This window comes from Pseudomonas caspiana (genome assembly GCF_002158995.1).
Lineage (GTDB): Bacteria > Pseudomonadota > Gammaproteobacteria > Pseudomonadales > Pseudomonadaceae > Aquipseudomonas > Aquipseudomonas caspiana.
This window is the reverse complement of record NZ_LOHF01000011.1, coordinates 115,344-173,014: the sequence shown is the minus strand read 5'-3', so window position 1 is coordinate 173,014 and position 57,671 is coordinate 115,344. Positions and strand designations below refer to the sequence as shown.

At 56.8% G+C, this 57,671-nt stretch carries 52 protein-coding genes (2 of these 52 cut by a window edge); 25 read left to right on the top strand and 27 right to left on the bottom strand.

Features of this window, described 5'->3' with window-relative positions; translation table 11 throughout:
• Positions 1-970 carry the 3' portion of an anhydro-N-acetylmuramic acid kinase gene (locus AUC60_RS14940; RefSeq protein WP_027900657.1) on the top strand. Its footprint begins 125 nt before the window's first position, so the window shows 970 of its 1,095 coding nt (coding positions 126-1,095); its start codon lies off the left edge, out of view; its stop codon occupies positions 968-970.
• A 57-nt stretch (positions 971-1,027) separates the two neighbouring features.
• Here AUC60_RS14940 and erpA read toward each other — a convergent pair whose 3' ends face one another.
• Together erpA and argC are read right to left on the bottom strand one after the other, a co-directional pair.
• On the bottom strand, positions 1,028-1,378 hold the full coding sequence (gene erpA / locus AUC60_RS14935; protein WP_027900658.1) for an iron-sulfur cluster insertion protein ErpA: 351 nt from the start codon (positions 1,376-1,378) through the stop codon (positions 1,028-1,030).
• A gap of 168 nt (positions 1,379-1,546) precedes the next feature.
• The gene (argC, locus tag AUC60_RS14930) at positions 1,547-2,581 is read right to left on the bottom strand and encodes an N-acetyl-gamma-glutamyl-phosphate reductase (protein WP_087268762.1); all 1,035 of its coding nucleotides are present in this window, start codon (positions 2,579-2,581) and stop codon (positions 1,547-1,549) included.
• A gap of 133 nt (positions 2,582-2,714) precedes the next feature.
• Between argC and hemJ the strand changes: the two genes are divergently transcribed.
• The 5 genes from hemJ (at position 2,715) to coq7 (ending at position 6,105) form a co-directional block, all read left to right on the top strand.
• Positions 2,715-3,137: a protoporphyrinogen oxidase HemJ gene (gene hemJ / locus AUC60_RS14925; RefSeq protein WP_087268759.1), complete on the top strand. Its 423-nt coding sequence runs from the start codon at positions 2,715-2,717 to the stop codon at positions 3,135-3,137.
• Between the two features lie 69 nt (positions 3,138-3,206).
• A complete protein-coding gene (locus tag AUC60_RS14920; protein WP_087268756.1) occupies positions 3,207-4,058 on the top strand; it encodes a DUF805 domain-containing protein in 852 nt (283 codons plus the stop codon).
• Between the two features lie 60 nt (positions 4,059-4,118).
• On the top strand, positions 4,119-4,904 hold the full coding sequence (locus AUC60_RS14915; RefSeq protein ID WP_087268753.1) for an SDR family NAD(P)-dependent oxidoreductase: 786 nt from the start codon (positions 4,119-4,121) through the stop codon (positions 4,902-4,904).
• Between the two features lie 92 nt (positions 4,905-4,996).
• Complete coding sequence (locus AUC60_RS14910; RefSeq protein ID WP_087268790.1) at positions 4,997-5,335, top strand: histidine triad nucleotide-binding protein; 339 nt, start codon at positions 4,997-4,999, stop codon at positions 5,333-5,335.
• A gap of 122 nt (positions 5,336-5,457) precedes the next feature.
• Complete coding sequence (gene coq7 / locus AUC60_RS14905) at positions 5,458-6,105, top strand: 2-polyprenyl-3-methyl-6-methoxy-1,4-benzoquinone monooxygenase (RefSeq protein WP_087268750.1); 648 nt, start codon at positions 5,458-5,460, stop codon at positions 6,103-6,105.
• A 63-nt stretch (positions 6,106-6,168) separates the two neighbouring features.
• On the opposite strand, the gene speD is transcribed toward coq7, so the two are convergent.
• Both speD and AUC60_RS14895 read right to left on the bottom strand, forming a co-directional pair.
• Positions 6,169-6,969 (bottom strand): adenosylmethionine decarboxylase, encoded by an 801-nt coding sequence (gene speD, locus AUC60_RS14900; RefSeq protein WP_087268748.1) that lies wholly within the window; start codon positions 6,967-6,969, stop codon positions 6,169-6,171.
• A gap of 237 nt (positions 6,970-7,206) precedes the next feature.
• A complete protein-coding gene (locus AUC60_RS14895) occupies positions 7,207-7,629 on the bottom strand; it encodes an OsmC family protein (RefSeq protein WP_027900665.1) in 423 nt (140 codons plus the stop codon).
• Between the two features lie 205 nt (positions 7,630-7,834).
• On the opposite strand from AUC60_RS14895, the gene crp reads away from it, so the two are divergent.
• A complete protein-coding gene (gene crp, locus AUC60_RS14890) occupies positions 7,835-8,479 on the top strand; it encodes a cAMP-activated global transcriptional regulator CRP (protein WP_087268745.1) in 645 nt (214 codons plus the stop codon).
• A 160-nt stretch (positions 8,480-8,639) separates the two neighbouring features.
• Here crp and AUC60_RS14885 read toward each other — a convergent pair whose 3' ends face one another.
• The 4 genes from AUC60_RS14885 to AUC60_RS14870 are packed head-to-tail and all read right to left on the bottom strand — an operon-like array spanning position 8,640 to position 11,897.
• Positions 8,640-9,347: a lipoate--protein ligase family protein gene (locus AUC60_RS14885; RefSeq protein WP_087268742.1), complete on the bottom strand. Its 708-nt coding sequence runs from the start codon at positions 9,345-9,347 to the stop codon at positions 8,640-8,642.
• A 42-nt stretch (positions 9,348-9,389) separates the two neighbouring features.
• Positions 9,390-10,229, bottom strand: coding sequence for an indole-3-glycerol phosphate synthase TrpC (gene trpC / locus AUC60_RS14880; RefSeq protein ID WP_087268738.1), 840 nt, complete (start codon positions 10,227-10,229; stop codon positions 9,390-9,392).
• Entirely contained in the window at positions 10,226-11,275 is a 1,050-nt protein-coding gene (trpD, locus tag AUC60_RS14875; protein WP_087268787.1) for an anthranilate phosphoribosyltransferase, read from the bottom strand. The genes trpC and trpD overlap by 4 nt, the downstream gene beginning before the upstream one ends.
• Positions 11,276-11,297: 22 nt before the next feature.
• Positions 11,298-11,897 carry an aminodeoxychorismate/anthranilate synthase component II gene (locus AUC60_RS14870; RefSeq protein ID WP_087268735.1) on the bottom strand — a complete coding sequence of 200 codons (600 nt, stop codon included), beginning with the start codon at positions 11,895-11,897 and terminating at the stop codon, positions 11,298-11,300.
• Positions 11,898-12,375: 478 nt separating this feature from the next.
• Between AUC60_RS14870 and estP the strand changes: the two genes are divergently transcribed.
• Positions 12,376-14,304: an esterase EstP gene (estP, locus tag AUC60_RS14865; protein ID WP_087268732.1), complete on the top strand. Its 1,929-nt coding sequence runs from the start codon at positions 12,376-12,378 to the stop codon at positions 14,302-14,304.
• Here estP and AUC60_RS14860 read toward each other — a convergent pair.
• From AUC60_RS14860 to AUC60_RS14800, 13 genes are all read right to left on the bottom strand, one after another.
• Positions 14,301-16,739 (bottom strand): TonB-dependent siderophore receptor, encoded by a 2,439-nt coding sequence (locus AUC60_RS14860; protein ID WP_238599584.1) that lies wholly within the window; start codon positions 16,737-16,739, stop codon positions 14,301-14,303. The two genes, estP and AUC60_RS14860, sit on opposite strands and share 4 nt — an antisense overlap.
• A gap of 110 nt (positions 16,740-16,849) precedes the next feature.
• Positions 16,850-17,794, bottom strand: coding sequence for a FecR domain-containing protein (locus AUC60_RS14855; protein ID WP_087268729.1), 945 nt, complete (start codon positions 17,792-17,794; stop codon positions 16,850-16,852).
• Positions 17,795-18,295 carry a sigma-70 family RNA polymerase sigma factor gene (locus tag AUC60_RS14850; protein ID WP_087268726.1) on the bottom strand — a complete coding sequence of 167 codons (501 nt, stop codon included), beginning with the start codon at positions 18,293-18,295 and terminating at the stop codon, positions 17,795-17,797.
• A 279-nt stretch (positions 18,296-18,574) separates the two neighbouring features.
• A complete protein-coding gene (gene trpE / locus AUC60_RS14845) occupies positions 18,575-20,047 on the bottom strand; it encodes an anthranilate synthase component I (RefSeq protein WP_087268722.1) in 1,473 nt (490 codons plus the stop codon).
• A 74-nt stretch (positions 20,048-20,121) separates the two neighbouring features.
• Entirely contained in the window at positions 20,122-20,940 is an 819-nt protein-coding gene (locus AUC60_RS14840) for a phosphoglycolate phosphatase (protein WP_087268719.1), read from the bottom strand.
• The gene (gene rpe, locus AUC60_RS14835) at positions 20,937-21,611 is read right to left on the bottom strand and encodes a ribulose-phosphate 3-epimerase (RefSeq protein ID WP_027900674.1); all 675 of its coding nucleotides are present in this window, start codon (positions 21,609-21,611) and stop codon (positions 20,937-20,939) included. The genes AUC60_RS14840 and rpe overlap by 4 nt, the downstream gene beginning before the upstream one ends.
• A gap of 168 nt (positions 21,612-21,779) precedes the next feature.
• Positions 21,780-22,928, bottom strand: a complete 1,149-nt coding sequence (locus tag AUC60_RS14830) for an iron-containing alcohol dehydrogenase (protein WP_087268715.1) — start codon at positions 22,926-22,928, stop codon at positions 21,780-21,782.
• A gap of 154 nt (positions 22,929-23,082) precedes the next feature.
• On the bottom strand, positions 23,083-23,907 hold the full coding sequence (locus AUC60_RS14825) for an ABC transporter permease (RefSeq protein ID WP_087268712.1): 825 nt from the start codon (positions 23,905-23,907) through the stop codon (positions 23,083-23,085).
• Positions 23,908-23,918: 11 nt separating this feature from the next.
• On the bottom strand, positions 23,919-25,166 hold the full coding sequence (locus AUC60_RS14820) for an ABC transporter permease (protein ID WP_087268709.1): 1,248 nt from the start codon (positions 25,164-25,166) through the stop codon (positions 23,919-23,921).
• Between the two features lie 80 nt (positions 25,167-25,246).
• Positions 25,247-26,278 (bottom strand): polyamine ABC transporter substrate-binding protein, encoded by a 1,032-nt coding sequence (locus tag AUC60_RS14815; RefSeq protein ID WP_087268706.1) that lies wholly within the window; start codon positions 26,276-26,278, stop codon positions 25,247-25,249.
• Between the two features lie 83 nt (positions 26,279-26,361).
• Complete coding sequence (locus AUC60_RS14810; RefSeq protein WP_087268703.1) at positions 26,362-27,486, bottom strand: ABC transporter ATP-binding protein; 1,125 nt, start codon at positions 27,484-27,486, stop codon at positions 26,362-26,364.
• Positions 27,487-27,734: 248 nt separating this feature from the next.
• On the bottom strand, positions 27,735-28,364 hold the full coding sequence (locus AUC60_RS14805; protein ID WP_087268700.1) for a response regulator: 630 nt from the start codon (positions 28,362-28,364) through the stop codon (positions 27,735-27,737).
• Positions 28,361-30,370, bottom strand: a complete 2,010-nt coding sequence (locus AUC60_RS14800) for a PAS domain-containing sensor histidine kinase (RefSeq protein ID WP_087268697.1) — start codon at positions 30,368-30,370, stop codon at positions 28,361-28,363. Before AUC60_RS14800 ends, AUC60_RS14805 begins: the two co-directional genes overlap by 4 nt.
• Before the next feature lie 122 nt (positions 30,371-30,492).
• On the opposite strand from AUC60_RS14800, the gene AUC60_RS14795 reads away from it, so the two are divergent.
• Positions 30,493-31,473: an alpha/beta hydrolase family protein gene (locus AUC60_RS14795; RefSeq protein ID WP_087268694.1), complete on the top strand. Its 981-nt coding sequence runs from the start codon at positions 30,493-30,495 to the stop codon at positions 31,471-31,473.
• Positions 31,474-31,627: 154 nt separating this feature from the next.
• Here the strand turns inward: AUC60_RS14795 and AUC60_RS14790 are convergent, their stop codons facing one another.
• The 3 genes from AUC60_RS14790 to AUC60_RS14780 all read right to left on the bottom strand — a co-directional run bounded on the left by AUC60_RS14790 (position 31,628) and on the right by AUC60_RS14780 (position 34,156).
• Entirely contained in the window at positions 31,628-32,395 is a 768-nt protein-coding gene (locus AUC60_RS14790) for a TerB family tellurite resistance protein (RefSeq protein ID WP_087268691.1), read from the bottom strand.
• Positions 32,396-33,067 (bottom strand): N-acetylmuramate alpha-1-phosphate uridylyltransferase MurU, encoded by a 672-nt coding sequence (gene murU, locus AUC60_RS14785; protein WP_087268688.1) that lies wholly within the window; start codon positions 33,065-33,067, stop codon positions 32,396-32,398.
• A gap of 63 nt (positions 33,068-33,130) precedes the next feature.
• Positions 33,131-34,156 carry an aminoglycoside phosphotransferase family protein gene (locus tag AUC60_RS14780; RefSeq protein WP_087268685.1) on the bottom strand — a complete coding sequence of 342 codons (1,026 nt, stop codon included), beginning with the start codon at positions 34,154-34,156 and terminating at the stop codon, positions 33,131-33,133.
• Between the two features lie 129 nt (positions 34,157-34,285).
• On the opposite strand from AUC60_RS14780, the gene AUC60_RS14775 reads away from it, so the two are divergent.
• The 11 genes from AUC60_RS14775 to AUC60_RS14725 all read left to right on the top strand — a co-directional run bounded on the left by AUC60_RS14775 (position 34,286) and on the right by AUC60_RS14725 (position 48,473).
• Positions 34,286-37,063 carry an LPS-assembly protein LptD gene (locus AUC60_RS14775; protein ID WP_087268682.1) on the top strand — a complete coding sequence of 926 codons (2,778 nt, stop codon included), beginning with the start codon at positions 34,286-34,288 and terminating at the stop codon, positions 37,061-37,063.
• The gene (gene surA, locus AUC60_RS14770) at positions 37,044-38,366 is read left to right on the top strand and encodes a peptidylprolyl isomerase SurA (RefSeq protein WP_167384353.1); all 1,323 of its coding nucleotides are present in this window, start codon (positions 37,044-37,046) and stop codon (positions 38,364-38,366) included. The genes AUC60_RS14775 and surA overlap by 20 nt, the downstream gene beginning before the upstream one ends.
• Complete coding sequence (gene pdxA / locus AUC60_RS14765; RefSeq protein ID WP_087268676.1) at positions 38,363-39,352, top strand: 4-hydroxythreonine-4-phosphate dehydrogenase PdxA; 990 nt, start codon at positions 38,363-38,365, stop codon at positions 39,350-39,352. The genes surA and pdxA overlap by 4 nt, the downstream gene beginning before the upstream one ends.
• Positions 39,349-40,155 carry a 16S rRNA (adenine(1518)-N(6)/adenine(1519)-N(6))-dimethyltransferase RsmA gene (rsmA, locus tag AUC60_RS14760; protein ID WP_087268674.1) on the top strand — a complete coding sequence of 269 codons (807 nt, stop codon included), beginning with the start codon at positions 39,349-39,351 and terminating at the stop codon, positions 40,153-40,155. The genes pdxA and rsmA overlap by 4 nt, the downstream gene beginning before the upstream one ends.
• Before the next feature lie 114 nt (positions 40,156-40,269).
• On the top strand, positions 40,270-40,650 hold the full coding sequence (apaG, locus tag AUC60_RS14755; protein ID WP_087268671.1) for a Co2+/Mg2+ efflux protein ApaG: 381 nt from the start codon (positions 40,270-40,272) through the stop codon (positions 40,648-40,650).
• The gene (locus AUC60_RS14750; protein WP_087268668.1) at positions 40,650-41,531 is read left to right on the top strand and encodes a symmetrical bis(5'-nucleosyl)-tetraphosphatase; all 882 of its coding nucleotides are present in this window, start codon (positions 40,650-40,652) and stop codon (positions 41,529-41,531) included. The genes apaG and AUC60_RS14750 overlap by 1 nt, the downstream gene beginning before the upstream one ends.
• 125 nt (positions 41,532-41,656) lie before the next feature.
• Entirely contained in the window at positions 41,657-41,977 is a 321-nt protein-coding gene (gene glpE / locus AUC60_RS14745) for a thiosulfate sulfurtransferase GlpE (protein ID WP_087268666.1), read from the top strand.
• Between the two features lie 286 nt (positions 41,978-42,263).
• Positions 42,264-44,186 carry a PrkA family serine protein kinase gene (locus AUC60_RS14740; RefSeq protein WP_087268663.1) on the top strand — a complete coding sequence of 641 codons (1,923 nt, stop codon included), beginning with the start codon at positions 42,264-42,266 and terminating at the stop codon, positions 44,184-44,186.
• Positions 44,187-44,303: 117 nt separating this feature from the next.
• Positions 44,304-45,575 (top strand): YeaH/YhbH family protein, encoded by a 1,272-nt coding sequence (locus AUC60_RS14735; RefSeq protein WP_087268659.1) that lies wholly within the window; start codon positions 44,304-44,306, stop codon positions 45,573-45,575.
• Entirely contained in the window at positions 45,572-47,134 is a 1,563-nt protein-coding gene (locus AUC60_RS14730; protein ID WP_087268656.1) for a SpoVR family protein, read from the top strand. The genes AUC60_RS14735 and AUC60_RS14730 overlap by 4 nt, the downstream gene beginning before the upstream one ends.
• A gap of 109 nt (positions 47,135-47,243) precedes the next feature.
• Entirely contained in the window at positions 47,244-48,473 is a 1,230-nt protein-coding gene (locus AUC60_RS14725; protein WP_087268653.1) for a multifunctional CCA addition/repair protein, read from the top strand.
• A gap of 92 nt (positions 48,474-48,565) precedes the next feature.
• Here the strand turns inward: AUC60_RS14725 and folK are convergent, their stop codons facing one another.
• Together folK and folB are read right to left on the bottom strand one after the other, a co-directional pair.
• A complete protein-coding gene (gene folK, locus AUC60_RS14720; RefSeq protein ID WP_087268650.1) occupies positions 48,566-49,090 on the bottom strand; it encodes a 2-amino-4-hydroxy-6-hydroxymethyldihydropteridine diphosphokinase in 525 nt (174 codons plus the stop codon).
• Complete coding sequence (folB, locus tag AUC60_RS14715; protein WP_087268647.1) at positions 49,081-49,434, bottom strand: dihydroneopterin aldolase; 354 nt, start codon at positions 49,432-49,434, stop codon at positions 49,081-49,083. The genes folK and folB overlap by 10 nt, the downstream gene beginning before the upstream one ends.
• A 74-nt stretch (positions 49,435-49,508) precedes the next feature.
• Between folB and plsY the strand changes: the two genes are divergently transcribed.
• A complete protein-coding gene (plsY, locus tag AUC60_RS14710; RefSeq protein ID WP_087268643.1) occupies positions 49,509-50,078 on the top strand; it encodes a glycerol-3-phosphate 1-O-acyltransferase PlsY in 570 nt (189 codons plus the stop codon).
• 20 nt (positions 50,079-50,098) lie between these two features.
• Here plsY and tsaD read toward each other — a convergent pair whose 3' ends face one another.
• The gene (gene tsaD / locus AUC60_RS14705; protein ID WP_087268639.1) at positions 50,099-51,136 is read right to left on the bottom strand and encodes a tRNA (adenosine(37)-N6)-threonylcarbamoyltransferase complex transferase subunit TsaD; all 1,038 of its coding nucleotides are present in this window, start codon (positions 51,134-51,136) and stop codon (positions 50,099-50,101) included.
• 198 nt (positions 51,137-51,334) lie between these two features.
• Here tsaD and rpsU point away from each other — a divergent pair, with 198 nt between their 5' ends.
• From rpsU to AUC60_RS14685, 4 genes are all read left to right on the top strand, one after another.
• Complete coding sequence (rpsU, locus tag AUC60_RS14700; RefSeq protein WP_002551877.1) at positions 51,335-51,550, top strand: 30S ribosomal protein S21; 216 nt, start codon at positions 51,335-51,337, stop codon at positions 51,548-51,550.
• Positions 51,551-52,045: 495 nt separating this feature from the next.
• Positions 52,046-54,007 carry a DNA primase gene (gene dnaG / locus AUC60_RS14695; protein WP_087268635.1) on the top strand — a complete coding sequence of 654 codons (1,962 nt, stop codon included), beginning with the start codon at positions 52,046-52,048 and terminating at the stop codon, positions 54,005-54,007.
• A 67-nt stretch (positions 54,008-54,074) separates the two neighbouring features.
• Positions 54,075-55,925 carry an RNA polymerase sigma factor RpoD gene (rpoD, locus tag AUC60_RS14690; RefSeq protein WP_087268632.1) on the top strand — a complete coding sequence of 617 codons (1,851 nt, stop codon included), beginning with the start codon at positions 54,075-54,077 and terminating at the stop codon, positions 55,923-55,925.
• 136 nt (positions 55,926-56,061) lie between these two features.
• Positions 56,062-57,671, top strand: the 5' portion of a protein-coding gene (locus AUC60_RS14685) for a sensor domain-containing protein (RefSeq protein ID WP_087268630.1). 1,597 nt of this gene lie beyond the right edge of the window; only the first 1,610 of its 3,207 coding nucleotides appear in the window; the start codon lies at positions 56,062-56,064; the stop codon falls past the right edge of the window.

Here is a 57,671-nt window from a genome sequence, read left to right as displayed (position 1 = left end):
GCGCGCAGAGTTGCTGGGGCTTTGCTCCAGCGGGCCGGACGAGTTGGCTCGCGCGGCGATTGCCGAGCAGAAGTGGGTTCGTCTGGCAGCGGAAGGTGTGCTTACGCTCCTGACTCAGCAAGGCATGGTTGCCGGGCAGATTCGCGCCATTGGTAGCCATGGTCAGACTATTCGCCATGAGCCCGCTCGCGGTTTCAGCATCCAGATCGGCAACCCGGCCCTGCTTGCGGAGCTGACAGAAATCACCGTGGTCAGCGACTTCCGCCGTCGCGATATTGCTGCGGGCGGTCAGGGCGCACCTCTGGTCCCTGCGTTCCATGAGGCGCTGTTCGACGACAATAAAGACCGTCGCGCCGTCCTCAATATTGGCGGTTTCAGCAACCTGAGCCTGATCGAGCTGGACCGACCGGTAACCGGCTTCGACTGCGGCCCAGGCAACGTGTTGCTTGATGCGTGGATTCAGTCACAGCGTGGTGAAGGTTTTGACCGTGATGGTGCATGGGGCGCGAGCGGTACGGTTGATCCTGCACTGCTGAAAGCGCTGCTCAGCGATCCGTTCTTCCTGACTAAAGGTCCGAAGAGCACAGGCAGAGAGGTGTTCAACCTTGGCTGGCTGCACCACCATCTCTTCCAGTTGCCGACGCTCTCGGCCGAAAACGTACAGGCGACGTTGATGGAGCTGACGGCTCTGGCGATTACCGAGTCCTTGCAATCGGCCCAATCGGAAACCAAAGAACTGCTGATCTGTGGCGGTGGAGCGCACAACGTTGCGCTGACCAATCGTCTGGCCGAGTTGTTGCCCAATACCAAAGTCAGCAGCACCGCTGCTTTCGGCGTTGATCCTGACTGGGTTGAAGCCATGGCGTTTGCGTGGCTCGCTCATTGCTGCCTCGAAGGCGTACCTGCTAATCGCCCGACCGTCACGGGTGCACAAGGTCTGCGAGTGCTGGGCGCTATCTACCCGGCCTGACTCCAGACGAACAAAAACGCCGCGCATTAGCGCGGCGTTTTTATTTGTGCAGAACGATCAGATCGAGAATGAAGACCCGCAGCCGCACGTAGTGGAAGCGTTCGGGTTCTTGATAACGAAACGCGAACCTTCCAGACCTTCCTGATAATCCACTTCAGCACCCGCCAGGTACTGGAAGCTCATCGGGTCGACCACAAGGCTCACGCCTTCGCGCTCAACAATGGTGTCATCGTCGGCAACGTCTTCATCGAAAGTGAAACCATACTGAAAACCTGAACAACCGCCGCCTGTTACAAACACACGCAGCTTCAGGCGATCGTTACCCTCTTCATCGACCAGAGTCTTCACTTTGTGCGCAGCACCATGGGTGAATTGCAAAGCCGTTGGAGTGAAGGATTCGACGCTCATGTTAAATATCTCCCGGCGCTAAGCCGTCATAATGCGTAATGACGCGCATTATCCGCTTCTCCCAGAAAATTGGTCAACTATTCCAGAGCAGCGGCAAGTTTCAAGCCTCAAGCTGCAAGTGGTCGCACCAACCCCTCGAGGCTTGAAGCTTGAAGCTAAAGACCGCTTCTAAGGCATCATCCCGGCATGGGACAGACCCAGCTTCTCGTCCAGCCCGAACATGATGTTCATGTTCTGTACGGCCTGGCCCGACGCGCCCTTGACCAGGTTGTCGATGACCGAAAGCACAACGACCAGATCTCCCCCCTGCGGACGGTGGACCGCAATACGGCAAACGTTGGCCCCACGCACGCTGCGGGTTTCCGGGTGGCTGCCAGCAGGCATCACATCCACAAACGGCTCGTCGGCATAACGCTTCTCGAACAAGGCCTGCAGATCAACCGACTTGTCGACCACTGTGGCGTACAGCGTGGAGTGAATACCGCGAATCATTGGCGTCAGGTGCGGGACGAAGGTTAAACCGACATCGCCGCCAGCCGCGCGACGCAGCCCTTGGGTGATTTCCGGCAAGTGACGATGGCCTTTGACGGCATAAGCCTTGAAGCTTTCATTGGCCTCGGAATACAGCGAGCCGATGCTCAAGCCGCGACCCGCTCCACTGACACCGGATTTACAGTCGGCAATCAAACGCATGTTATCGGCAAGCCCGGCTTCCAGCAATGGCAGGAACCCCAGTTGCGTTGCGGTTGGATAGCAGCCCGGCACAGCGATAAGGCGAGCCTGCTTGATTTGCTCACGGTTAACTTCAGGCAAACCATAAACCGCATCCTTGAGCAGCTCTGGCGCGCCGTGGGGTTGACCGTACCACTTGGCCCACTCCACCGAGTCTTGCAGGCGGAAGTCGGCAGATAGATCGATGACCCGCGTGCCAGCGTTCAATAGTTCGCCCGCCAGGGAATGCGCGACACCATGAGGCGTGGCGAAGAACACTACATCGCATGCCCCCAGGGTAGCGATGTCAGGCACGCTGAACGCCAGACCATCGTAATGACCGCGCAGATTAGGGTACATATCAGCAACAGGAAGACCTGCCTCGGATCGAGAAGTGATAACGACCACTTCAGCTTGCGGATGCTGCGCCAACAGACGCAGCAACTCGACACCGGTGTAACCCGTGCCGCCGACGATACCGACCTTGACCATAACCTGCCCTCTACGTACCAACTGGAAAGCCGTCGATAATATGGGCCTAACGCGTCTGCGACAACCGACAACGTGACGTATGGGCGCTCAAGCCACTACTATTTGCATACCGTGAACCTGGGAATAACTAAAAATGCTTTTATGGATCAAAGCTTTTCATATCATTTCAGTAGTCTGTTGGTTCGCAGGGCTGTTTTACCTGCCAAGACTCTTTGTTTACCACTCGATGAGCGAGGACGCCGTTAGCCGCGAACGTTTCTGCACCATGGAACGCAAGCTGTACCGGGGCATCATGGGCCCGGCGATGATTGCGACGCTGATTTTTGGTATCTGGCTTATTGCCCTGGTACCGGGATACATGAGTCAGGCCTGGATGCATGCCAAGCTCACACTGGTTGTTCTGCTGATCGGCTATCACCATGTGTGTGGCGCACAGGTCAAACGTTTCGCCCGGGGCGAGAATGGCCGTAGCCATGTGTTTTATCGCTGGTTCAACGAAATCCCTGTATTGATCCTGCTGGCAATCGTCATTCTGGTGGTGGTCAAGCCCTTCTAACTAATGACTGGACCGACCGCACCTTACATCGGTCCACGTCGCCTTTTTGTTGTGACAAGGAAGCCAAGCATGACCACCCCGCTGTTCAAGATTGTGTTCGAAGGTCAGTTGCGCAACGGTGTTGAGTTGCAGACGGCCAAGCTCAATCTTGCTCGACTGTTCAAAAGTGAAGTCACCGCCGTAGACAAGCTGTTCAATGGCAAGCCCGTTGCACTCAAGCGCGGACTGACTCAGGCCGACGCTCAGGTCTATCTCAATGCGCTCAATGATGCTGGGGTTGAAGCGCGCATCGAAACCGACCCCCTCATAAGCTTGAACATCGAAGAAGTTGAAGAAAGCTCACCGGCGCCTTATGCCGCTCAATCACAACCGAACTCCCCTTACGCGCCCCCCCGCGCAAGTGTGATTGATGCCGAGACAGAGCACTCAGACCTGAAGATCTTCAGCTTTCAGGGTCGGATTGGTCGCGTGCGTTATCTGGCGTGGATCTCAGTGCTAGTGGTGACAGGGTTTATTGCTGCCGGCATATGTTCAGTCATCATGAGCGCCTCACTGGTCGGAGGCGGCCTACTGCTGGCGGTCGTCGGAGCTGCGTTCTTTTTGGTCGGTCTCCAGATAGGTGCTCAAAGGCTGCACGACGCAGGATGGTCCGCCTGGTTGCTGTGTTTGTACGTGGTGCCCTACATAGGTTTCGTCCTGCCTCTGCTGCTTGTTCTCGCACCGGGCAATAAAACCACTAACCGCTATGGCCCGCCGCCGCCCCCTAATAACCGCGGCGTCATCCTGCTGGCCTGCATGTGGATCTTCTTCATTGGCATCTCTGTGATTTCCAGCCTGACTGGGGGAGTCCATTTACTCAAAGAAGAGCTATCTGACGTCACAACTCAATACGAGCAGTCGCTGCCTGATGACGATCAATAGCCTGATGTCTACGCCCCGGACTAAACTCCGCGGCTCGCAATACGTCCAACGGAGAACCGCATGACCCGTTACGCCTTGATCACCGGGGCAACCAGCGGAATTGGCCTGGCCATGGCCGAAGCCTTGGCACGCAGAGGGCGCAGCCTGTTACTGGTTGCCCGCCAGCGCGACCTGCTGGAGACGATCGCTATCGAACTGACCCAGCGCTTCGGCGTAGAGGTGCTCATTCGCGCCTGTGACCTGGGCGAGCCATTGCGCCTGTCGGGTTTTCTGCTGGAACTGGAAGAAGGTGCACACCAGATCGATCTGCTGGTCAATTGCGCCGGTATCGGAACGTCCGGTCCATTTCTGGCTCAGGACTGGGGACAGGAGCAGGACTTGATCGACTTGAACATTCTGGCCCTCACGCGCCTGTGCCACACGGTCGGAAACCTGATGGCGCTGCAGGGTGGCGGGCAGATTCTCAACGTCGCATCCGTGGCGGCGTTCAGCCCCGGGCCATGGATGAGCACCTACTACGCCAGCAAAGCCTACGTGCTGCATTTCTCGGAAGGGTTGCGCGAAGAGGTCAAGAAAAACGGGATCAAGGTTTCGGTCCTGTGCCCTGGCCCTACACGCACCGGCTTTTTCCGTACAGCCCAGCTTCAAGTAGGTAAAAGCGGCGATCAGAAAATGATGAGCCCCGAAGAAGTCGCGCTGTATACCGTTCGCGCTCTGGCTAAAAACCGAGCAGTGATCATTCCAGGATGGCGTAACAGACTGATCGCGTTCAGCCCACGGATGGTTTCGCGCTGGATGAGTCGCTGCATTGCCGGGCTGATCAACAAGTCCGTGTGTTCGCGCTAACCGACAAATGCTGGGCGCGGGCCAATCCCCTCAGTACACTCGGGGCGGTCCATTCATCTGCACGTTCCATCCACCACAAGGAGCAAATGGCTGTGGATACTTTGTTCACCAAGATCATTAACCGCGAGATACCGGCCAAGATCATCTACGAAGATGATCAAGTGCTGGCCTTTCACGATATTGCCCCCCAGGCACCGGTTCATTTTCTGGTCATCCCGAAAAAACCGATTCGCACCCTCAATGACCTGACAGAAGAAGACAAGGGCCTCGCCGGTCACATCCTCTTCACTGCACAACGTCTGGCCAAAGAGCTGGGCTGCGACGACGGATTTCGCGTCGTCATGAACTGCAACGAGCTGGGCGGGCAGACCGTCTATCACATTCACATGCATGTTCTGGGTCAGCGTCAGATGAACTGGCCGCCGGGTTAATCACGATATTCAAATACTTGCAGCACGGCTGGAGTCCGAAGGGCTCTAGCCAGCTGATCCAGCTCAAGCCTCACACGGCTGATTGGGGTAGACTGGCCCCAATGGTTTTTCCGGAGGTGCCCATGGCTACCGAACGTCACTACTCCCCTATCGACCGTATCCTTTTGCAAGCCGACGCAGCGATGCGCACACTGTTGCCGTCCAAGGGATACTCCCAACGCCCCTCGCCTGCCCTCGTTCAACCTGAAGTCAAAATGAACGATGAAGAAACCCGGCACGTTGCGGGTCTGATGCGCATTAATCATACCGGCGAAGTCTGCGCCCAAGCGCTGTATCAGGGGCAGGCGCTCACTGCCAAACTGCCTGATGTACGCGCATCCATGGAGCATGCCGCCGAGGAAGAAATCGACCATCTGGTCTGGTGCGAGCAACGTATTCATCAGTTGGGCAGCCACACCAGCGTGCTCAATCCGTTGTTTTACGGGCTGTCCTTCGGCATTGGTGCCGCAGCGGGGTTGATCAGCGACAAGGTCAGCCTGGGCTTCGTTGCAGCCACTGAAGATCAGGTGTGCAAACACCTGGATGAACACCTTGAGCAAATTCCCGCCGAAGACGAAAAATCTCGCGCGATCCTCGAGCAGATGCGCGCTGACGAAGAGCACCATGCGCAAAGCGCGCTGGATGCAGGCGGCTTCCGCTTCCCTGCACCGGTCAGATTTGGCATGAGCGTGCTGGCCAAGGTCATGACCAAAAGCACTTACCGGATCTGAATCCAGTAAATTGCGAGCACAAAAAAGGCGCCCTCATCGGGCGCCTTTCTTTTGCGTGGAAAGTTAAACGGCGACGTTAACGTTGCGACCGTAAAAGATTTCCAGCATTTCGTGTTTGACCTTGGAGGTCACCTGATCACGCTGCACAGGGGACAGATTGCTGGTCGCATCACCGAACAGGTAATTATCCAGTTCGAAGTTCTTGAGCAGCATCTTGGTGTGGAACAGGTTTTCCTGATACACGTTTACGTCAGTCATCTGGTAACTGTCGCGCGTGTCTTCAGAAAGGTAGTTCTGAATCGAGTTGATCTCGTGGTCGATGAAGTGCTTCTTGCCTTCAACGTCACGAGTAAAGCCGCGCACACGATAGTCGACCGTCACGATGTCCGATTCGAACTTGTGAATCAGATAGTTCAGCGCTTTAAGCGGTGAAATCACCCCACAGGTTGACACGTCGATGTCCACACGGAACGTCGCGATACCGTCCACCGGGTGAATTTCCGGATAGGTATGGACAGTGATGTGGCTCTTGTCGAGGTGCGCCAGAATGGTTTCCGGCAATGGGCCTGGCGACTCTTCGATCTGGCTTTCGGTAGGTGTTACCGGCTGCTCGGAAATCAGAATCGTCACACTGGCGCCTTGAGGATCGTAATCCTGGCGGGCAATGTTGAGGATGTTGGCGCCAATGATATCGACGACATCAGTCAAAATCCGCGTCAGGCGTTCTGCGTCGTACACACTATTGATGTACTCGACGTAGGCCTGCTGGTCCTGCGGGGTTTCCGCATAGCAGATGTCGTAGATGTTGAAGCTCAAGGTCTTTGTCAGGTTATTGAACCCGTGGAGCTTGAGTTTGCTTTTCACCGTTAAAAACTCTCTATATATGTGCGGCCCAGGCCACGTGATCAAGCATGCCCGTCAGTTGAGCGAAGCTCAGCTGCGTAGGACGGTTAACACCTCTTCGCGGTGGCGATTTTGGTTGTCTGTTCGGGAGCGGCCGCAAACAACCTGCGCATCCTGCTCCCTGAAAAAGGGGCGCATTATGCAGACGTCAGGAGCTGTCTGCCAGAGTGTGCGCCGCTTTTATGATAATTGGGTGTCTTAGCCCAACTCGATGATTTCGTAGTCGTGAGTAATCTCGACGCCGGCGTTGCCCAGCATGATCGAAGCCGAGCAGTATTTCTCGGCGGACAACTCGATGGCGCGCTTGACCTGAGCTTCTTTCAAGCCGCGACCCTTGACGACAAAATGTAGATGAATCTTGGTGAACACCTTCGGATCTTCAGTGGCGCGCTCGGCTTCCAGAAAAGCCTCGCAGCTTTCGACCGGCTGGCGCGACTTCTTCAGAATGCTGACCACATCGAAGTTGCTGCAACCGCCAAGGCCGATCAACACCATCTCCATAGGGCGCACGCCCAGGTTACGACCACCGCTCTCGGGCGGACCATCCATCACAACCACGTGACCACTGCCGGATTCGCCGAGGAACATGGCTTCACCAGCCCATTGAATGCGTGCTTTCATCGCCTGGGGCTCCACTGCTAAAAAGGCGGCCAGCTTAGCACAGCGACAGCCGCGCTCTGAGCACGCCTATAGATTCCATTTCACGACTAACGTGTAGGAAATTTCGGAAATGGACTCAAATGAGGTCCAAAAAGCTGGCTAAATGCAATCTGCTGCCGATAACGCTAAGAATGCCTCCGGCGATGTACTTTTTCAGGACTAAAGAATGCTAGCTATTCCCCTGTCATCCAAGACCAAGCATTTGGAAAAGTTTCTGGCTCACGCACAGCGCCGGCGCGTTTCGGCGAAGTCCAACATCATTTGTGCGGGGGATCGTTCCGAGTCCCTGTTCTACATCATCAAAGGCTCTGTCACTGTCTTGATCGAAGACGATGAAGGTCGGGAAATGATCGTTGCCTACCTTAACTCAGGCGATTTTTGCGGCGAGCTCGGGCTGTTTGAGCCTGCCGGAAAAGAAAGAGAACGTAGTGCGTGGGTACGCGCCAAGACCGAATGCGAAATCGCCGAAATCAGCTACAGCAAATTTCGTGAGATATCCCTGCTGGAACCTGAAATCCTCTACGCACTTGGCGGCCAGATGGCTGAGCGGCTTCGCAACACCACCCGCAAAGTCGGCGATCTGGCATTTCTCGATGTCACAGGCCGGGTAGCCCGCACATTGCTGGATTTGTGCAAGCAGCCGGATGCAATGACTCATCCTGATGGCATGCAGATCAAGATCACGCGTCAGGAGATCGGACGCATCGTAGGATGTTCACGTGAAATGGTGGGCCGGGTGTTAAAGGCCCTGGAAGAACAGAAGCTGGTCCACGTCAAAGGCAAGACGATGGTGGTGTTCGGAACGCGTTGAGGCGCCTCGTGCAGCAGTTATGCGCCGGACAAATGTGGGAGCGGTGCTTGCCCGCGATCTGGCTGGACACGATTCGCCTTAGATCACGTTAGTTGACCTTGTCGCGGGCAAGCACCGCTCCCACAGGAACGCGTTTCAACTCAATTATTTGTATATTTTGCTAGAGGCCACGCCCCAAATCCGACAGGTCTGTCTGATAAGTGCTCGACAACCTCTCCAACACACCCTCAACCGCAAACGCCTCGCACAACGCGATATGGCTGTCCGCTCTCACTCGCTGGTCAAGCTCGCAGATTTCATTGAAACGGTTAACGGCGGCAACCATTTCATGCCGTTCGTTATCGACCAGCAATGCACCGTGGGCCAGCACGACCGGCCTCAGCCCACCCTGGCTCTGGCGCCAGCGCTGGGCAGTGCCGACCATCTTGCGGCCATCGAGGTTAACGTTGAAGCGGCCATCACAGAACGCACCGTCCACCTCCCCCAACGACGCCGCGCCACCCAGTTCATTCAAGACATCCAGAATCGGCTGACACAACCGGCGGTAGGCAATTTCAATACGGTCACGATCAGGATCACTTTTAGGCTGAGCGTAAACCAGGGCGATATTCACGGTGGCGGATGATTGCGGCACCGGCTCGCCACCGGTCTCCCGCAACAGAATCGGCCAGCCACTGTCTGCAAGCGTTTCGCTGGCCTCGACAAAGCCAGGCAGGCGACTCATACGGCGAGGCATCACCAGCGCCCGATCATTCGGGCGCCAGAGCAGCAGAGCGAAATCGGTCTCCCCGGCGCAGACCGAGGCGAGCAGATCCTGTTCGGCTTTCAGGCCAGCTTCGACGCAGATATCAATGACTGAATCAGACATGTTGATCCTCTGTAACACCTGTCGAAGCAACGCCCAAAATGATCAGTCCAGCGTAGAGCTGCGCACCGGCGGTGTACCGCGCTCAGGGAAGAACAAGCGCTGCAATTCATCACCTGGATGTTCGGCACGCATGAAGGCTTCGCCCACCAGGAAAGAATACACATCGCTGATTTCCATCAACTCGACATCGGCACGGTTAAGAATGCCGCTTTCAGTGATGACCAGACGATCACGAGGAATACGCGGGAGCAGATCAAGCGTGGTTTCCAGGCTCACTTCGAAGGTATGCAGGTTACGGTTGTTGACGCCGACCAATGGAGTGTCGAGGGTTTTCAAGGCGCGTTCCAGCTCGTCGCCGTCGTGCACTTCGACCAGTACATCCAGCCCGACGCTTTTCGCCACCGAGGCCAGCTCTGCCATCTTGACGTCGTCCAGAGCAGAAACGATCAACAGCACACAGTCAGCACCCAAGGCACGGGCTTCGATGATTTGATAAGGATCAATCATGAAATCCTTACGAATCACCGGCAGCTTGGACGCGGCACGCGCCTGCTGCAGATAAGCATCGGCACCCTGAAAATAATCGATATCGGTCAACACCGAGAGGCAGGTCGCGCCGCCCTTTTCGTAGCTCTTGGCGATGTCGGCAGGTACGAAGTTCTCGCGGATCACGCCCTTGCTCGGCGACGCTTTTTTGATTTCGGCAATGACCGCCGGCTGCTTGCTCTTGGCCTGTTTAATCAGTGCGTCGGCAAAGCCGCGGACTGGATCAGCCGCCGCAGCCAGTTTTTCGACTTCAGCGAGACTGACTGCCGCACTGCGAGCCGTGACTTCCACGGCCTTGCGGGCGAGGATGTTCTCCAGAACTGTAGGCACGCTCATCCTTCATTCTCCTGCTTGAATACCGCGGTAAAGGCACCCAACTCTTCAAGCTTCTCCCGGGCCAGCCCGGTATGAAGCGCATCGTGAGCCAACTCGACACCTTCTTTGAGCGTGTAGGCATGATCAGCAGCATAGAGGGCTGCGCCTGCATTGAGCACAATCATTTCAGCCGCTTTCTGGCCCTGTTCGGTTTTGCGGCGACCCAGCGCGTCGCGGATCAATACCAGCGAAGCCTCAGGGCCATCAACGCTCAAACCAAACAGACTCTGGCTTTTCATCCCCAAGTCTTCAGGCTGCACCCAGTATTCGGTCACTTCACCATTTTTAAGTTCAGCCACAAACGTTGGCGCCGCCAGACTGAATTCATCCAGCCCGTCCTGAGAATGGACCACCAACACATGCTTGCTACCCAGACGAAGCAGGACTTCGGCCAACGGGCGGCACAAAGCCTGACTGAATACGCCAACTACTTGGTGGCGGACACCGGCCGGATTCGTAAGCGGGCCGAGCATATTGAATAGAGTACGCAGGCCGAGATCACGACGCGGACCTGCAGCATGCTTCATCGCACCATGGTGAGCCTGGGCGAACATGAAACCGATGCCCACGCTGTCAATGCAGCGCGCCACTTGTACGGGGGTCAGGTTCAGGTAGACGCCCGCGGCTTCGAGCAGGTCGGCACTACCGCTTTTGCCAGAGACCGCACGATTACCGTGCTTGGCAACCGTGCATCCGGCTGCGGCAACTACAAAAGAAGAGGCCGTCGAAACATTGAAGATGTTTGCGCCGTCGCCGCCAGTACCGACAACGTCAACTACACCATCAAGAGTCTTCAACTCAACCTTGTCAGCCAGCTCACGCATGACCGAAACCGCACCGACGATTTCATCGATGCTCTCGCTCTTCATGCGCATGCCCATCATGAAAGCGCCGATCTGCGCCTCTGTGCACTGGCCGGTCATGATGGCGCGCATGACGTCGCTCATCTCGGCAGTGCTCAAATCCAGGTTATCGACAACACGCCCCAAAGCGGTCTTGATGTCCATTGGCTTAGTCATAAAAGAATCCTTAACCCTGACGGGTGCCGCCGGTTTGCTTGAGGAAGTTGGCGAACAGCTCATGGCCCTGTTCGGTCAGAATCGATTCGGGATGGAACTGGATCCCCTCGATATTCAGCGTCTTGTGGCGCAGGCCCATGATTTCGTCCTTGGAGCCATCTTCCAGCGCAGTCCAGGCCGTCACTTCAAGGCACTCAGGCAACGTATCGAGCTTGACCACCAGCGAGTGATAACGGGTAACGGTGAGGGGGTGATTCAACCCTTCGAACACGCCGTGATCCTCATGAACCACCGGGCTGGTCTTGCCATGCATGACCTGACGGGCACGCACCACATCACCGCCGAAAGCCTGACCGATCGACTGATGGCCCAGGCATACACCCAGAATCGGCAGTTTACCCGCGAAGTGCTTGATCACTTCCAGCGAGACGCCCGCTTCATTAGGGGTACAAGGACCGGGCGATACGACGATGCGCTCAGGCTTGAGGGCTTCGATCTCGGCGACAGTCAATTCGTCGTTGCGGATCACCTTGACGTCGGCACCCAGCTCACCGAAGTACTGCACGACGTTGTAGGTAAAGGAATCATAGTTATCGATCATCAGCAGCATTTGGCTTAAACCCATTGAATTACTGACTATTTTTTCAACCTTCAAAATCGCTGCCGATTGAGTGCCCGCTAGTTTAACGACCGGGGAGAGACCCGGAAAAGCGGCAGGGCAGAGTTTTAAAGGCGTATCAGGAGGTCCGGACAGGCCGGAAGAGAATAAGTCAGGCGCGCCAACGCCAACGGGCGTGAGCCTTGATAACACGCATCAAGAGTTTGCTGACGATCAACACAGGGGAGGTCTCATTTCTACGTCCCGGCACATTAGCGTACCGGGGAGTGGCGTGCAATATCACATAGCCTAAGCATGAAGAGCAAAATCCATACTTTGAGTCATTAAATCGCCAGCACTGTAAAGCCGCGGATACAAATCGATCGCAAAAATCACCGTCGGGCGGTTAATGACTTTTTGGCCTATCGTTCGTGGTCCAGCTAGCTACTTTTTTCGTAAAGCCATAAAAACAACAAATAGGAATCCGACAATGTTCAGCCCCCGACGGTTTACGGCGCTCGCCGCCTGCCTGCTTGTTTACACTTGCCCTTCCAGCTGGGCAGCGCCCTCGCCCTATTCAACCATGGTGGTGTTCGGTGACAGCCTGGCCGATGCCGGGCAATTTCCCGATGCTGACGGCCCAAACGGAGCGACGTTACGCTTCACCAACCGCACCGGCCCCACCTATCAGGACGGAAGCGGTGAGTTTTTCGGTTTGAACTCATCGACCTTACTGGGCCTGAAACTCAATATTGCGCCAGGCGACCTCGCGGCATCCACGTCCCCGGTCAACGCTGCGCTGGGTGTGGCGGACGGAAACAACTGGGCGGTCGGCGGCGACCGCACAGATCAGATCTACGAGGCGATCACGTCGCAGTCCAACATCGTCGATCCGGATGACGGGACTGTTTATCGGACGCGACCGGGCTATCTGGTGGCCAATAACTTTCGTGCAGACCCTAACGCGCTGTATTACCTGACCGGTGGAGGTAACGACTTTCTACAAGGTCGGGTGTTGAGTCTGTCGCAATCCCGGGACGCTGCCAACAGGCTGGCGGACAGCGCACAGGTCCTGCAACAGGCTGGGGCGAAGTACATCATGGTCTGGCTGCTGCCGGACATCGGCCAGACGCCAGCAGTGTCGGGCACCATCCTTGAGCCCATCACCTCAATCCTCAGCGGGACGTTCAACGCGCAGCTGGTAAGCCGACTTGCGCAAATCGACGCCGAGATTATCCCGCTGAACATTCCACGCTTCTTATCCGAAACCCTGGATAACCCGGCGCGCTTCGGCCTGGCAGCCGATCAGGATCTGGTAGGGACTTGTTTCAACGGTAACAGCTGTCAAGAGAACAGCGCTTATGGCCTGAACAGCGGCACGCCAGATCCTAGCAAGTTGTTGTTCAATGACGGTGTACACCCAACAGTAACAGGGCAGCGCCTTATTGCCGACTATGCCTACTCGCTGTTAGCAGCGCCTTGGGAAATAAGCCTGCTGCCGGAAATGGCCACCGGCACGTTGCGTTCACAACAGGATGAATTGCGCAGCCAATGGCTCGCGGATTGGGGAAACTGGCAAGGCGTCGGCCAGTGGCGTGCCATTGTCGCGGCGGGTGGTCAGAAAATGGACTTTGATGCGCAGGACAACTCAGCAGAAGCGGATGGCAAAGGCTACAACATGACCCTCGGCGGAAGTTATCGCCTCGCTGATCATTGGCGAGTCGGCATGGTGGGTGGAGCTTATCGACAACAACTGGATGCCGGGGATCGGGATTCGGACTACAAACTCAATAGCTATCTGGCGACTGCCTTTGTCCAGTATCAGGCTAACCATTGGTGGGGTGATTTTGCAGCTTCAGGTGGATATCTGGATTACGAGAACGCTGAGCGCAAGTTCGCACTCGGTGTCAGTCAAGGTAATGAGAAAGGCGATACCGATGGCGAAATCTGGGGAGCCAGTGCGCGGCTAGGGTTTGATATTGCTGGCGCAAGCAGTAGCTGGCATTTATCGCCCTTTATCAGTGCCGACTACGCACATGTGAGCGTGAATGGTTATTCAGAAAAGGGCACTCGCTCAACGGCGCTGACCTTTGATGACCAGACTCGTAAGTCTCGACGTCTGGGCGCGGGTTTACAAGGCAAGTTTCAGGTCACCCCCACAACGCAGTTGTTCGCCGAAGTAGCCCATGAGCGGGAGTTTGAAACGGATCAACAGCAGGTGACCATCGCCTTGAACAGCCTGCCGTTCAATGACTTCACCCTTGAAGGCCACACGCCGCAGCGAGACCTGAACCGCGCCACTCTTGGCATCAGCCAGAAACTGACCCAAGACTTGAGCCTGCGGGCCGATTACAACTGGCGCAAGAATGATGACGTGACGCAGCAAGGGGTGAATCTGGCGGTGAGTCTGGACTTTTAAAACTCGTACTTGGCCGACAAAGTAAAGTTACGCGGCGCGCCATACACGCTGCGGCCACCAAATGGAGCGCTAGCCAGGCCTTCGTAGTAAACCTTGTCGAACACATTGTTGAGACTCAGTTGGGTCGAAAGATTCGGGTTGACCTGATAGCGAGTCATCAGGTCAACCAGCGTGAACGCGTCCTGCTCGACTGTAGTCGGCTGGTTCAGATAAGTACCGACGTTGTAGGTGCGTGTCTGACTATAGACCGCACCGCCAACATGCCATTTGTTCAGATCGCCCGGCAGCCGGTAGTTGGTTGAAAGCTTGAACAAGTGGCGAGGCAGGTCGGTGTCAAACAGGCGCCCCACATTGGCCGGATCGGAATCGCTCTTGTACTTGGCTTCGGTAAATGTGTAACCGGCACCCACCTGCCAATTCGGCGTGAGTGCACCATTGACCTCCAGATCAATGCCCTGGCTGCGTACTTTTCCGGAAGCCTCGTAACACGAAATGCCCGGATACGTCGGACAGGTCAGCGCAGGGTTGTCTACTTCACGCGCGCGGTTCATTTGATCGATCTGGAATACCGCAGCGCTGGCGTTCAACGTGCCGTCGAAGTATTCGCCCTTGATGCCGACCTCATAGTTCTTGCCCGTGATGGGCTCCAATATCTTGCCACTGGTATCTTGAGAGGTTTGCGGCTGGAAGATATCCGTGTAGCTGACATACACCGAGTGGTTGGCATTGAGGTCGTAGATCAACCCGGCATAACGGGTCACATTTCGAGTGACCTTAAAGTTGGTGCTTGGGTTATTGAGGATGTCCTGGTTGTAGTCATACCAGTCAAGGCGCCCCCCAAGGATTAGCTTGAGCGGGTCGGCCAGGCTCCAGCGGGTGGTGACATAGACGCTTTTCTGTTCAATATCGGTGAGCGTGCCATAGGTGTGAGTCACACTAGGCCGAGGATTGGCGCTGGGATCCCACTGACCAAGGACGATGCCGTTCACGTTTGGCGCGTACCCTCCATTGGTTTCCTTGAGTGACTTACGCCAGCTGCTGCCCAGCACCAGCTCATGTTCGCGCCCCAGCATCTGGAAGGGACCGCTGGCAAACGCGTCATAGCTGGTCTGTTCGTACTCGGAGTTTTGCTCGACGATACGCTGCTGCCAGGTGTTGCCCACAGGTCGCAGGAACGAGGCGAGAATGTCAGAGTCAGTCCAGTTCTTGATCGCCGCCAGACGCAAGTTCCAGCCGTTATCGAAACGATGGTCCAGTTCGGTAAATACGCTTCTGGTGTCCTTGTCCCAATATTCCCAGTCGTTGCCGAAATAGGAAGAACGTGACAGATGAAGGTCGCCGCCATCAGCGTCCACCGGAATACCGCCCCAAGTGGTGTTGTTATTGTCGTTCTGATACGAGCTACCGAAGGTCAGCGTCGTATTGTCGTTAAGGTCGGCCTCGCCAATAGCGTAGAAAAGGCCCAGCTCGTTTGACTCAACATCCCGAAAACTGTTCTTGTCGTTGTAGCTGCCGACTACCCGCCCGCGCACTGTACCTTCTTCGTTAAGCGCCCCCGAGGCATCCAGTTCGGTACGGTAGTTATCCCAACTGCCGACGCTGCCACTGACGCTGACTTTGGTTTCTCGGGTCGGACGCTTTCTGACCAGATTTATCGCCGCCGACGGCGTACCGGCACCTTGCATCAAGCCCGTTGCACCACGCACGATCTCTACCCGGTCGTACATCGCCAGATCAGGTGATGGCACGAAGTCGCCGTCATAGGCCGTGGCAAGCCCGTCGTATATCAGGTTTTCTACCTGAAACCCCCGGGAATAAATCAACGGGCGCACCGCGCTGAATTTCTGCACCGTAACGCCGGGGGTGTTCTTCAGTGCATCTTCCAGGTTGACCATCGCCTGATCATCCATGCGCTGGCGGGTGATGACCGTGACCGATTGCGGCGTCTCGCGCATGGTCAAAGGTAATTTGGTTGCTGTCTGCATTGCACCGGTGCTGTAGGAACCCGAGTCCTCGGTAGTGCTGCCCAAGCCCAGACCGCGAATGCTTGTAGCCCCCAACTCCAATGCCGAACCCGTTGCAGCCGGCACCAGCACGTAACCACCATTGGCCTGACGCTGAGCTTGCAGGCCGCTGCCTGCCAAAAGCCGCGCCAACCCGTCCTCTACAGAATAAGTACCCACCAACCCCTGGGACTTCAGACCCTGAGTGTGTGCCGCGTCAAATGACAGAGTGACGTTGGCCTCAGTGGCGAACAGACTGAGCGCCGTACCCAAAGGACCGGCTGCGATCTGATAGCTGATGTTCTGGCTTTGCGCCGTGGCCTGTGCAGGCAAAAGCAGCGCCACAGCAAACGGCATCAAGGTCAGGCCATACAACGCCAAAGGTGCCATACGGGTAAATGCACTGGCTGTCTTGGGGGGCAATCGGGTCATGGATTTACATTCCGTCGGCTGGCAAATATGCGGCTCTGTTCGCCGCTTCAGTGATTGGCCGTATGAGAATGAAAATCGGCAACCCGATCAGACGATTTATTTACAGCGGTTCACACCGCCTCAATGCTGACCCAATAACGCGTCAGGTACTTCACCTTCACGGGCAAAGATACCCTGAGGTTTTCCAATATCGTGTCGGTGTCGTCTACGCGAAATGCACCTGACAGTCGCAAATCCGCAATGCTGTCGGCACAACGTACGAAGCCGTGGCGATACCGCGATAGTTCGGTAATGAAGTCCCCCAGACGCCACTCGATCACAGTGAGCATGCCTTGGGTCCATGCGTCCGCCCCGGGTGGCACGGGCATGGGCGTAGTGATTTTGTCACGGGTAAATCCCACGCGCTGACCCGCCTCAAGGCGAAATGGTACCGACGGATTGCTACTGGCACGCACCTCTACAGCATGCTCCATCACGCTGACCTCAGAGGTCGATCCATCGCTGCGCACGCTGAAGCGAGTTCCCAAAGCGCGCACCTGCCCTTCGGAGGTATGCACCACAAAGGGTCTATTGGCAGGATCGCTCGCTGTCTGGATGAGGATTTCCCCGCGACGCAGGCGAATCAGCCGCAAACCCGGGTCATAGCTGATATCCACAGCGCTGTCGGTATTCATATTCAGGGTACTGCCATCGCTCAGGCGCAGTTCCCGGCGTTGACCCTTGCTGGTGTGGTATTGCGCCAAGGCGCCTTGTACAGCGGTTGAATCCTTGAGGGTCCAGCCCGCTGTTCCGGTGGCCAGTAGTAGCGCGAGGGTTTTGAGCACCGCCCGGCGACGGGCACGCACACCCAACAGAGTCGGTAATGCAACTTCCTGAGGCAGGCTAGAGAACTGACTTTGTAGTCTTTCGACGCGCGCCCAGGCTTGGGCATGCGCCGGGCTCGCCGCGACCCAATCGCTCCACGCCTGACGTTGTGCAGCGTTTGGTTTCGAAGAGTTGAGCTGCACATACCAAGTGGCGGCTGCTTCCAGCGTCTTGTGGTCAAGGACAACCATTCAGTCGTCCATCAGCGCGAGGCAATGGGTCATGGCTCGAATCATATGATTCTTCACCGTGGTGACCGAAACACCATGTCGCTCGGCGACAGCAACGTAGGACAAACCTTCAAGCTGCACCGCGAGAAACAATTGCCGGGTACGCTCACCTAGCCCATCCAGCATCAGATCAACCGCTGTCAGGGTTTCCAGAATCAGCAAACGTGTTTCAGGGGAAATATCCAAAGGTTCCGGGCGCATCGCCAAGGCCTCGATATAGGCCTGCTCCACTGCACGGCGGCGAAACTTGTCAATCATCAGCGCCCGGGCCACCGAGCTCAAATAAGTGCGTGGCTCACGGATCGCTTCGACATTACGTGCCGTCAGTACCCGCAGGAATGTGTCCTGGGCCAGGTCAGCGGCCTCGTTGGCACAACCCAGACGAACCCTCAACCAGCCCTTGAGCCAGCCGTTGTATTCGTTATAAAGGGAACCGAGCGCGCAATGATCCGATGCAGACATGGAAGATACGACCAGAGCAGTTAATGATAATGACTCGCATTATTCGTTAATATCTGATCGTAACGCAAGGGATGAATCCTGGGGGTGGGCCTGGATTTCTGAAGACCCACGGGAGGCGCTCTCGAATATTGGCGCGATGTCCTGGGAACGGCTTTAGCCGGGAAGACAGGGTTCATGACGACAAAAATGCTTCGTCTGGAGCCGCCTCTTCCCGGCTAAAGCCGGTCCCACGTCGCACACCATCTCCTACACAATCTTCGCCCCTTTCAATCAGAGCGATTACTGCTGCTCAGCCAACGCCACTGCGCGAAACATCGCGCGGCGTTTGTTCAGGGTTTCTTCCCATTCCAGCGCTGGCACCGAGTCAGCCACGATACCGCCACCGGCCTGCACATGCAGCTCGCCGTTTTTGATGACAGCGGTACGAATCGCAATCGCGGTGTCCATGTTGCCGTTCCAGGCCAGATAACCCACCGCGCCACCGTAGACGCCACGCTTCACGGGTTCAAGCTCGTCGATAATTTCCATGGCGCGGATTTTCGGTGCGCCGGACAACGTGCCCGCTGGCAGAATCGCTCGCAGAGCGTCCATCGCGGTGAGGCCGCTTTTCAGTTGGCCGGTGACGTTGGAAACAATGTGCATCACGTTGGAGTAACGCTCAATGACCATTTTTTCCGTGAGCCGGACCGAACCGATTTCCGAAACACGGCCAGTGTCGTTACGGCCAAGGTCGATCAGCATCAAGTGCTCGGCGATTTCCTTGTCATCGGACAGCAGGTCTTCTTCCAGCGCCAGATCAGCTTCTTCGTTCGCACCGCGAGGACGGGTGCCGGCAATCGGGCGAACGGTGATCAGATTGTCTTCAACCCGCACCAGAACTTCCGGTGAGCTGCCAACCACATGGAAGTCGCCGAAATTGAAGAAATACATGTAGGGCGTAGGGTTGAAGCAACGCAGCGCACGATATAGATCAATCGGCGCAGCCTTGAAGTCGATGGACATGCGCTGCGACGGAACCACCTGCATGACGTCGCCCGCCAGGATGTACTCCTTGATGGTGTCGACTGCCCGCTCGTAATCGTCCTGCGTGAAACTGGAGCGGAATACCGGATCAGCCGCTTGCGGACGGGTCAGGTCCAGACCGCGACGTGGCGTGATCGGCTGACGCAACTTCTCCATCAGCTCATCGAGACGTGCCAGGCCGCTTTCATACGCATCCGGTTGCGCCGGATCGACCAGAACGATGGCGTGCATCTTGCCCGCCAGGTTATCGAAGACGACGACGGCATCAGACACCATCAACAGGATGTCCGGCACGCCCAGCGGATCAGGATTCGGACATTTGCCGAGGCGTTTCTCGACATAGCGTACGCAGTCGTAACCAAAGTAACCCACCAGCCCGCCGTTGAAACGTGGCAGGCCTGGAATGGTCGGCACGTTGTAGCGTGCCTTGAAGGTTTCGACGAACGCCAGTGGATCTTCGGCCTCCAGATGCTCGATCTCGACGCCATCGTGAGTGACACGAACATCGTGATCATGCACTCGCAACACGGTGCGGCACGGCAAACCAATGATCGAGTAACGGCCCCATTTCTCGCCGCCCTGCACCGACTCCAGCAAATAGGAGTTTGGTTGGTCGGCAAGCTTGAGGTAGATCGACAGCGGCGTGTCGAAGTCGGCCAGGGTTTCGTAGGCCAAAGGGATACGGTTGTAGCCAGCAGCAGCCAAGCGCAAGAATTCTTCGCGATTCATCATCAGCCTCATCGGTGAGGGTTAGCAGTCAGGTAAGCAAACGGTGCCGGATTCAATCTCCGGCCGGATTCAAGTCAGGCGCGCCAACGCCAGCGGGCCAAGGCCTTGATGACTTTCATCCAGAGTTTGCGAGTGACCACCACGATGGAATCTCTAAAGGAGGGATCTTTGATTTCCGGCAACAGTATCCCAGCGTCCAGATCCAGGCAACCGGGAATCAGACGCCGCAGATCATCAATGACCAACGCCGGGGATTCCTCCTCAATCGGCCGACCATGGTTATAACCATAGCTCATGGCAACGCAGGGCACGCCAGCGGCTTTCGCCGCTTGCACATCACTGCGCGAGTCACCGACGAACAGCGACTGCGAGGCTGGAATATTGGTCATCTTCATGACAAAAAACAGCGCGGCCGGGTCAGGCTTTTTCGTCGGCATGGTGTCGCCACCAATGATCAGACGGAAAAAACGTCCTAGCTTCATCTCATCCAGCAACGGCGCGACAAAGCGTTCCGGCTTGTTGGTGATCAGCGCCATCTCCACGCCCATCTTCTGCAGCCACTTCAGGGTTTCGCGTACGCCAGGATAGACCGCCGTGAATTCATGCTTTTCGGCATAGAAATTCATGAAGATTTCCAGTGCCTGCTCGGCCTGGGCATCATCGACGCCGCTGTGGTCCAGGTCATTGGCCAAGGCACGGCGAACCAGAACAGGCGCACCGTTGCCGATCCAGTTCCGTACCTGCGCCAATCCAGCCGCAGGACGGCCCAGTTCGAGCAGCATTTTGTCCACTGCAACAGCCAGATCGGGTACCGAATCCACCAGGGTACCGTCCAGATCAAACATGATCAGCTTTGGCAGGCGCCCCGGAAACAGTTGCTCGAAGCCGCTCATGCGCGAGACAACGCCAGTTCTGCGCGCATTTTGTCGATGACTTGCTTGTAGTCCGGCGTGTTGAAAATGGCTGAACCGGCAACAAAGGTGTCAGCACCGGCTGCCGCGATCTCACGAATGTTGTTCACGTTCACGCCCCCGTCGATTTCCAGACGGATGTCCAGCCCCGAGGCATCGATCAAGGCACGCGCTTCACGCAGCTTGTTCAAGGTGCCGGGAATGAACTTCTGACCGCCAAAGCCCGGGTTAACGCTCATGAGCAGGATCATGTCGACCTTGTCCATCACGTACTCCAACAGGTTCAGTGGGGTCGCCGGGTTGAATACCAGACCCGCCTTGCAGCCGCCTTCTTTGATCAACTGCAATGAGCGATCAATGTGCTGCGTTGCTTCCGGGTGGAAGGTGATGTAGCTGGCACCCGCTTCGATGAAGTCGCCGATGATGCGGTCCACCGGGCTGACCATCAGGTGCACATCAATGGGTGCCGTCACGCCATATTTACGCAAAGCCGAGCACACCATCGGACCGATGGTCAGGTTCGGCACGTAGTGGTTATCCATCACATCGAAGTGAACAATGTCGGCGCCAGCGGCCAGCACAGAGTCAACTTCCTGGCCTAGACGGGCGAAGTCGGCGGAGAGAATCGATGGAGCAATGAGGAAGGGCTGCATGACGCACCTTTTTGAGCAGAATCACGGTGGCGCGCATTGTACTCCAAGCGTTTCCGGAAAACTCCAACCCCTGTAGGCGCTGCCGAAAGCTGCGAAGGCAGTTTGTCTGCCCCACCTCTATTCGCAGCCTTCGGCGGCGCCTACAGGATTGCATCAGTGCAGAAAGTCTCAATACGCAGCGCGATAGATCTTCTCGATATCCGCCGCCGTCAGCTTGCGTGGGTTATTGCGCATCAGGCGGTCGATCTTGCTAGCCTCTTCGGCCATCGCGGGGATCGCGTCTTCCGGCACATTAAAGCTGCGCATGCCCTTGGGGATATCCACGGCTTCGCACAAATCCGCCATGGCTTGCACGGCCTGGTTGGCCGCGTCTTCATCGCTCATATGCTCGACCCGCAACCCCATGGCTTCGGCAATGTCGCGAAAGCGCTCCACACACGCCATTTTGTTCCAGGCCATCACATACGGCAGTAACAACGCATTGCTCACACCATGTGCAATATTGAACCGTCCGCCCAACGGATAGGCCAACGCGTGCACCGCGCCCACTCCGGCATTACCAAACGCCATCCCCGCCATCAGACTGGCGGTAGCCATATGTTCACGAGCGATGAGATCAGCCGGATTGGCATACGCCTTGGGCAGCGACTTGACGATCAGCTTGATCGCCCCCAGCGCCAGCGAGTCAGTGATTAACGAGCGGTTGACTGACAGATACGACTCGATGGCATGCACCAACGCATCCACACCACTGGCAGCCGTGACACTGCGCGGACAAGTCAGCGTCATGACCGGGCTGACCAGCGCTACGTCCGGCAGTAAGTAGTCGCTGACGATGCCCTTCTTCAGCTGCGCCAGCTTGTCAGAGAAAATCGCCACGTTGGTTACTTCCGATCCCGTGCCAGCCGTGGTCGGGATAGCGATAAGCGGCGGCCCTTTGCGCTTCACCTGATCTACACCGAACAGCTCGGCAAGCGGCCCGTCATGGCCGACGAATGCGCCAACGCCTTTGGCGATATCAATGGCACTGCCGCCGCCCAGCCCGATCAGACCGTCATGGCCACCCTGCCGGTAAGCATGGGTGCAGTCCTCAACAATGGAGATTTCAGGCTCAGGTTTGACCTGATCGAAGATGCCATATGCACGCCCGCCCAATTGCGCCAACGCAAGGTCGACCGTGCCGCTCTTGACCAGAATCGCATCGGTGACGATCAGGGGGTTCTTTATATTCAGGCGGGTCAGCTCAGCGGCTAGCTGCTCAATGGCAGCAGCGCCGGTGATCAGTTTATTGGCGATTTTGAATGCAGCAATACTCATCAGCTCGGCCCTTTGGAATTGTTTTGGCGAGGGAGGATGAGAAGAATAGATGAAATGACCAGAACGGCCCTGTAGGAGCTGCCGAAGGCTGCGAAATCAGTATGTCTGATACACCGCTATTCGCAGCCTTCGGCAGCTCCTACAGGGGGCATTGTTATTCCACAGCGGTACGCAGCTTCTCGCTACGCCCACGCAACCACTCCAGCACCAGCAGCAAGACCACTGAGAAACCAATCAGCAACGTCGCGGCGGCGGCGATGGTCGGGCTGAGGTTTTCCCGGATGCCGCTGAACATCTGCCTTGGCAGCGTCGCTTGCTCGGGACCAGCGAGAAACAGCGTTACAACCACTTCATCAAAAGACGTTGCGAAGGCAAACAGCGCACCGGAGATCACACCCGGCGCAATCAACGGCAAGGTCACCCGACGAAACGCCGTCAGCGGTGACGCTCCCAGGCTGGCAGCCGCCCGCACCAGGTTGTAGTTGAAGCCTTGCAACGTCGCCGACACAGTAATGATCACGAACGGCACTCCCAGCACCGCATGAACCAGAATCAACGACAGAAAGCTGTTACCCATGCCCAGCGGCGCGAAGAACAGGTAGCTCGCCACACCAATAATCACCACCGGCACCACCATCGGCGAAATCACCAAGGCCATGACCAGTGCTTTACCGGGGAAGTTGCCGCGGGTCAGGCCAATCGCCGCCAATGTGCCGAAGACCATGGCCAGCACGGTGGCAGCTGGAGCGATGAGCAGGCTGTTTTTCAGCGCACGCATCCACTCATTGGAGTTGAAGAAGTCCTGATACCAATGCAGCGAAAAGCCTTGCAGCGGGTAGACCAGAAAACTGCCGGAGTTGAACGACAAGGGAATGATCACCAGCACCGGCAACACCAGGAACAACAGAATCAGGCCGCACAGAATGCGTAGTGCGTAATACCAGACACGTTCCAGCGGCGAAGAGTATGAACTCAACATGGTAATTCTCCTCAGCTCAAACGCAGGCGGCTGGCGCCGACCAGCCAGCTATAGATCAGATAAAGCACGATGGTCGCCAACAGCAGCAGACCGCCCAGCGCCGTGGCCATGCCCCAATTGATGCTGGTATTGGTATAGAAGGCGACAAAGTAGCTGACCATCTGGTCATTCGGGCTGCCCAGCAAAGCCGGGGTGATGTAGTAACCAATCGCCAGAATGAACACCAACAGGCAACCCGCGCCGATCCCGGCATAGGTTTGCGGGAAGTACACGCGCCAGAAACTGGCAAACGGGTTGCAACCCAGAGAGATAGCAGCACGCATATAGGTGGGCGAGATGCCTTTCATGACGCTGTAGATCGGCAGGATCATGAACGGCAGCATGATGTGCACCATCGAGATGTAAACGCCGACCCGGTTGAACACCAGCTCCAACGGTTTATCGATGATGCCCATGGCCATGAGCGCGCCATTGATCAGGCCGCTGGATTGCAACAAGACGATCCACGCAGCGACCCGGACCAGAATCGACGTCCAGAACGGCAGCAAGACCAGAATCATCAACAAGTTGCTCTGCCGCGCAGGCAGATTGGCGAGCAGGTACGCCAGCGGGTAAGCCAGCACCAGACAGATCAGGGTAATGACAAAGCCCATCCAGAAGGTGCGGGCGAAGATGTCCAGATAGATCGCTTGATCAGGGGTCGCAGGCGCCACTTCACCGAGGTCATCAACGCGGTGATCTACTGCGGCCAGCAAATAATAAGGGGTGACGCTGCTGGTATTACGGCGGATCACCTGCCAATAGGCCGGATCACCCCAACGCTCATCCAGTGCCTCGAGTGCATCTTTATAAGAGGCGGGTTCTTCTTTGAATGGCAGCGCACGCGCGGTGCTCGTCAGGAGGCTGCGATAGCCAGCCAGTTCCATGTTCAGACGCTTGGACAAATCGCCCAACGTCGAATTTTTGCGGGTTTGTGCCAAGTCCATGCTCAGCGCCTTGTAGACCGGCTCCGAGGGCAAACCCTTGCCGTCCCACTTGGCAACTTCGATCACGGTAGTTGGTAAAGCATTGACCACTTCCGGGTTGCCGACGCTCTTGTAGAGCAGCGCCACGATTGGCACCAGAAACACCAGCAGCAAGAAGATCACTAACGGCGCGATCAAGGCTTGAGCCTTCCAGCGGTTGACCCGCTCGGCACGAGCCAGGCGTTGCTTCAAGTTGGGGCTGGCGCCTTCAGTCAGGGGCACGGCGGTGGCCATAGCGAACTCCGAAATCTTTAAACGAGGGGCGCATTCCCTACTCTAGGGAACGCGCCCGGATCACACTCAACTTGATGCGCTTACTTGGCAGCCCAAGAGTTGAAGCGCTGTTCCAGTTGCTCACCGTTGTCGTTCCAGAACTCTACGTCGATCTGCACCTGATCCTTGATGTTCTCAGGGGTAGTCGGCATGTTCTGCAGAGTTTCAGCGCTCAACAGTTTGACGGCATCGGTATTGGCGGGACCGTAAGCGATGTTTTCCGAGAAGGTCTTCTGCTGCTCAGGCTCCAGGGTGTAAGCGATGAATTTCTTCGCCGCTTCGGCGTTTTTCGAGCCCTTCGGAATGGCCCATGCGTCGAAGTCGTAAACGCCGCCGGTCCATACCACTTTGAGTTTGCTTTCTTTGGCGACCGCTGCGATCCGACCGTTGTAGGCCGAGCTCATGACCACGTCACCCGATTGCAGGAACTGCGGCGGCTGTGCGCCCGCTTCCCACCACTGAATGCTTGGCTTGAGCTTGTCGAGCATCTTGAACGCGCGGTCCTGACCGTCTTTGCTGGCCAGCACTTTGTAGACATCTTTTGGCGCAACGCCGTCAGCCATCAGGGCGAATTCCAAGGTGTACTTGGCGCCTTTACGCAGGCCGCGCTTGCCCGGGAATTTTTCAGTGTTCCAGAAATCAGCCCAGCCGGTCGGAGCTGTAGCCAGTTTGTCGGCGTTGTAAGCCAGCACGGTGGACCAGACGAAGAAGCCCGCACCGCAATGAGAGATCGCGCCCGGTACGTATTTCGACTTGCCACCGAACTCAGCCGGGTCCAGTTCTTCGAACATGTCCTCGTCGCAGCCGCGCGCCAGCTCTGGCGATTCAACTTCTACCAGGTCCCAATTAACACTTTTGGTGTCGACCATGGCTTTGACTTTGGCCATTTCGCCGTTGTACTCGCCAGCGATGATCTTGCCGTTGCCGGCCTTTTCCCACGGGGCGTAGAAAGCTTTTTCCTGTGCTGCCTTGTTGGCGCCACCAAACGAGATGACGGTCAGGTCAGCGGCCATGGCTTGCGCGGCGCACATCATGCCCAGCGTAATTGCGGTGAGTTTCAAAGATTTGAGCATTTGATTGTTTTCTCCACGAGCAGTGTTGGTATATGCGTATGGGCGATGGGTTCGCCTCTGGCTGATGCCTTTTTATTTGTAGATCAATGCACGTGCTGCAAGGGATCGAGCGCGCGAACATGCTCGACTTGCCATCCAATTGGCACAACGTCGCCAACGCTCAGGGCCGGGTCCAGCTCGGCGATGGGCTGCTTGACGAAGAAGTCGGTTTTGCCTGCCACTTCCAGGCGCACACGAACGTGGTCGCCCAAATACACAAACTCTGCAACGCGACCGGAGAAACGGTTTACGCAGCTCTCGCTGTTGCCATTCAAACTGATGCGTTCAGGGCGGATTGACAGGGTTACCGCTTCGCCGACCTGACCGACATTGACCGCCAGCGCCTCAACCTTCTCGCCCCGCTCCAGTTCAACGACGCAACGCTCGCCGGTTTGGCTGAGCAGCTTGCCGTTGAGGCGATTGTTTTCGCCGATGAAGTTGGCCACGAACGTATTTTTCGGCTCTTCATACAGATTGCGCGGTGGCGCGATCTGCTGGATTTCGCCTTGGTGAAACACTGCCACGCGGTCGGACATGGTCAGCGCTTCGCCCTGATCGTGAGTCACATACACCACGGTGACACCGAGGCGCTGGTGCAGATGCTTTATTTCCATCTGCATGTGTTCACGCAATTGCTTGTCCAGTGCGCCCAACGGTTCATCCATCAAAACCAGTTGCGGTTCGAACACTAAGGCGCGAGCCAGAGCCACGCGCTGCTGCTGACCGCCGGACAATTGCGCAGGATAGCGATGGGCGAAAGTGCCGAGCTGAACCATGTCCAATGCACGTTTGACCTTCTCACTGACGTCGGTTTTGCTCATACCGCGGACGGTCAGCGGAAAAGCCAGGTTTTCGGCGACAGTCATGTGCGGGAACAAGGCGTAGTTCTGAAACACCATGCCGATATCGCGCTTGTGCGGCGGCACGTTGTTGATGGCGCGCCCTGCCAGGAGGATTTCGCCTGCGGTCGGTGTTTCGAAACCGGCCAGCATCATCAGACTGGTGGTCTTGCCAGAGCCTGACGGGCCGAGCAAGGTCAGGAATTCGCCTTTGCGGATGTCCAGATTAAGGTCTTTGACGATAAGGGCTTCGCCGTCGTAGCTCTTCTGCACACCACGGAAGCTGACCAGAACATCATTAGCCCCAGCGCTTGAATCGACGTTGCTCATTACCCACACCTTTGTTTTGTCTGCGTGCGGTCAGCCTAGTTTAGGCCGGGAGCCGCGCAAATCGGGGGGTAGGAGAGATTGGGGTAAGGATTGCCCTACACGGATGGCGGGGATAGGTATGTCAGTATTTAGGCATTTGAGGGCCCAATCGCGAGCAAGCTCACTCCTACAAGGGATTGCGATCATCTGTAGGAGTGAGCTTGCTCGCGATTGCGGTTTCAGAGCTGAGCACGGATGTCGTTTTCAGATCACAACAACTTATGCTCCATCGCATATTTCACCAGGTCAGCCAGGGAATGCAGGTTCATCTTCTGCATCAGCCGCGCTTTATGAGTACTGATGGTCTTGCTGCTCAGGTTCAACTGCTGCGCGATGTCATTGACGTTGACGCCTTGGGCGAGTCGCTCGAACACCGAGAACTCGCGCTCAGATAACAATGAGTGCAGCGGCCGGTTATCTGTAAGACCAACTTCGAAGACCATGCGGTCGGCAAGGTCCGGATCAATGTAACGACCGCCCGCTGCTACCCGCCTGATCGCAGTCAAGAGCAGCGCCGGGTCACTGTCTTTGGTCGCATAACCGGCGGCCCCGACTTTCAAGGCCCGCGCCGCCATCTGCGCTTCATCATGCATCGACAGCACGAGTATTGCGGGCGGGTTGGTCAGCGCGCGAATCCGCGGGATCGCTTCAAGGCCATTCACACCGGGCATGGAGATATCCAGCAGCACCACTTCGCACTCGGTCTGGCGAAGAGTTTCCAGCAACTGCTCACCGTTACTGGCTTCGCCCACCACCAGCAAATCCTTGGCGAGGCCGATCAACTGCTTGATGCCTTCACGAACAATAGTGTGGTCTTCAGCTACCAGTACACGAATCACGTTTGCTGCTCCTGCCCGGTTTGACGCAACGGAATATAGACGCGCAAGGTTGTGCCTTCACCTGACTCGCTGTCCAGTTCCAATCTGCCGCCGAGCATCAACACTCGCTCGCGCATGCCTACCAGACCGAACGAAACGACCTTACCCTGTGGCTGGACAAAGCCGATGCCGTCGTCGGCAATGGTCAGGCACATTACGCCCTCATCCAGCGTCAGACTCACGTCTACGGTGTGCGCCTGAGCGTGACGCATAACGTTAGTCAGCGCCTCCTGCAGAATCCGGAACATGCCAATGGCCAAGGCATCGCTGAGCGTCGGCAAATTATCAGGCACGTCCACCAGACACGGAATTTGAGTGCGCGCTTCGAACCGTTGCGCCTGCCATTCGATGGCCGAAGCGATACCCGCATCGAGGATCGGCGGGCGAAGCGCGGTCGCCACATCACGTACCAGCTGGAACAGCTGGGATATCAAACGCTTCATGCTGTTGAGTCGATCCCGAAGACCTGGATCAAGGTCGGCGTAGGCCAGTTCGCACATGGACGTTTCCAGCTTGAGCACGGTCAGCATCTGACCCAACTCGTCGTGAACTTCCCGCGCGATGCGGGCCTTTTCTTCTTCGCGCACGCTCTCCAGGTGCGCCGACAGTTCACGCAATTGTTCGTGATAACGGCGGCGCTCGGTCACGTCGGTGAGGAAAACCACCAGATACTCGGACTCCTCGAAGCGCAGGAAACTCAAGGAGACGTCAGCCGGCAGAACGCTGCCATCGGCGCGCACACAATTGGTTTCGAACGTCTGAGCAATGCCTTCGCTGGAGCGCGCGCTTTTCCATAGGCCCAGCCAGCGATCCATGTGCAAGGTAGGTTCGAAATCAATCAACGGGCGATTAACCACGCCGCCGCTGACGTATCCCAACATGGTCTCTGCTGCCTGATTGGCGTAGCGCACACGGCTGTCCCAATTGACCCAGAGTATCCCTACCGTGCTTTGATCGATGGAAAACTGCGCCAGGCGCAGCGCCTCTTCCCCCGCAGCCCGCAACGCCAGCTCCTCACGAGCCGCAAGCACTTCGCGCTCCAGTACCTGTTGCTGACGCCGTTGCCAGATAACGATGGCGAAACTGGCCAGCAGCAATACCAGCAGCAACAGACAAATGTTTTGCCAGAAGCCTGGCGACTCGCTGGCTTTTACCGCATTAAGTGGCAGCCAGCGTGCATGCAGTTGATCAAGCTCCTTGGCCGGAATAGCGTGCAGAGCGGCACTGACAATCTCGGCCAACTCAGGCGCATCACGACGGGTAGCGACGCGAAGCAATTGGGGAAACCCGATATCACCAACAATATTCAGCCCTGCAAACTCCGGTTCCCGAGACAAACGGCTGAGCTGTGCCTCATCAAGCACGGCATAGCGCGCCTGCTGGCTCAGCAACAATTGCAGCGCTTGCCGATCCAGTGGCACGCCTTGCAAATTGATATGGGGATAGGTGTTGCGCAAATAGTCGGCGGTCACGCTGGGCATACGAATCACCACCCGCGTGCGGCTGTCGAGCTTCTCCAGATCCACGACTCCAGAACCGTCGCGCTCGCCCACCACCAGTTGCGAAACCCTCATGTAGGGATCCGAAAACAGCCAGACACGAAGGCCGGCCGGGGTTTGCGTCAGGCCGGGGGCGATGTCTACCATGCCTTGCGCCAAAGCTTCTTCCAAAGCGGCCTGATCAGGAAAGTTACGCCACAGCAGTTCAGTTTGCAGGCTTCTGCCGAGCAGGTTCATGAGATCAACGTTGGCACCGGAAAGCTGCTGCTGGCGACGATCAAGCTGAGCATAAGGTGCCTGCATCACCAGCCCGACTCGCAACGGGCCACGCTTTGCAAGCCACGCGCGTTGCTCTGTCGACAGCGGCGTCGACACGGCAGGCTCCGAATCAGCCCAAGCGATGGTGTTGAAAATCATCAAGAGCAGGGCCAGACAGCCGATAACTCCAGTGCGCAGCAGAACCATCATCAAGGTGTCGTTCCCATGAGTTCCATGTAGTCGTTTGAAGCGAGGCGCAGCTCAAGCATGGGCCTGACAAATCCTTACCAACCCATTAGGCTGCCGGGATAGTTTCTGGCCTGGAATATCCAATGTCCTACACATTTCGCGCAACGCTTCCTTCGCTCTGCCTGGCGCTGATACTACCTTGCGCGTTGCCTGTCATGGCGGCTGAACCCGCTCCTGCAAAAGATGCTGCAACCGAACCTGCGGTAGAACGTGCGCCACTGTTACCGCGCACCCAAGAAGACGCGCTGGCCCTTGAAGGGCGTTTGCCCGTTGCAGATCAGCAGCAGTTACAGGCCGGCGAAGACAGTTTCCTCGCCTTGTGGAAACCCGCCAACACTGAAGACCCCAAAGGCGCGGTGATTATTATTCCCGGTGCGGACGAGTCGGCAGACTCACCGGATACAGTAGGCCCGCTACGTCGCAAGTTTCCGGATATCGGTTGGGCCAGCCTGAGCCTGACCATGCCCGATCAACTGGCTGACTACAACCAGGCACGTGAAGCGGAGTCTGCGCCCACCGATGCCAGCGCGGCCGAAAAACCTAAAGAAGCTCCCAAGGACGCAGCGGCCAGCGAAGCTGACAAGGCAGCAGCGGCAGAAAAAGAAGCCGCTGCCGCAACCGCAAGAGCCGCCGCGGCTGAAGAACAGGCAAACGCCCAGGCCGAACGCATTTTCGCCCGTATTGAAAGCGGCATCAGCTTCGCTCAACAGAACAAGGCCCGCAGCATCGTGCTGCTCGGTCATGGCAGCGGCGCCTACTGGGCAGCACGCTATCTGAGCGAACGCCCGGCGCCACTGGTACAGAAATTCGCCATGGTCACGGCGCGAGAGCCTGCGGACGCCAAGCCGCTGCTGACCGAACTGATACCGAGCCTTAAAGTGAAAACCTCTGACTTCATTTATAAGGACGCCACCCACAAAGCAGCTGTTGAACGCTTGCAGATTAGCAAGCGGACAAAAGGGCCGGGGTATAGCCAGATTCCGCTTACTGCAATTCCAGGCAACTTCGCGGCCGAACAGGAACAAATGTTCCGCAGAGTTCGCGGATGGGTTGAGGCGCAGTAAAGATGATTGACGGAGCGCAAATGCTGCACCTGTGGGAGCGGTGCTTGGTCTGGGCGGCATTCCGACGATAAACGATAACGCGGTGTGTCGTCTTACTGCGTCTCATGTATCGCTAGCAAGCACCGCTCCCACAGAATAAAGCACAACACCATGATCAAAACCCGCGCCGCGCCCTGATCACTTTATAAGCGTTATGCAAATCCTGAGTCCGGTCAGTCGCATCACGCACCAGTACCTGACTCGCGCCTGAACCAGCCACTTTATCCGGGTGATGCCGACTGAGCAGACGGCGATAGGCGCGCTTTACATGCGCAGGCTCGGTATCGGCCTGCACACCGAGCAGCTTCAAAGCCGCCTGGTAATCGTTACCGTTGTTACCCAGCGGTTTTCGGGGAGCGTCCTCGTGCTCGGCGGCCAAAGAGTCAACCCTGGCTGCCGACCAGCCTAGCCATTTACCCCACCAAATGATCAGGTCTCGTTCGCCCCGTGAAGGTTTACCGTTGGCCCACGCCATGCGCCAACAGGCTCGCAGCAGACCTTCAGCCGTATGAGGCTGAGGCGCCAGCCGACGCAGATAACCGCGAAGATTATCGCCCCCCTCCTTGCCACGATTGAAAGCTGCAATAGCCCTGCGCTGAGCAGGTTCGCTCATGCCCATGCGACGCATTTCAACGCGGGCTTGCTGAATGTGCTGCTCCACCACCCGGCCGTCACTTTTGGCCAGTCGCCCCAGCAACACGAACAGCAACTCATCATCGCGCAGCGCAACTCGCCCCCTCATCCGTTCACGCAGTTGCGCCCAGCTTTGCAGCGCCAGACGTCGATCCAGCGCCTGACCCAACAATGCACCCAGCAAAGCACCCGGAATACTGGCAATGGCGAACCCGGCTCCGGCACCTAAAAGAGTGGATGGCCAAAGCATTCAGCGGCCCGCCGCGAGCAACTGCTCGACCTGAGCAAGACGCTCGTGGGTGCCGACATCTACCCAGCGTCCGGTGAAGTGCTCACCGGTCACCTGCCCCCGGTCCATCGCTTCGCGCAGCAGCGGCGCGAGCTTGAAAGCCCCTTCCCGGCAGCCAGCAAACAGTTTCGGATGAAGAACGGCGATGCCGCTGTAGGTAAGCCTGGTACCGGCATCGCTGGAATTACGAACCTGCCCGTCGATCAACGAAAAGTCGCCCTCCGGGTGGTGCGCCGGATTATCGATCAATACCAAATGAGCCAGACCGGCAAGAGGGACACGCAACGCATTGAAGTCGTAGTCGGTCCATACATCCGCACTCACAACCACAAAAGGCTGGTCACCCAGCAGCGGCAACGCGCGCAAAATTCCGCCTCCCGTTTCCAGCGGCTCGCCTTCAGGCGAATAAGCAATGCGCAGCCCTAAACGCTGACCGTCACCCAGATAATCTTCAATCTGCTGCCCGAGCCACGCGTGGTTGATCACCACGTCATGAAACCCTGCATCGCGCAAGGCTTGAAGGTGGTACTCAATCAGCGGCACGCCGCCTGCCCTGACCAACGGCTTGGGTGTGTGCAGTGTCAGCGGGCGCATTCGCTCGCCTTTTCCTGCTGCGAGAATCATCGCTTTCATGCCAGTCTCTTCAACACAATCGATAACCTTATTTTAGTAACGACTCTAATTTCGCGAAGCGATTCAGACTGATCCGCCTACCGGTCGCTGAAGGCTGCTCAGCAGATCTGCCAATTCAGCCAATTCGGGACGCCGCTTCAGTACGGCCTCTATATAAGCGAAGAAGCGCGGGACATCCGTCAGATAGCGAGGTTTGCCGTCACGATGGCAAATACGGGCGAAGATACCGATGACTTTCAAATGCCGCTGCACGCCCATCAGATCGCTAGCACGCATGAATGCCTCGAAATCGTCCTGAACGGGAATGCCCAGCCCACGCGCCTTGTCCCAGTAACTCTTCAGCCACGCGTGGACACGCTCCTCAGGCCAGCTCAGAAATGCGTCTTTGAACAGGCATGTCACGTCGTAAGTGACCGGCCCGTAGACCGCATCCTGGAAATCCAGCACTCCCGGATTGGGTTCGCTGAGCATCAGATTCCGAGGCATAAAGTCGCGATGCACCAGCACTTTGGGCTGCGCCAGCGCGCTCTCGATCAACAGGTCACTGACACGCTGCCAGCTCGCGAGCTGTTGTTGGTCAAACTCGATTCCAAGATGCTTGCGGACATACCACTCAGGAAACAACTCAAGTTCGCGACGTAGCAAGGCGACGTCATAACTGGGTAGCGGCGCATCCATCGGCAACTGCTGATAAGCCAGCAGCGCATCAAAAGCATCGGCAAACAGCGAGTCCGCATTGTGCTCGTCAATAACGTCGAGATAGGTTTTTCGTCCGAGATCGTTCAGCAGTAAAAAGCCTTGAGCGAGATCTTCGGCATAAATTTCAGGAACATTAATCCCTGATCTGGCTAACAAATGAGCGATATCTACAAACGGTTTACAGTTTTCCTGAGGTGGAGGAGCGTCCATCACAATAAAAGTTCGCTCACCGCCCTCCCAACGAAAATAACGTCGGAAACTGGCATCGCTACTGGCCGCAGTCAATGTGGCCGGGGGTATCGCGCCCCATCCTTGAGCCAGGAAGAGCGCAGGAAGCTGCTCATCGAGCCAAGTTTTCAGGTGTTGCAGGCGTACATCTTGATCTGGCATTGCAAGGGTCTCCGACGGCGCTAGCCGTCAAGCGGGTCATGCTTTATTATCCGACATCTTTTTCAGCCCATCGAGAGGCGTGCGGCCCCCCCGCGGGCAGATGGCGCGCAGGAAGCCCGGACTAATAAGATGGCATTGAAATCCCCCGCGTTTCGTAAAAAATTTCCGTTGCTCGTAACCGGCAGTTTGCTGGCGATGCAACCTCTAGCCACTCAGTTCGTGGTTGCCGCGGAACAGTATGACTGCTCAGTCTCTGCTTCGGGTGCCTGGAATTGTGCGCCGAAAACCAATGCAGTCGAGCTGCCTCCGCGTCCAGTGCATAGCGCTACGTCGGTCAGCTCCAATGGCACGGTTACGTCGGACAGTAGCTCCACCAGCGAACCGGCCGTGGCCAAGACCCAGTTGGTGACCGAAGCCAAAGGGCGCGGCCTCAAGTCGCGTAGTGCTGACTACAGCCACCTGGACTGGGTTCCTCGCGAAAGCCTGACGCCTGCGCAGCTGGCAGAAACCGGGCCTTACTGCTCCGGGGCCTATGTCGAGCCGATCCGTCCTGGCATGGATGACAAGACGCCAATGAAAGAGGCTCCGATGTTCATCGGTGCCAAGGCCTCTCGTTATCAGCAAGAAGAACAGATCGCCTCGCTGGCCGGTGACGTCGTCATGCGCCAGGGCAGCATGCAGGTACAGGCCCAGGAGGCCAACCTGTATCAGGCTGAGAACCGCGGCGAGTTGAACGGTGATGTTCGCATGCGCGACAACGGCGCACTCATCGTCGGCGACCGTGCCCAGTTGCAGCTGGACACCGGCGAAGCGCAGATCGATAACGCCGAGTACGTGCTGCACAAGTCGAACGTGCGCGGTAACGCCCTGTACGCCAAGCGTGCCGAGAACGCGATTATTCGCCTCAAGGACGGTACGTACACCACGTGCGAACCGAGCAGCAATGCCTGGACGCTCAAAGGTAACAACATCACGCTGAACCCGGCCACCGGTTTCGGTACTGCGACCAACGCCACCCTTCGGGTTAAAGACATACCGGTGTTCTACACCCCGTATATCTACTTCCCGATCGATGACCGTCGTCAGTCAGGCTTCCTGCCGCCGTCCATCGGCACCAGCAGCGACACCGGCCTGATGCTGGTCACGCCTTACTACTTCAACCTGGCACCGAACTACGATGCCACGCTCTATCCTCGTTACATGTCCAAGCGTGGCATGTTGATGGAAGGCGAATTCCGCTACCTGACCAAAACCAGCGAAGGTCAGTTTGGCGGCGCGTACCTCAATGACGATGATGACGAGCGTAAACTGCAAACAGATTACGAAGACACTCGCTGGATGCTCAACTGGCAGCACAAGGGTGGCCTGGATTCCCGTTGGCTGACCGAAGTTGACTACACCGACATCAGTGATCCGTATTACTTCCAGGATCTGGAAACCGATCAGATCGGTGTTGAGTCCCGCAACTACCTCAACCAGCAGGGCGCTCTGACCTACCGTGGCGATACCTTCACGGCTCGGCTCAATGCCCAGGCCTACAAGCTGGCGACGATTTCGGATATCACACCGTACAACCGCTTGCCGCAGATCACCTTCAAAGGTTCTCTGCCGTACCACCCGGCAGGCTTGCAGTTTGACTATGAGACTGAAGCCGTACGTTTTGACCGGGACCTTGAAACCGGCAATTTCGTGAACAGAGATGGAAACATCGAACGCCGTCTCGACCAAAACGTACAAGGTCTTGCGCGCGCCAACGGTGATCGCCTGAATCTGGCACCGTCAGTCAGCCTGCCCATGAACTGGTCGTATGGCTTCCTGACGCCAAAACTGAAATACGTCTATACCCAGTACGATCTGGATCTGGACGGCAGGGGCAAGCAAAGCCTGCTGGCTGATGAGGAATACAACAGCAGCGAAAGCCGTAGCGTTCCTGTATTCAGTGTCGACAGCGGCCTGTACTTCGACCGCAACACCCAGTTGTTCGGCACAAACTATCGCCAGACCCTGGAGCCGCGCCTTTTCTATCTCTATGTTCCCGAGAAAGACCAGACCGATATCCCGGTGTTCGACAGCTCTGAGACCACGTTCAATTATGGCTCGCTGTTCCGCGACAACCGCTTTGTAGGCTCTGACCGCATCGGTGACGAGAACAAACTGTCGCTGGGCGTAACTAATCGCTGGATTGAAGACAACGGTTTCGAACGTCAGCGTTTCAGCATCGGCCAAGCGCTCTACTTCAAGGATCGTCGCGTTCAGCTTCCAGGCGTCGACTGGAGAACCCGCGACGACGCCCAGGCAAATGTGTCGCCATACGCGCTGGAATATGAATACCGTTTCAACCGCGACTGGCGCTTCAATTCCGACTTCAACTGGGATCCGGATAGCCACAGCACTCGCTCCGGCAGTGCCATGTTCCACTACCAGCCAGAAGACAACGTAAACAAGGTTGTCAACCTGGGCTACCGCTACCGTAATGACCTGGTCCGCTATGACCAGAACACCGGTCGGTGGAACGTGGGTGGTGGGGATTACGGCACTCCGGGACAACCGGGCTACGTGAAGGACTACTACAAGATCCAGCAACATGACTTCTCGGTCATCTGGCCAATCGTTCCTCAGTGGAACGCAATCAGCCGCTGGCAGTTTGATTACAACCGCAATCGCACGATCGATGCTTTTGGCGGCTTCGAATATGACAACTGCTGCTGGAAACTACGCCTGATCAGCCGTTACTGGATTGATTACGACGAATACAGCCAGAACGAGCCAGAGAACGAAAAAGGCGACCATGGCGTATTCCTACAAATTGTGTTGAAGGGACTTGGTGGCGTTACCGGCGCCAAAGTAGAAAGTTTCCTCGACAAAGGCATCGAAGGTTATCGTGAACGTGAAGACCAAGCTTTCTGATTGTCTGCGCCCGCTGTTGCTGGGCGCGTTGTTCCTGGGGACTGCAGCGAATGCTGCAGTCCAGCAACTGGACAGTGTGGCGGCCATCGTCGATAACGACGTGATCATGAAGAGCCAAGTAGACCAACGTGTCCGCGAAGTTCAACAGACCATCGCCAAACGCGGCTCGGGTGTTCCGCCCGCCGAGGCACTGCAGCCACAGGTTCTGGAACGTCTGATTCTGGAAAACCTGCAACTGCAACTGGGCGACCGCGCCGGTATTCGCATCACTGATGAAGAGCTGAACCAGGCGATCGGCACCATTGCTGAACGTAACAACATGAGCGTGGAACAATTCCGCGCCGCGTTGGCCCATGACGGTCTCTCCTATAACGACGCTCGCGAGCAGGTTCGTCGGGAAATGATCATCAGCCGGGTACGTCAACGCCGTGTAGCCGAGCGTATTCAGGTGTCGGAGCAGGAAGTAAAAAACTTCCTCGCTTCCGACTTGGGCAAGGCTCAGTTGTCCGAAGAGTTTCATTTGGCAAACATCCTGATTCCTACACCCGACAGCGCATCGTCGGATCAGATTCAGGCGGCAGCTCGCAAGGCACAGGATCTGTACAGCAAGCTCAAGCAAGGCGCTGACTTCGGTCAGGCGGCAATTGCCAACTCAGCCAGCGAAAGCGCACTTGAAGGCGGCGACATGGGCTGGCGTAAAGCAGCTCAACTGCCACCTCCATTTGGCGACATGCTGGGTTCGATGCCGGTTGGCGACATTACGCCTCCGGCCCGAACTCCTGGCGGCTTCATTATCCTCAAGCTACTGGAAAAACGTGGCGGCCAGGGTCAGGCACAGATGCGCGACGAAGTACACGTGCGTCATATCCTGATCAAGCCGAGCGAAATTCGTAGCGAAGAAGAGACCAGGCGTCTGGCGCAAAAAATCTACGACCGCATAGAGAATGGCGATAACTTCGCCGATCTTGCAAAAAGCTTTTCGGAAGATCCAGGCTCGGCACTCAACGGTGGCGACCTGAACTGGGTAGACCCGAACTCGTTGGTTCCGGAGTTTCGTCAGGTCATGAACGACACGCCACAAGGCACCTTGTCCAAGCCGTTCAAGACTGCCTATGGCTGGCACGTACTGGAAGTTCTGGGCCGTCGCGCCACGGACGCTACCAGTCAGGCACGCGACCAGCAGGCCCTGATGGTATTGCGCAACCGCAAGTATGACGAAGAGCTGCAAACCTGGTTGCGTCAGATCCGTGACGAAGCCTACGTCGAGATCAAACTCCCTGGCGCAGCCCAGGCTGCTCAGTGAAACCCAAGCGTTTTGCACTGACACCCGGCGAGCCGGCCGGCATTGGTCCCGACCTTTGCCTGCTGCTCGCCACGCAGCCTCAGCCATACCCCCTTATTGCAATCACCAACCGTGACCTGCTCTCCGAGCGGGCCACGCAGTTAGGCGTGGCTGTTGATCTGATCAACGTAACGCCAGATGCGTTCCCGGACACAGCAGCTCCCGCTGGCAGCCTTTACGTCTGGGATACGCCACTGCAGGAACCGGTGATCGCAGGTCAACTGAACAAAGCCAATGGCGCGTTCGTCCTGCAAACCCTGACCCGCGCGGGCCAAGGCTGCATGGACGGCCTCTTCGCCGGGATGATCACCGCCCCGGTGCACAAAGGCGTGATCAACGAAAGCGGCATCGCCTTTTCAGGCCATACCGAGTTTCTTGCTGAACTGACCGAGACCGAGCAAGTGGTGATGATGCTGGCGACCGGCAATCTGCGTGTTGCACTGGTCACCACTCACCTTCCACTGCGCGAAGTAGCCGACGCCATTACCGCTGAACGCCTGGAGCGCGTGACACGCATCCTGCACGCGGATCTGGTACACAAGTTCGGCATTGCCCGTCCGCGCATTCTGGTCTGCGGGCTAAACCCCCATGCAGGCGAAAGCGGGCATCTGGGGCGCGAAGAAATCGACATCATTGAACCTGCTTTGGAGCGTCTGCGCAGCGAGGGCCTGGATCTACGCGGGCCACTGCCAGCCGACACTCTATTTACCCCCAAATATCTGGAGCACTGCGACGCAGTGCTGGCGATGTACCACGACCAAGGCTTGCCTGTACTCAAATACAAAGGCTTCGGCGCTGCCGTCAATGTGACCCTCGGCCTGCCGATTGTTCGTACTTCTGTCGATCACGGCACTGCGCTGGATCTGGCAGGTACCGGCAACATCGACACTGGCAGTCTGCGAGTCGCTCTGGAAACCGCCTACCAGATGGCCGAGACTCATTCATGACCGAGCAATTCCAACACAAGGCGCGCAAGCGCTTCGGACAAAACTTTCTGCATGATGCGGGTGTGATCGACAAGATCCTGCGAGCCATCCGTGCTCGCCCGGAAGATCGCCTCCTTGAGATCGGGCCTGGGCAGGGAGCCCTGACTCAGGGCCTGCTCGGCAGCGGCGCACAACTGGACGTCGTGGAACTGGACAAAGACCTGATCCCGATCCTGATCCACCAGTTTGGCAACAAGCCCAACTTCAACCTGCATCAGGGCGATGCACTGAAGTTCGACTTCACCAGCCTCAACGCGCCGGCCAACAGCCTGCGCGTGGTCGGTAACCTGCCATACAACATCTCCACGCCATTGATTTTCCACCTGCTGCACAACGCGAACCTGATTCGTGACATGCACTTCATGTTGCAGAAGGAAGTAGTTGAGCGGATGGCTGCGGTGCCTGGTGGCGGTGACTACGGTCGCCTTTCGATCATGGTTCAGTACCACTGCCGGGTAGAGCATCTGTTCAATGTCGGTCCGGGCGCTTTCAACCCCCCGCCTAAAGTCGACTCGGCGATTGTTCGCCTGGTGCCTCATGAAACACTGCCGCACCCGGCCAAGGATCACCGCCTGCTTGAGCGCGTAGTGCGTGAAGCGTTCAACCAGCGCCGCAAGACACTGCGTAACACACTCAAGCTGCTGCTCAGCAGCGATGAAATTACCGCCGCTGGCGTCGATGGCAGCTTGCGCCCCGAGCAACTGGATCTGGCCGCGTTCGTTCGCCTTGCGGACAAGCTCAGCGAGAAACCGGACCAGGCCTAAGCTTGCAGGGCATGTAGATGATCAAAGTCCGATTGGTCATTTATCGTTTACATGTCCTAGACTGATTCCACCGGCTTTCCGATTTTATCCGCATCCGCTTCCAAGGCCTAACGCATGCCCGATCCCCGATACCAGGTCGACGTCAGTGTCGTCACCCGCTTCCTGGCAGAGCAGTCACAACCCGAACAGAATCGCTTTGCCTTTGCCTACACCGTCACCGTGCACAACAGTGGCGATCTCCCTGCCAAACTGATGTCCCGACACTGGGTCATCACCGATGGCGATGGCCACGTCGAAGAAGTCCGCGGCGAGGGCGTTGTAGGGCAACAGCCGTTGATTGATGCAGGTAAGAGCCATACCTACAGCAGCGGCACCGTCATGACGACCAAAGTCGGCAACATGCAGGGCACGTATCAAATGCTCGCTGACGACGGCAAACGCTTTGATGCGGTCATCGCACCGTTTCGCCTAGCGGTACCAGGGTCTCTTCACTGATGGCGGTATATGCCGTTGGTGACCTGCAAGGTTGCCTCGAACCGCTGCAATGCCTGCTGGAACATGTGAATTTCGACCCGGCCAGGGATCGTCTATGGCTGGTGGGCGATCTGGTCAACCGCGGGCCTCAGTCACTGGAAACCCTGCGCTTTCTGTACAGCATCCGCGACTCAGTCACCTGCGTGCTCGGCAACCACGATCTGCATATGCTCGCTGCTTCACGCAGTATCGAGCGCCTGAAGAAAGGCGATACCCTGCGCGACATTCTCCAGGCACCTGATCGCGACGATCTGCTGCAATGGGTGCGTCAGCAGAAACTGCTGCACTACGATGCCGAGCGCAACGTTGCAATGGCCCACGCAGGGATCCCTCCACAGTGGTCATTGAAGAAAGCCCTAAAGCTCGCCGCTGAGGTTGAAGCTGCTTTGCTCGATGATGCCCTCTATCAGCCTTTCCTTGACGGAATGTATGGCAACGAGCCAAACAAGTGGGACAGCGACCTGCATGGCGTTGCCCGACTGCGGGTCATCACCAATTATTTCACCCGCATGCGATTCTGCACCAGCGACGGCAAGCTGGACCTCAAAGGCAAGGAAGGCGTCGAGACCGCCCTGCCCGGCTATGCACCATGGTTCAAGCATCAGGACCGCAGGACACGCGATGTGAAAATCATCTTCGGTCACTGGGCCGCGCTGGAGGGCCGTTGCGATGAGCCCAATGTTTACGCCCTGGACACCGGCTGTGTATGGGGCTCGGCGATGACGATGCTTAACGTCGATACCCTGGAGCGGTATCTTTGCGACTGCGATGATCACGGCAATGCCGAATCCGGGGCGACCCGGACCATTCTGCATGACCCGACGGGCGTGATCAGGCGCTAAACTTAATGCAACTAACTGTAGGAGCCGCTGAAGGCTGCGAAAGCGGCATATCTGCACACCCCCATTCCCAGCCTTCGACAGCGCCTGCAGAATCAGCCCCCAGACAACCTTCAAAGGAGCCAACCATGACCGAATTCAAACGCATCCCGCCAGAACAGGCTCAAGCTCTGCGCGAGCAAGGTGCAGTGCTGGTGGACGTTCGCGATCCACAAGCTTTCGCAGGTAACCACATCCCCGACTCCCAGCATCTGGATAACCATTCCATTGCCGACTTCATTCGCAATGCAGATCTGGATAAACCCGTCGTGGTGGTCTGCTACCACGGCAACTCCAGCCAGAGCGCTGCTGCCTATCTGGTGAACCAGGGTTTCTCAGACGTTTACAGCATGGACGGTGGTTTTGAGCTGTGGCGCAGCACCTTTCCGAGCGAAACAGCCCAAGGCTGACAGAAAAATTTTTTATTTCAGTTGATCCCGCGTCCTGCGCGGGTTCGCGGCCTAACTGACAGACGGTCAGCCAGTCTTTCTGCTCATCCCTTCTTTATCTTTCCGATTCCGAACTATCCTTAGCCTCAGGCCATCCGTAATCAGGGGAGAGCCGGTACACCGGCGCGTGGGTCATCGGTAGTTACTTTTATGGTGTTTGGGGGGTAAACGGCATCTGGATCCTCAGCTGCTGCCAACATCGACTGACGATCCGCCGCCGGCTCTACGTATCGAGCGAGGTGACGTCATGAGTATCTTTAGCCACTTCCAACAACGCTTTGAATCGACACGGCAGGAGGAGCTCTCCTTACAGGAGTATCTAGAGCTCTGTAAGCAGGATCGCAGCGCCTATGCGTCTGCGGCAGAAAGACTGTTGCTTGCTATCGGCGAGCCAGAGTTGGTTGATACCTCGACCAACTCCAGGCTATCGAGGATCTTTTCCAACAAGGTTATCCGCCGTTACCCGGCCTTTGCCGACTTCCATGGGATGGAAGAGTGCATTGACCAGATCGTCTCGTACTTCCGCCATGCCGCTCAGGGCCTGGAAGAGAAGAAACAGATCCTTTATCTGCTCGGCCCGGTGGGTGGCGGTAAGTCATCGCTGGCTGAAAAACTCAAACAACTGATCGAAAAAGTCCCGTTCTACGCGATCAAGGGCTCGCCGGTCTTCGAATCTCCGCTCGGGCTGTTCAATGCAACCGAAGACGGTGCGATTCTCGAAGAAGACTTTGGCATCCCGCGTCGCTATCTGAGCACCATCATGTCGCCATGGGCGACCAAACGTCTGGCTGAGTTCGGGGGCGACATCAGCCAGTTCAAAGTGGTCAAACTCTATCCATCGATTCTCAACCAGATCGCCGTAGCCAAAACCGAGCCTGGCGACGAGAACAACCAGGACATTTCCGCTCTGGTGGGTAAAGTCGATATCCGCAAACTTGAGGAGTACCCACAGAACGACGCCGACGCTTACAGCTACTCTGGCGCGCTGTGCCGGGCCAACCAGGGCCTGATGGAATTCGTCGAAATGTTCAAAGCGCCGATCAAGGTGCTTCACCCCCTGCTCACCGCCACCCAGGAAGGTAACTACAACAGTACCGAAGGCCTGGGCGCGATTCCGTTTACCGGCATTCTGCTGGCCCACTCCAACGAATCGGAATGGCACAGCTTCCGCAACAACAAGAACAACGAAGCCTTTATCGACCGGATCTACATCGTCAAGGTGCCGTACTGCCTGCGTGTGAGCGATGAGATCAAGATTTACGACAAGCTTCTGTTCAACAGCTCGCTGTCCAAAGCCCATTGCGCGCCCGACACACTGAAAATGCTGGCGCAGTTCACCACCCTGTCGCGCCTCAAGGAGCCGGACAACTCCAACATCTATTCCAAGATGCGTGTGTATGACGGAGAGAACCTCAAGGATACCGATCCAAAGGCCAAGTCGATTCAGGAGTACCGCGACAGCGCAGGCGTCGACGAAGGCATGAACGGCTTGTCCACGCGCTTTGCGTTCAAGATCCTCTCCAAGGTGTTCAACTTCGACCCCCATGAGGTCGCCGCCAACCCGGTGCACTTGCTCTACGTGCTGGAGCAGCAGATTGAGCAAGAGCAATTCCAGGCTGAAACCCGCGAGCGCTATCTGCGCTTCATCAAGGAATACCTGGCACCGCGCTACATCGAGTTCATCGGTAAGGAAATCCAGACCGCGTACCTGGAGTCCTACAGCGAATACGGACAAAACATCTTTGACCGCTACGTGCTGTACGCGGACTTCTGGATTCAGGATCAGGAGTATCGCGATCCGGAAACAGGAGAGATCCTCAATCGGGTAGCCCTGAACGAAGAACTGGAAAAAATCGAGAAGCCAGCAGGCATCAGCAATCCGAAGGATTTCCGTAACGAGATCGTGAACTTCGTATTGCGTGCCCGCGCCAACAACAACGGCAAAAACCCAACCTGGCTCAGCTACGAGAAGCTGCGTGTAGTCATCGAGAAGAAAATGTTCTCCAACACCGAGGACCTGCTTCCGGTTATCAGCTTCAACGCGAAAGCCAGCAAGGAGGATCAACAGAAACATAACGACTTCGTTACCAGAATGGTCGAGCGGGGCTACACCGACAAACAGGTACGGCTTCTTTCCGAATGGTACCTACGGGTCCGGAAGTCGCAGTAGAGCAGCCACAAGCGTCAAGCTACAGGCTGCAAGACAGAGGCGTGTGAACCTGATATCCGGGATTGCTTCTACTTGCAGCTTGCAGCTCATAACTTGAAGCTGCCCGGAGGGCTCCAGATGAGCTATGTGATCGACCGACGTCTCAATGGCAAGAACAAGAGCACGGTAAACCGCCAGCGTTTTTTGCGGCGTTACCGTGACCACATCAAAAAAGCAGTCGAAGAAGCCGTCAGCCGCCGCTCCATCACCGATATGGAACATGGCGAGCAAATCAGCATTCCCGGTCGCGACATCGACGAACCGGTGCTTCATCACGGTCGTGGCGGCAAGCAGACCGTGGTTCACCCTGGTAACAAGGAATTCACCTCAGGTGAGCACATTGCGCGCCCGCAAGGTGGCGGTGGAGGAAAAGGGCCGGGCAAAGCCAGTAACTCCGGCGAAGGCATGGATGAGTTCGTTTTTCAGATTACTCAGGAAGAGTTTCTGGAATTCATGTTCGAAGACCTCGAACTGCCCAACCTGGTCAAACGCAATCTGACCGGCACCGATACATTCAAGACAGTGCGCGCCGGGATCAGCAACGAGGGCAACCCCTCGCGCATCAATATCATCCGCACTCTGCGTTCCGCTCACGCGCGTCGCATTGCCCTGTCCGGCAGCAGCCGGGCCAAACTCAAAGAGGCGATCAGCGAACTTGATCGACTCAAGCGTGAAGAGCCCGACAACTTCGGCGACATTCAGGAGCTTGAAGTCGAGATCGATCGCCTGAAGGCCCGTATCCGGCGCGTGCCGTATCTGGACACCTTCGACCTCAAGTACAACCTGCTGGTCAAACAACCCAACCCCAGCTCCAAAGCGGTGATGTTCTGCCTGATGGACGTCTCCGGCTCCATGACACAGGCGACCAAAGATATCGCCAAACGCTTCTTCATCCTGTTGTACCTGTTCCTCAAACGTAACTACGACAAGATCGAAGTTGTGTTCATCCGCCATCACACCAGCGCCCGGGAAGTCGACGAAGAAGAGTTCTTCTATTCGCGGGAAACCGGCGGCACCATCGTATCCAGCGCCCTCAAGCTGATGCAGGAAATCATGGCGGAGCGTTATCCCACCAACGAGTGGAATATCTACGCTGCTCAGGCATCCGACGGCGACAACTGGAACGACGACTCGCCCATTTGCCGCGACATCCTGATCAAGCAGATCATGCCGTTTGTGCAGTACTACACGTACGTGGAAATCACACCACGTGAACATCAGGCCTTGTGGTTCGAATATGAGCGGATCGGTGAAGCGTTCGCCGACACGTTTGCCCAGCAGCAGCTGGTCTCTGCCGGTGATATCTATCCGGTATTCCGTGAACTCTTCCAGCGCAGGTTAGTGACATGACCGCTAGAGAGCAGAAGCGCCAACCCCTGTCCACGGGCTCAGAGTGGACGTTCGAACTTATCCAGGCTTACGACCGCGAAATCAGCCGCATCGCGGAGCGCTATGCCCTGGATACCTATCCCAACCAGATTGAAGTCATCACGGCTGAACAGATGATGGATGCCTATGCTTCAGTGGGTATGCCCTTGGGCTATCACCACTGGTCCTACGGCAAACACTTTCTGAGCACAGAGAAATCCTACTCTCGGGGACAGATGGGTCTGGCCTACGAAATCGTCATCAACTCTGACCCGTGTATCGCTTACCTGATGGAAGAGAACACCATCTGCATGCAGGCACTGGTAGTGGCCCACGCTTGCTATGGGCACAACAGTTTCTTCAAGGGTAACTACCTGTTCAGGACCTGGACCGACGCCAGCTCGATCATCGATTACCTGGTGTTTGCCAAGCAGTACATCATGCAATGCGAAGAGCGCCACGGCATCGACGCGGTCGAAGACCTGCTCGACTCCTGCCACGCGCTGATGAACTACGGCGTGGATCGCTACAAGCGCCCTTACCCGATCTCTGCCGAAGAGGAACGCCGTCGTCAGAAAGATCGGGAAGAGCACTTACAGAAACAGATCAATGATCTGTGGCGCACTATTCCTAAAAACGCCGACAAGAACAGTAAAGAGGACAACGCTCGCTTCCCCGCCGAACCGCAGGAAAACATCCTGTACTTCATCGAAAAACACGCACCGCTGCTGGAGCCATGGCAGCGTGAAATCGTACGCATCGTGCGCAAGATTGCGCAGTACTTCTACCCGCAGCGCCAGACTCAGGTCATGAACGAAGGCTGGGCGACGTTCTGGCACTACACGTTGATGAACGACCTGTATGACGAAGGCCTGGTCACCGACGGCTTCATGATGGAGTTCCTGACCTCACATACCAGCGTCATCTATCAGCCGGGTTTCGACAGCCCTTACTACAGCGGCATCAACCCCTACACGCTGGGGTTTGCCATGTACCGCGACATACGCCGTATGTGCGAGGAGCCTACCGAGGAAGATTACCGCTGGTTCCCCGAGATTGCTGGCACAGACTGGCTCACGGCAGTGAAGTTCGCCATGAGCAGTTTCAAGGACGAGAGCTTTATTCTGCAGTACCTGTCACCCAAGGTAATCCGTGATCTGAAACTGTTCAGCATCATGGACGACGATCAGAAGGACGACTTGCTGGTGCCTGCAATACATGACGAACCGGGCTACCGGATCATTCGTGAAACCCTTGCCGCACAGTACAACCTGGGCAATCGCGAACCCAACGTGCAGATTTACAGCATCGACCGCCGCGGCGACCGCTCACTCACCCTTCGCCATCAACAGCACGACCGCAAGCCGCTGGGTGAATCTACCGATGAGGTACTTAAACATCTGCACCGGCTTTGGGGCTTTGATATCCATCTGGAAACCCTGCAAGGTGACCAGGTCATGAAAACTCATCATGTCCCGCCCAAAGGCGAACATGCTGACAGTGAATATCCCCGGCTCGATTTGGCGGTAGTGCATCTCTAGCAAGCGGGCGTCATGGGGGTATTTATTTAACACCCCGTGACTATTGATTCGTTTTTACCTCCGCAAGAGCGATGCAAGGTTTATCCTGTCGCGCTTACGGAGGTTTTTTATGCAGATCTATAAAGTCGGTGGCGCCGTGCGCGACCGCCTGCTGGGCAAACCGGTTACCGATGTCGATTGGGTGGTTGTTGGCGCAACTACCGACGAAATGCTGATCAAGGGCTATCGCCCTGTGGGTACAGACTTCCCGGTTTTTCTCCATCCACTGACGGGCGAGGAATACGCCCTGGCCCGCACCGAACGTAAAAGCGGACGCGGCTACGGCGGATTTGTATTTCATGCCAGCCCGGACGTGACCCTCGAGGATGACCTGATCCGTCGGGATCTGACCATCAACGCTATCGCCGAAGACAGGGAAGGCAACCTGACCGATCCCTATGGCGGTCAGCGCGACCTTGAAGCGCGGATATTACGCCACGTTTCACCCGCTTTCGCCGAAGATCCGCTCAGAGTACTGCGCGTTGCCCGCTTCGCCGCACGCTACGCACCTGAAGGCTTCAGCATCGCCCCTGAAACCCTGGAATTGATGCGCCAGCTCAGCGAATCAGGCGAGCTTGACGCGCTGACGCCGGAGCGCAGCTGGAAGGAAATTTCCCGCGCCCTCGTGGAAAGCCAGCCACAAGTGTTCATCAAGGTACTGCGTGATTGCGCAGCCCTGAAAGAGCTTATGCCGGAAGTGGACGCACTGTTCGGCGTCCCTCAGCCGCCCGCCCATCACCCGGAAATCGACACCGGCGAGCATGTGCTGAGCGTTCTGCAACAGGCGGCCCTCCATCAACAACCGCTGAGCGTGCGCTGGGCCTGTTTGCTACACGACTTGGGGAAAGGCCTGACGCCTGAAGAAGAGTGGCCGAGACATATCGCCCACGAACACACTGGCTTGCGCTTGATCAAGGAAGTAAATACTCGCTTCAAGGTGCCGCGCGACTGTCAGGAGTTGGCGTTGCTCGTTGGCCAGTACCACACCCATGGACACCGGGCATTAGAGCTGAAGCCTTCGACAGTGCTCGACTTGCTGCACAGTTTTGACGTCTATCGTCGACCTCAGCGCTTCGAGGATTTCATCATCGCCTGCGAAATGGACGCCCGAGGCCGCCACGGCTTTGAGCAACGCGATTACCCGCAAGCAAACTACCTGCGTGGCGCGGCTGAAGCGGCGCGAGCGGTGTCGGTACAGCCGCTGATCGAGAAGGGTTTGAAAGGACAGGAGCTGGGTGAAGCTCTCAAAGGCGAACGCCTGGATGCGCTGAAGGTTTACAAGGCGCAGTACAACAGTTGAGATTGATTTGATCTTCTGTAGGGGCTGCCGAAGGCTGCGAAAACGATATACCTGATCCATCGCGTTCGCGGCCTCGGCAGCTCCTACAACATTCAGCTATCCAGCAAGCTCTGCGGCGTCAGCTGTGTTTCGCGCCACTCAAACGCCACCGGCCACAGCTGCTGCTTGATCTGCGCATTAGCCCAAAGCTGCTTGAAAGAAACTCCAGCCTCAGGATGCACACGATCCGGGGCGATCAGCGAGAGCGGCCACAGCACGAAAGCGTTCTTGAGAATCTCGGCACGAGGCAGGATCAAACCGTCGAAGCTACCCACCTGATCGCCATACAGCAGCACGTCGATATCCAGCGGAAGACCCTTGCGATCAGGGGCATAACGGCCGTTATCGGCTTCGATAAATTTCAGACGGCGGTCCAGCTCCATCAACGGCAGCGCAGTCAATCCGGTTACCACCAGATTGAAGAACAGACCGCTCTTGATTCCAACAGGCTGACTTTCAAAAACCGGGGAACAGACGATTTCACTGACGAAGCCATCCAGCGCTTCCAGCCCCGCGGTCAGGTGCTTCTCGCGCTCGATGTTACTGCCTAAACCAAGGTAAACCCGTGTCAGCGACATCCGCGCTCGATCTCCACGCCGACACCAGCAGCGGCCGCAACAGCGCCGGGCTTGGTCAGCTTCAAGTGCAGCCAGGGAATCTGAAACTCATGCATGAGCACTTCCGCCAACCGCTCGGCAAAGGTCTCTACCAGTTGAAATTGCGCCTTTTCGGCAAAGTCCAGAATGCGCGTGGATACACTGGCGTAGTCGAGTGCCTTGCTCAGGTCGTCCCCAGCAGCAGCCGGCCGATTGTCCCAGGCAAAGCTCAGGTCCAGACGCAGGCACTGACGAATGCCCCGCTCCCAGTCGTAAGCACCGATAACGGTATCGACTTCCAGACCCTCAATGAAAACTCTGTCCAAACACCACTCTCCACTGCACGACAAGGGCGCGATGCGCCGTTAGAATCAGGGCTTCCCAGCCCGGAATAGTTAGCATGTTTTGGTTACTGGCGATTTTCGCCTACCTGCTTGGCTCACTGTCCTTCGCCATTCTCCTGAGCCGCCTCACTGGCAGCCCGGACCCGCGCGCCAGCGGTTCTGGCAATGCAGGCGCGACCAACATGTTGCGACTGGCCGGTAAAAAACTCGCGATACTGACCCTGCTCGGCGACCTGTGCAAAGGCTTACTGCCTGTACTGATCGCCAATCTGGACGGGATGGACCCCAGAGCGCAGGCCTGGATTGGACTCTGCGCGGTATTGGGCCATCTATTCCCGCTTTACTTTCGCTTCCGCGGTGGCAAAGGCGTCGCCACCGCTGCCGGAATGTTGCTGGGCCTGTATCCGCCCGCAGCCGCCCTGGCAATCTGCGCATGGGCATTGGTGTTCTACTTGACCCGCACCAGCTCGATCGCTGCGCTGATCGCCACTCCGCTGACGTTGCCACTGCTGGCCTGGCAGGAACCAAGGGCACTGCTGCCGATGACCCTGCTTACCTTACTGATTGTGTGGCGTCATCGGGGCAATCTACGCGACCTGTTTGCCGGGCGCGAACGGCATTTCTGAATCACAGAGGTGAATCCGCTTCACGTTGGCGCGTGCAACCCCTGTAGCTGCTCCATCGGCCAGCGAGCCTGGACGCTGATGCTCAGATCTTCCTTCTGCCCAGCCTGCAAGCGCTGACATCCGGCAAAAGCGATCATCGCGCCGTTATCAGTACAGAATTCAGGACGAGCATAGAAAACATTGCCTTTAAGCTCGCCCAGCATTTTCTCCAGCGAAGCCCGCAAAGACTTGTTGGCGCTCACACCACCAGCAATGACCAGACGCTTCATACCCGTCTGTTTCAATGCCCGCTTGCACTTGATGGTCAAAGTCTCCACCACTGCCTGCTGGAAGGCCAGCGAGATGTCGCAACGAGTCTGCTCGCTGTCGTCTCCAGTGCTTTGGCATTGCTGCCAGGTCGTCAGCGTGGAGGTTTTCAGGCCACTGAAACTGAAATCCAGCCCTGGGCGGTCAGTCATCGGGCGCGGAAAGACGAAACGCCCTGCCACACCTTTAGTCGCCAGTGCCGCAATCTCGGGTCCGCCTGGATACTGCAAGCCCATCATCTTTGCAGTTTTGTCGAAAGCTTCGCCCGCAGCGTCATCAAGCGTCTCGCCCAACAACTCATAAAGGCCAATGCCGTCGACCCGAACCAGTTGCGTGTGCCCACCGGACACCAACAAAGCGACGAACGGAAACTCGGGCGGTTGCGCTTCCAGCATCGGGGCCAGCAAGTGGCCTTCCATGTGGTGCACACCGAGCGCAGGAATGTCCCACGCGAACGCCAGAGCCTGGGCGCACGATGCACCGACCAACAATGCACCTACAAGGCCCGGCCCTGCTGTGTATGCGATAGCATCAATGTCTGTAGTGACAACGCCGGCGTCGGCTATGACCTGACGAATCAGGGGCAACATGCGCTTCACGTGATCACGGGACGCAAGCTCCGGTACCACACCGCCGTAAGCGCGATGCAGGTCGATTTGGCTGAACAATGCATCGGCCAGCAGCCCGCGCTCACTGTCATAAAGCGCGACGCCGGTTTCGTCGCAAGAGGTTTCTAATCCCAGTACTAGCATGGATTTGCGCCTTGTAGAGGCTGAATTCGAAGGCGCGCATAATAGTCGCCACCTGATGCGCCGACCAGCGGTTTTCGATCAGAGGCTTTGCATTCCTCTCAATGAGGGGTTAACATCCGCAACCCTTAAAAACCGACGTACTTATGTGCAGTCTTTGCACGAGACGTTGACCCCGGTAATGAATGAAGGTAGCTCTGGATGCCAGCCGTCAAAGTTAAAGAGAACGAACCCTTCGACGTAGCTCTGCGTCGTTTCAAGCGCTCCTGCGAAAAAGCCGGTGTTCTGGCTGAAGTTCGTAGCCGCGAATTTTACGAGAAGCCTACTTCTGAGCGTAAGCGTAAAGCAGCAGCCGCTGTTAAGCGTCACGCCAAGAAAGTACAGCGCGAACAGCGCCGCGCCGTTCGTCTGTATTAATTTACAGACGTCTGTCGCAAGCTTCTGCAATGCCCGGCCTCAAAGCCGGGCTAGCGGCAGTTAAGGCACAGCATAAGCTACATCGAAGAAGCATACAGATCGCACATGCGCATCTGAAACTTCCTCAAAGCACGTCCCGCCTGAGATTCAGGCCACGTTGATCATGTCTTACGACGAATGCATCAAGGTGAATGACGAGTATGCCTTGATGACCTTCGCAAGAAGTTCAGCCAAGGCTGCGTCGCCCTCGACATGCTGAGCACAGCGAATCCGTAACGGACATTCGACTTGCTACGAACAGCAACACGCTACAAAGCCGTCACTGCCTGGTTTCCCACAGGTAGATTGCTGGCAGCTACCATTCCAGATAATGATGAGCAGCCGCGCTGAGATCAGGTTGTGCATGCCTTATGGCATTACAGAAAGACCTGCTGCAGCCGTTACATCCTGGATTCGCCACGAACCTCATGGCGAAACGCTTGATACGAGAACGATATGGCCGGGCTGATTCCCCAAGGCTTCATTGACGACCTCCTGAACCGCACCGACATCGTCGATGTTGTCAGCTCACGTCTGCAATTGAAGAAAACCGGGAAGAACTTCAGCGCCTGCTGTCCGTTCCACAAAGAAAAGACTCCGTCTTTCAGTGTCAGCCCCGACAAACAGTTTTACTACTGCTTTGGTTGCGGCGCAGGCGGTAACGCCCTCGGCTTCATCATGGACCACGACAACCTGGATTTCGTCCAGGCCGTCGAGGATCTGGCGAAATCAGCAGGCATGGAAGTCCCCCGAGAACAGGGCATCAAAGGGCAAAAGCCCCGCCAGCCAGTGGACTCGCCGCTTTACCCGCTGCTCACCGCCGCCGCCGAGTATTACCGCCTCGCGTTGAAGAACCATCCATCGCGCAGAGCCGCAGTGGAATACCTCAAAGGTCGCGGCCTTTCAGGTGAAATTGCTCGTGACTTCGGTCTTGGCTTCGCCCCGCCCGGCTGGGACAACCTGCACAAGCACCTGAGCAGCGACACACTTCAGCAGAAGGCCATGATCGATGCCGGCCTGCTGATTGAGAATGCCGAAACAGGTAAGCGCTACGATCGGTTCCGCGACCGGGTGATGTTTCCAATCCGCGACAGTCGCGGCCGGGTCATCGCTTTTGGCGGACGAGTACTGGGTGACGACAAGCCCAAGTACCTTAACTCGCCGGAAACACCGGTGTTCCATAAAGGCCAAGAGCTATATGGCCTGTTTGAAGCACGTAAATTCAACCGCAACCTCGATGAAATCATCGTGGTTGAAGGCTACATGGACGTCATTGCTCTCGCCCAGCAAGGCTTGCGCAATGCCGTCGCCACATTGGGTACCGCGACCAGCGAAGAACACCTGAAGCGCCTGTTCCGGGTCGTGCCCAACGTGTTGTTCTGTTTTGACGGCGACCAGGCAGGTCGCAACGCCGCATGGCGCGCACTGGAGGCCACACTTTCCAGCCTGCAGGACGGACGCCGGGCACGATTTCTGTTTCTGCCTGAAGGCGAAGACCCGGACACTCTGGTTCGCGCCGAAGGCACTGACGCTTTCAAGGCTCGCATCCATCAACATGCGCAGCCGCTGGCAGACTATTTTTTTGAACAGCTGACCAAGGAAGCCGACCCGCGCTCCCTCGAAGGCAAGGCCCACATGGCCACCCTCGCAGCACCGCTGATCGACAAAGTACCCGGCGCCAACCTGCGCACGCTGATGCGTCAACGATTGACGCAGATAACCGGCCTGACCAACGAAACAGTCAGCCAACTGGTCCAAAGCGCACCTGCTGAAGCGCCACCCAGTTATGACCCCGGCTTCGATTACGACGCCATGCCTGACTACGCTGATTACCAGCCACAGGGCGGATACGAACAACCCCCTCAGCAGGAATGGACGCCGAAAAAATCCGGCGGCCAGGGCCAGAAAAAGTGGGAAAAGAAGCCGTGGGACAAAAAAGGTAAGCGTGGAGATGACGAACCACGTGCCCCGCGCACGCCGGCGACCGTCGAACCACCAACGTTGACAGCATTACGAACACTTTTGCATCACCCGGAGCTGGCTGAAAAAGTTGAAGATGCCAGCCACTTCGCTGCAGAAGATCACATTTATGCGCAGCTATTGGTCGCTTTGCTCGAAGCTTTGCAAAAAAATCCAAAGCTGCGTTCGCTGCAACTGATTGCCCGCTGGCACGGCACCGAACAGGGCCGCTTGCTACGCGCATTAGCGGAAAAGGAATGGTTGATCTCGGCCGATAACCTTGAACAACAGTTTTTCGACACTATAACTAGGTTATCCGCCCGCCAACGCGAGCGCAGCCTGGAGCAATTAATCAGGAAGGAACGCCAGTCAGGCCTGGACGCAGATGAAAAACTTCTGCTGCTCAAGCTGTTAAATCGGAATGTTCCTGCACAAACCCCGACCTCAACTGGCGCGTGAGGTCATAGCTCGGGTATAATCCTCGGCTTGTTTTTTGCCCGCCAAGACCTTCAGTGGATAGGGTGTTATGTCCGGAAAAGCGCAACAGCAGTCTCGTATCAAAGAGTTGATCACCCTGGGTCGTGAGCAGAAGTATCTGACTTACGCAGAGGTCAACGACCACCTGCCTGAGGATATTTCAGATCCTGAGCAGGTGGAAGACATCATCCGCATGATTAACGACATGGGGATCCCGGTACACGAGAGTGCCCCGGATGCCGACGCCCTGATGCTGGCCGACGCCGATACCGACGAAGCAGCCGCAGAAGAAGCGGCAGCAGCGTTGGCAGCGGTTGAGACCGATATCGGTCGCACCACTGACCCTGTGCGCATGTATATGCGCGAAATGGGTACGGTCGAGCTTCTGACCCGTGAAGGCGAAATTGAAATCGCCAAACGTATCGAAGAAGGCATTCGTGAAGTGATGAGCGCAATTGCGCACTTCCCTGGCACGGTTGACCACATTCTCTCCGAGTACACCCGTGTCACGACGGAAGGCGGTCGCCTGTCTGACGTACTGAGCGGCTACATCGACCCGGATGACGGCATTGCGCCGCCAGCTGAAGTCCCGCCGCCTGTTGACCCGAAAACAGCCAAGGCTGCCGAAGGCGACGATGACGAGGAAGAGAAAGACGAGTCTTCCGACGACGAAGAAGAAGTCGAAAGCGGTCCCGATCCGATCATCGCCCAGCAGCGCTTCGGTGCAGTTTCCGATCAAATGGAAATCACCCGCAAAGCCCTGAAAAAGCATGGCCGCGACAGCAAGCAGGCAATTGCCGAGCTGGTTGCACTGGCCGAGCTGTTCATGCCGATCAAACTGGTTCCTAAACAGTTTGAAGGTTTGGTTGAGCGTGTTCGCAGCGCACTTGAGCGCCTGCGTGCTCAGGAACGCGCAATCATGCAGCTGTGTGTACGTGATGCACGTATGCCGCGCGCTGACTTCCTTCGCCAGTTCCCAGGCAACGAAGTTGACGAAAGCTGGACTGATGCACTGGCCAAAGGCAAAAGCAAATACGCTGAAGCCATTGCCCGCCTGCAGCCTGATATCCAGCGTTGCCAGCAGAAGCTGACCGCGCTGCAGACCGAAACCGGTCTGACGATTGCTGAAATCAAAGACATCAACCGTCGCATGTCGATCGGCGAGGCCAAGGCCCGTCGCGCGAAGAAAGAGATGGTTGAAGCGAACTTGCGTCTGGTTATCTCGATCGCCAAGAAGTACACCAACCGTGGTCTGCAATTCCTCGATCTGATCCAGGAAGGCAACATCGGTTTGATGAAGGCGGTGGACAAGTTCGAATACCGTCGCGGTTACAAGTTCTCGACGTACGCCACATGGTGGATTCGTCAGGCCATCACTCGCTCGATCGCCGACCAGGCACGCACCATCCGTATTCCGGTGCACATGATCGAGACGATCAACAAGCTCAACCGTATTTCCCGGCAGATGCTGCAGGAAATGGGTCGCGAACCGACCCCGGAAGAGCTGGGTGAGCGCATGGAAATGCCTGAGGACAAGATCCGTAAGGTATTGAAGATCGCTAAAGAACCGATCTCCATGGAAACACCGATCGGTGATGACGAAGACTCCCATCTGGGCGACTTCATCGAAGACTCGACTATGCAGTCGCCAATCGATGTCGCTACGGTTGAAAGCCTGAAAGAAGCCACTCGCGAAGTGCTGTCGGGCCTGACCGCCCGTGAAGCTAAAGTTCTACGTATGCGCTTCGGTATTGATATGAATACCGACCATACTCTGGAAGAAGTCGGCAAACAGTTCGACGTAACCCGTGAGCGTATTCGTCAGATCGAAGCCAAGGCACTGCGCAAGCTGCGTCACCCGACAAGAAGCGAGCATTTGCGCTCGTTCCTTGACGAGTAAGCTAGCGACGCTACACACAAAACCCCCGGCCCTGCCGGGGGTTTTGCGTTATGGATCAGAAGTTTTCAACTTCAGGCGACGGTTTTCTCAGTACGGCTACACTCGTCTCATTGCCATCCGCCATCATGAGACTGCCATGTTACAACTGCCGGCCATTTTCCTAGCGTACGTAATAGGTTCTCCGGCGGCCGCCGCATATTCAGAAAACCTCTCCGCACCGGCACAGGGGGAGATTTCAGCTGCGTACCGGGCAAGTTCCGAACCTCGAAACCTATACGCGGCTGCCTCCGGGGCCCCGGCCAATGCAGAACAACCCCAGCCCATTACCCAGGTAACAGACCTTGAATCGGAGTCCGAGCTAAAGCAGCGAAACGGCAACGCCCCCCTAAAGGAAACCTTCCTGCTTTACGGCCTTCCAGGGCTTCTGCTGCTTTTCACCGTGCTGATTATCATGATTCGCGTCAACCGACAACTGAGCTCGGAAATCACCCGAAGGATGGAGCTCGAACAGGAGCTGCGCAGTAGCGAATATCACTATCGAGGAATGGTTGAAAGCCTTTCAGCAATTGCCTGGGAGGCCAACCCGGAAGATTACCGCTACAGCTATGTATCACCTCAGGCCGAAAGCCTGCTTGGCTACCCACTCCAGCAATGGAGGGAGCCAGGGTTCTGGCGCACGATTGTCCATCCTCAGGACCTGCTCAGAACTGAAGCGATCTGCATCCTGGAGGCCAGCAACGGTAAAGATCACAGTGTCGATTACCGGGTCATCAGCGCCGACGGCCGAACACTTTGGGTGCGAGACATCATCAGTTTGAGCAAGCACGGTCGTACGCCGGTTATGCGCGGGCTGATGATCGACATTAGCGAAACGAAACAAACCGAAGAAGCTCTGAAACTATCGGAAGGCAAGTTCGCCTCAGTGTTTGCTCAGTGCCCGGACATTCTGCTGATCGCGAGCCTGGTCGACGGCACCGTCCTGGAAGCCAACACCGCATTCGTCGAGCAAATAGGCTTGCCGGTGGAAGACATCATTGGCAGGACGCCGACCGAACTCGACGTCTGGGGCATTCCAGGCGTGGGCCCCGGAATACTGGAGCGCCTGCAGAAGGGCAGCATTCGTAACCTGGAGATGCCTTTTCGACGCAAAGACGGCCGTACGTTCTCCGGACTGGTTTCCGCCGAACCGTTTGACCTGAACTCCATTCCAGCTGTTGTCGTCGTGGTTCGGGATATCACCCAACTCAAAAAGGCTCAGCAAGAACTCCAGCTGTCTGAGGAGAAGTTCGCCAAATCATTCCACTCATCACCGGACGGCCTGTTGATTACCCGACAACGAGACGGCGTGATGGTCGAGGTCAACGAGGGATTCAGTCGCATGACGGGTTACGACAGTGCGACCTCGCTGGATCAATCCACCCTCACTCTTGGAATCTGGGCGAACCCAACGGAGCGCGAAAAGCTGCTGGAACAACTGAACCGCGACGGTTTCGTGCGTGATTTCCGCAGCCATATCAGACGTAAGGATGGCCAGATTCGACTGTGTGAAGTCTCGTCACGGCCACTGCTTATAGCAGGCGAAGACTGCATGCTGACCATCGCCCGGGACATCACCGAGCGTCATCAGATGCAGGAAAAATTGCAACTCGCAGCCACTGTATTTGAAAGCACCGCCGAAGGTGTTCTGATTACCGATACCCGCCAGCGCATCAACGCCGTAAACCGGGCATTCAGTGAAATTACCGG

Coding starts and splice junctions, on each gene's coding strand:
- AUC60_RS14855 (WP_087268729.1), bottom strand. CDS start 17,794: ATGGTTGTCCTTGACCACAAGACGCTGGAAGCAGCCGCCACTTGGTAT.
- rpe (WP_027900674.1), bottom strand. CDS start 21,611: ATGCAGCCCTTCCTCATTGCTCCATCGATTCTCTCCGCCGACTTCGCC.
- AUC60_RS14820 (WP_087268709.1), bottom strand. CDS start 25,166: ATGGCCACCGCCGTGCCCCTGACTGAAGGCGCCAGCCCCAACTTGAAG.
- hemJ (WP_087268759.1), top strand. CDS start 2,715: ATGCTTTTATGGATCAAAGCTTTTCATATCATTTCAGTAGTCTGTTGG.
- crp (WP_087268745.1), top strand. CDS start 7,835: ATGCTAGCTATTCCCCTGTCATCCAAGACCAAGCATTTGGAAAAGTTT.
- AUC60_RS14860 (WP_238599584.1), bottom strand. CDS start 16,739: ATGACCCGATTGCCCCCCAAGACAGCCAGTGCATTTACCCGTATGGCA.
- AUC60_RS14830 (WP_087268715.1), bottom strand. CDS start 22,928: ATGAGTATTGCTGCATTCAAAATCGCCAATAAACTGATCACCGGCGCT.
- AUC60_RS14725 (WP_087268653.1), top strand. CDS start 47,244: ATGCAGATCTATAAAGTCGGTGGCGCCGTGCGCGACCGCCTGCTGGGC.
- AUC60_RS14815 (WP_087268706.1), bottom strand. CDS start 26,278: ATGCTCAAATCTTTGAAACTCACCGCAATTACGCTGGGCATGATGTGC.
- apaG (WP_087268671.1), top strand. CDS start 40,270: ATGCCCGATCCCCGATACCAGGTCGACGTCAGTGTCGTCACCCGCTTC.
- AUC60_RS14825 (WP_087268712.1), bottom strand. CDS start 23,907: ATGTTGAGTTCATACTCTTCGCCGCTGGAACGTGTCTGGTATTACGCA.
- estP (WP_087268732.1), top strand. CDS start 12,376: ATGTTCAGCCCCCGACGGTTTACGGCGCTCGCCGCCTGCCTGCTTGTT.
- rpsU (WP_002551877.1), top strand. CDS start 51,335: ATGCCAGCCGTCAAAGTTAAAGAGAACGAACCCTTCGACGTAGCTCTG.
- AUC60_RS14870 (WP_087268735.1), bottom strand. CDS start 11,897: ATGCTGCTGATGATCGATAACTATGATTCCTTTACCTACAACGTCGTG.
- argC (WP_087268762.1), bottom strand. CDS start 2,581: ATGGTCAAGGTCGGTATCGTCGGCGGCACGGGTTACACCGGTGTCGAG.
- trpC (WP_087268738.1), bottom strand. CDS start 10,229: ATGAGCGTGCCTACAGTTCTGGAGAACATCCTCGCCCGCAAGGCCGTG.
- glpE (WP_087268666.1), top strand. CDS start 41,657: ATGACCGAATTCAAACGCATCCCGCCAGAACAGGCTCAAGCTCTGCGC.
- AUC60_RS14750 (WP_087268668.1), top strand. CDS start 40,650: ATGGCGGTATATGCCGTTGGTGACCTGCAAGGTTGCCTCGAACCGCTG.
- AUC60_RS14885 (WP_087268742.1), bottom strand. CDS start 9,347: ATGTCTGATTCAGTCATTGATATCTGCGTCGAAGCTGGCCTGAAAGCC.
- AUC60_RS14800 (WP_087268697.1), bottom strand. CDS start 30,370: ATGATGGTTCTGCTGCGCACTGGAGTTATCGGCTGTCTGGCCCTGCTC.
- erpA (WP_027900658.1), bottom strand. CDS start 1,378: ATGAGCGTCGAATCCTTCACTCCAACGGCTTTGCAATTCACCCATGGT.
- AUC60_RS14790 (WP_087268691.1), bottom strand. CDS start 32,395: ATGCTTTGGCCATCCACTCTTTTAGGTGCCGGAGCCGGGTTCGCCATT.
- AUC60_RS14850 (WP_087268726.1), bottom strand. CDS start 18,295: ATGTCTGCATCGGATCATTGCGCGCTCGGTTCCCTTTATAACGAATAC.
- AUC60_RS14795 (WP_087268694.1), top strand. CDS start 30,493: ATGTCCTACACATTTCGCGCAACGCTTCCTTCGCTCTGCCTGGCGCTG.
- trpE (WP_087268722.1), bottom strand. CDS start 20,047: ATGAATCGCGAAGAATTCTTGCGCTTGGCTGCTGCTGGCTACAACCGT.
- AUC60_RS14915 (WP_087268753.1), top strand. CDS start 4,119: ATGACCCGTTACGCCTTGATCACCGGGGCAACCAGCGGAATTGGCCTG.
- AUC60_RS14740 (WP_087268663.1), top strand. CDS start 42,264: ATGAGTATCTTTAGCCACTTCCAACAACGCTTTGAATCGACACGGCAG.
- rpoD (WP_087268632.1), top strand. CDS start 54,075: ATGTCCGGAAAAGCGCAACAGCAGTCTCGTATCAAAGAGTTGATCACC.
- AUC60_RS14735 (WP_087268659.1), top strand. CDS start 44,304: ATGAGCTATGTGATCGACCGACGTCTCAATGGCAAGAACAAGAGCACG.
- trpD (WP_087268787.1), bottom strand. CDS start 11,275: ATGGACATCAAGACCGCTTTGGGGCGTGTTGTCGATAACCTGGATTTG.
- tsaD (WP_087268639.1), bottom strand. CDS start 51,136: ATGCTAGTACTGGGATTAGAAACCTCTTGCGACGAAACCGGCGTCGCG.
- AUC60_RS14810 (WP_087268703.1), bottom strand. CDS start 27,486: ATGAGCAACGTCGATTCAAGCGCTGGGGCTAATGATGTTCTGGTCAGC.
- folK (WP_087268650.1), bottom strand. CDS start 49,090: ATGTCGCTGACACGGGTTTACCTTGGTTTAGGCAGTAACATCGAGCGC.
- AUC60_RS14780 (WP_087268685.1), bottom strand. CDS start 34,156: ATGCCAGATCAAGATGTACGCCTGCAACACCTGAAAACTTGGCTCGAT.
- AUC60_RS14775 (WP_087268682.1), top strand. CDS start 34,286: ATGGCATTGAAATCCCCCGCGTTTCGTAAAAAATTTCCGTTGCTCGTA.
- rsmA (WP_087268674.1), top strand. CDS start 39,349: ATGACCGAGCAATTCCAACACAAGGCGCGCAAGCGCTTCGGACAAAAC.
- AUC60_RS14840 (WP_087268719.1), bottom strand. CDS start 20,940: ATGAGCGGCTTCGAGCAACTGTTTCCGGGGCGCCTGCCAAAGCTGATC.
- AUC60_RS14730 (WP_087268656.1), top strand. CDS start 45,572: ATGACCGCTAGAGAGCAGAAGCGCCAACCCCTGTCCACGGGCTCAGAG.
- coq7 (WP_087268750.1), top strand. CDS start 5,458: ATGGCTACCGAACGTCACTACTCCCCTATCGACCGTATCCTTTTGCAA.
- AUC60_RS14895 (WP_027900665.1), bottom strand. CDS start 7,629: ATGAAAGCACGCATTCAATGGGCTGGTGAAGCCATGTTCCTCGGCGAA.
- plsY (WP_087268643.1), top strand. CDS start 49,509: ATGTTTTGGTTACTGGCGATTTTCGCCTACCTGCTTGGCTCACTGTCC.
- murU (WP_087268688.1), bottom strand. CDS start 33,067: ATGAAAGCGATGATTCTCGCAGCAGGAAAAGGCGAGCGAATGCGCCCG.
- AUC60_RS14920 (WP_087268756.1), top strand. CDS start 3,207: ATGACCACCCCGCTGTTCAAGATTGTGTTCGAAGGTCAGTTGCGCAAC.
- dnaG (WP_087268635.1), top strand. CDS start 52,046: ATGGCCGGGCTGATTCCCCAAGGCTTCATTGACGACCTCCTGAACCGC.